Here is a 42,728-nt window from a genome sequence, read left to right on the forward strand (position 1 = left end):
ACCTACTTTATCCGACGTTCTGCATGACCTCTATTCTCCGGTTTCCGGCTTTTGCGGCTCTCCTGCTCGCCGTTATGGCCGCCGCCCCGGCTCCCGCCGATAAGCCTACTACCGAACTCGTTATCAGCCGCCTTTCTGGCGCAATCGAAAATCTGAAAACCCTGCGCTGCACCGTCAAAGCCCAGGAGCGCCTCGACGGCAAATATCAGCAGGCCCGCTCGACGATGAAAATCATGGCCAGCCCGCTGAAAATCTACGTGCGGAATCAGAAAGGCGTGGAAGTACTGTGGGTAACGGGCCAGAACAACGGCGACGCCTGGGTTAACCCCAACGCGTTTCCCTACGTGACGCTCAATCTGGACCCGAAAGGCTCGGTGATGCGCCGCAACCAGCACCACAGCGTGCTCAACGCGGGCTTCGGCACCATTGCCGACCTGCTGCACGGCTCTCCCCTGCGTCAGGACCGCACCTACGAGCGCAGCTTCCGCTACACCGGCGACTCCACGGTGGCCGGCCGCGCCTGCCACGTGCTGCGCTCGGACTACCCGCAGTTTCGCTACGTAACCTACAAAACTACCAAGGCCGAGTCCATTTCACGCATTGCCGACCGGTTTGGCTGCGGTGAATACCGTATTGTGGAGCGCAATGGCCTCGCGGTAGATGAAACCGTGCCAGCCGGCAAAACCCTGCAGGTGCCCAACAGCTACGGCCGCCGCACCATCGTCTGCGTCGACCAGAAAACCTTCCTGCCGACCGTAGTGCAGGTGAATGACGACAAAGGCCTGTTCGAGAAGTTTGAATTCTCGGAGGTAATAGCCAACCAGCCGATTCCCGCCGCTGAATTCACCAAAGAGTACAAAGACTACAAGTTTTAGCGTCTATCCGGCAACTACTAAGCAAAAAAGCGGCGTTCCTGCCTAGGAACGCCGCTTTTTTGCTTGTTCTGTGCAAGCAATACCGTCTAGCGGTTGCCGCGCATGGCCTTCTCGATTTCGTCCCACATTGGGGCCGGAATCAGCTCCAGCTTGTTGAATTCACCCGCGCCGTTGAGCCACTCGCCCCCGTCGATGGTTACTACCTCTCCGTTGACATAGGCTGAGAAGTCGGACACGAGGTAGGCGGCCAGGTTGGCCAGCTCCTGATATTCGCCCACGCGCTTCAGCGGCACGGAAGCGGCGGGGTCGAGCTTTTCGGCCAGCGGGGCCGGAAACAGGCGACTCCAGGCACCTTCCGTCGGGAATGGGCCGGGCGCAATGGCATTGGAGCGGATGCCGTACTTGGCCCATTCTACGGCCAGGGAGCGGGTCATGGCCAGCACACCGGCTTTGGCGGCGGCCGAAGGCACCACGTAGGCCGAGCCCACCGAGGCGTAGGTCGTCACGATGTTGAGAATGGTACCGGGCTTCTTATCGGCAATCCAGCGCTTGCCAAAGGCCAGCGTGCAGTTATAGGAGCCGCGCAGCACAATGTCCACAATCACGTCGAAAGCCTTGTGCGAGAGGCGCTCCGTAGGGCTGATGAAGTTGCCAGCCGCGTTGTTGAGCAGCACGTCGACGCTGCCAAACTCATCGATAGTGCGCTGCAGCATAGCTTCTACCTCGTCATACTTGCGCACGTCGCACTGCACGGCCAATACTTTACCACCAGTTTGCTGGCGCAGCTCGTCGGCCGTCTTTTCCAGCACGTCCAGCTTGCGGCTGGTAATGGTTACATTGGCGCCCAGTTGCAGAAAATACGTAGTCATAGCGCGGCCCAGGCCGGTGCCGCCGCCGGTTACGACGATGGTTTTGCCTTGGAGCGCGTTGTCGCGGAGCATGGGTTGTGAGTAGGCTGGCATAGAAAAAGGAAGGAAGTGAAACGGGGATGGGAAAGCTGCAAGAACGGTATTTGTTGGCTTTGCCCACATAAAAAACGTGGAGAAGGATTTTTTACCACCTTTGGCATCTCATGACCGCCTCTACCTCACCCACTCTTCCCACTATTGCCGTGCTCGGCTGCGGCTGGCTTGGCCTGCCCCTGGCCCAAAGCCTGGTGGCCGCCGGCTACCCCGTGGCTGGCTCTACCACCACTCCCAAGCAACTGCTTACTCTGCGCGACGCCGGTATCACGCCCTACCTGCTGCGCCTTGGGCCCGATTTCAGTGCCACCGACGCCGATACTCTGCGCGTGATGCTGACCGGCGTAGAGGTGCTAATCCTGAATATTCCGCCCAGCAAAGCCGGCCCCGGTGGCTATCCGGCCCTGCTGCGGCCCGTGGGCAGCGCCCTGGCGGCGGCCGGTGTGAAGCACGTACTATTCGTAAGCTCCACGAGCGTGTACCCTGATGAGCCGCGCCGCATGACGGAAGCCGATGCCCTGGCTTCCGCCGAAGCCGCCTCCGACCTGCTGCGAGCCGAAGGCCAGTTTACTTCCCCGCACGGCCAGTGGCAAACCACCATAGTGCGCCTGAGCGGTCTGATTGGTCCGCAACGCCCGCCCGGCCGCTTTCTGGCCGGCCGCCAGCACGTACCGAACGGTGACGCACCGGTAAACCTGATTCACCTTCACGATTGTATCGGCTTACTTACCAGCATCATCCAGCAGCAAGCCTGGGGCTACACCTTTAATGCCAGTGCGGCGCAGCACCTGGTTCGGCGGCAGTTTTATCCCCTGGCCGCCCAGCAGTTGGGCCTGCCCGCCCCGGCTTTCCAGCCCGATTCGGCGGGGGGCAAAATTATCGACAGCACGTTGATCCGGCAGGTACTGGGCTACGAGTTTCAGCACGACGACCTGTTGGAAGCCTTGGCCTACTGCTAAACCACGGCGGGCTGGGCGGCGTGGCGTTTTCGGCACCGGTCTGTGGGTTATCTTTGCCGGGTGAACACAGGTAAAATGACGGTAGTAGTATTGGGAGGCGGCGCGGCCGGTTTTTTTGGAGCCATTGCCTGCGCCGAGGCCAACCCGGCCGCCCGCGTGCTGCTGATTGAGAAAACCGGCAAGCTGCTCGGCAAAGTGCGGGTGTCGGGCGGGGGGCGCTGCAACGTGACGCACGCCTGCTTTTCGGCCGCGCAGCTGGTGCAGCATTACCCGCGGGGCGGCAAAAAGCTGAAGGAGCCTTTCCAGCAGTTTGGCGCCCAACACACCGTGCAGTGGTTTCAGGCGCGCGGCGTGGCGCTCAAGACCGAAGCCGACGGCCGCATGTTTCCCACCACCGACTCTTCCGAAACCATTGCCCAGTGCCTGCTGGAGGCCGCCCACCGGGCCGGCGTCCAGATTCTGCTCAGTACCAGTGCCGAGCAGCTGGAGGCCCTGCCTGAGGGTGGTTTTCGGGTGACGCTAACCGGCACGCACGCCCAGACGCTGACGGCCCACCGGTTGCTCGTGGCCACGGGCGGCGTGCCCAAAACCGAGGGTTACAACTGGCTGCGGGCCCTGGGCCACACCATTGCCGAGCCGGTTCCGTCGCTGTTTACCTTCAACGTGCCTGAGTCGCCGCTCAAGGAACTCATGGGCGTGAGCGTGCCCCTGGCTCGGGTAGTTTTGGCCGGCGAAAAGCTCGAATACGAAGGCCCGCTGCTGATAACGCACTGGGGTGTGAGCGGCCCGGCCGTGCTCAAGCTTTCAGCCTGGGGCGCCCGGCGCCTGCACGAACTCAGCTACACCGGCACAGCCCTGGTCAGCTGGGTGCCAGCTTATAAGGAAGAAGCGCTGCGCCAGTGGCTGCAAACGTTCCGGGATGAGAATGGGAAGAAAGTGGTGCTGAGCAATCCGCTTTTTGGCCTGCCCCAGCGCCTGTGGCGGGCCCTGGTTGAGCAGGCCGGCATTGAAGCCGATACGCGCTGGAGTGAGCTGCCGGCCAAACCGCAGAACCGCCTGATTGAGCTGCTGCTGCGGATGCCGCTGGCCGTGCGGGGCAAAACTACTTTCAAGGAAGAATTCGTGACCTGCGGCGGCGTCGTGCTAGGCGAGGTAAACATGAAGACGATGGAAAGCCGCCTGCATCCCGGCCTATACTTCGCCGGCGAGGTGCTCGACATTGACGGCATCACCGGTGGCTTCAACTTCCAAGCCGCCTGGACTACCGGCTTTCTGGCCGGGCAGGCCATGAGTAAGTAATATGCAATAGTGCGGACCTAGGCCACCAATACTACTTTTTCAGTATCGGATAGTATTTATTTCAACCAGCCATTCCCGTTAGCCGCAACCCTAACTGCTTCTCGTCAGTAAAGAGAGACACAATTCCCGTTTCTACTACACCTAAATTTACTGACCCACTCTCATGGAAGCCAAAGCCACTCAAGCCCTCGCCAACGAACTCATTGAAACCCTGAAGGATGGCCAGAAAGGCTACGCCGAGGCAATGACCGATGTCGAGGACGCGGATCTGAAAGAGATATTCAAGAAGTACGCCGCCCAGCGCGCCAGCTACATCACCGAGCTCGAAGACCAAATGTTCAAGCTGGATCTAAAGCCTGAAGAGGAAAGCTCCGTTACCGGCACCATCCACCGCGCTTTTATCAACCTGAAAGGCATTGTGACCAGCAAAGACCGGCACAGCATTCTGGCCGAGTGCGAGCGGGGTGAAGACTATGCCAAAAAAACCTACCAAACTGCCCTCAAGGCCCAGGACCTGCCCGCCGGCCTGAAAGCAGTTATCGAAAAGCAGTACCAAGGCGTGCAGCAAGGCCACGATGAAATCCGGGACCTGCGTGACGCTTCGGCCAAGAAGTAAGCCATGCCCCGCCACCCTTTCTGGGTTGGCCGGACAAGTAAAAAGGCCCGCTGGAATCTCCAGCGGGCCTTTTTTATGCTAATTCAGTTCTAACTATTCGTCGAAGTCCTGACGCGGGCGGGGAGCCGGGCTGCCGCCTTCGCTGCGGTTGCCGCCGCGGAAGCCGCCGCCTTCACCGTCACGCTTGCCTTTGTAGCCGCCGCCGTAGCTGCTGCCACCTTCGCGGTTACCGCCTTTGTAGCCGCCACCGTAGGAACTGCCACCGTCACGGTTGCCTTTGTAACCGCCGCCGTAGCTGCTGCCACCCCGGTTGCCACCAAAGCCACCTTCGCGGTTGCCGCCGAAGCTGCCACCACCCCGGTTGCCCGCGTAACCACCTTCGCGACGCTCGCCAAACGGACGACGCGGCCGGTCATCACCGCCACCGCCGAATCCGCCGGGGCCGCGGGTGTTGCCTTCCTGCTGCGCATCGCCTTCCTGGCGGGGCGTAGCAATGTTGAACGATACCGGACGACCCTGAATCGAAGCGCGGCCCAGCTTGGTCGTGATTTCCTCGGCAAACTCCGAAGGCACTTCCACAAAGCTGAACTTGTCGTAGAGGGCAATATCACCTACTTTGCTGCCGGTCAGGGCGGTGTTTTCGGCAATCAGGTCCACGATGTCGCGCGGATGCACCCGGTCTTTCTTGCCCATCGTTACGAACAGGCGCGTGAAACCGGGGCGCACGGCCCCCTGCTGACGGCCGGCTTCGAGACTTTTCTCGGCCTGCTTGTCTTCCTTCATCGTCATACGGAGCAGAGCGGCGGCCACGTCGAGCGACGTGATATCCTCTTCCTGATCCAGCAGACGCTGCACGCGGGCTACGTATTTCTCCAGCTTGCCCTTCTCAATGATTTCTTTGATCTGAGCCAGGAACAGCGTGGTTTTCACCTCCGACACATCTTCGAAGGACGGAATCCGCTCCTGCTTGATGTTAGCCTTGGTGAAGCGCATGATGTCGCGCAGCTTGTAGATGTCGCGGCCACTCACGAAGGTGAAGGCTTTGCCCAGCTTGCCGGCGCGGCCGGTACGGCCGATGCGGTGTACGTAGTATTCCTCGTCGGCGGGCAGGTCGTAGTTTACTACGGCTTCCACGTTTTCCACGTCGATACCCCGGGCGGCCACGTCGGTAGCTACCAGGATTTCGAGGGTGCCTTTGCGGAATTTATCGAGGGTGTTCTGGCGCTGCTGCTGGCCCATGTCGCCGTGCAAGCCGTCGGCGAAATAGCCGCGGGCCTGCAACTCAGCCACGCACTCGTCGACCATGCGCTTCGTATTGCAGAATACGATGGTTGACTTGAGGTTGTACATGTCGAGGATGCGGGACAAAACGTCCTTCTTCATCGGGTTGCGCACCTCGTAGTACATCTGCTCGATGTTCGTAACGGTCAGCTCCTGGTGGTTGACTTTTACGATCTGCGGATTTTTCTGGTACTTTTTGGTGAGCTCCATGATTGGCTTGCTCATCGTGGCCGAGAAAAACACCGTCTGGCGTTCCTCGGGCATTTTGCTCAGCACAATCTCGATGTCCTCACGGAAGCCCATGTCGAGCATTTCGTCGGCCTCATCGAGGATGATCTTGGTAGCCTTATCCAGCTTCAAAGTACCCCGCTCCAGGTGGTCCATCACGCGGCCGGGCGTACCAATTACGATCTGTACGCCGCGCTCCAGGGCCTGGAACTGACGGTCGTAGCTCTGACCACCGTAGATCGGCACTACGGCCAGACCACGCTTATACTTACCCAGCTTCTGGATTTCACCCGAAACCTGCACGGCCAGCTCACGCGTGGGGCACAGAATCAGGACCTGAACGGCTTTGCTGTTCACGTCAACGCCTTCGATGGCGGGAATGCCGAACGCGGCGGTTTTACCGGTACCGGTTTGGGCCTGGCCAATTACGTCTTTGCCTTCGAGCAGGACGGGAATAGCGGCCGTCTGGATGGGGGATGCTTCTTCGTAGCCGAGGTCCGAAATGGCGCGCATCATCTCTTCCGAGAGATTCAGCTCTTCAAATTTTACTTTTTCCATGACTTTGTTTGATGGAATGGGAGACACTAGCTCTGAAAACAGCTTATTCAGCGACGTTCCTCTCCCACTCAACAACAACGACAAGCGACGGAAGCAACGGACGGAAGACGAAGGCGGCCAGCCTATTAGATTACTGCAGCCTATGCTGCGCGGAACATGGCCGTTCTCAATGCGGCTGCAAAGGTACGTATTTCCCGCGAGAAAAGATACGTAGCAGGCATTTTAGCTAACTCTTATTCCAAATTGAATTGAAAACTCGCCTTCCCGGGCTGGATAATAGTGTCCATGCTTCGGGGCGGCTAGTGATAACAGCTGGGCCGTACAACAAGTTCGGCACCCGAAAAACGTAGGCAGTAATTGCCTGACCGCGGCCTAGGTAGGTATAAACGCAAAGAAGCCTGCTTGCGCAGGCTTCTTTGTTTCACTTACGAGAAGTAAGTTGGTAATTAAACCAAAGATACCTTTACGGCATTCAGGCCTTTTTTACCTTGTGCAACGTCGAATTGCACTTTGTCGTTTTCACGAATCTCGTCAACCAAGTCACTTACGTGAACGAAGATGTCTTGACCTGACTCGTCGGATTTAATGAAACCAAAGCCCTTGGTGTCATTGAAGAATTTTACTGTTCCTGTTTGCATGTGGGTAAAGTATGGATGTCATTCAAGTAAAGTGTTCATGCAATCTGTCGCAGCTCTTTACAGAACGAATAGCAGAATAGATGAAGCCCGTTATCTTAAACTTGAACCAAATGTACGCATTTAAGATGGAACGGTTAGCCTTATTCTCCTTTATACCTTTGTTAGCTCGACCTTGCAAACCCATTAAGTGCCCTTTCCAGGCTTTAAATGCCCATTATTGGCCGATGAATTTCGAAGATTATTTTGCACAGCTCAACCGGTCGGGCACCGACCAAACCCGCAAAACCTGCCTATGCCCTACTGATACCTCCTACGCTCGGCGTCAGCTTTGCTGAGTACGCGCAGCTGAAAAGCGCTGGCTCGGGCAGGCGCCAGTCCGGGCCAGCGCAGCCCTCTACACTACCTTCCTTGGCATCCGAAGTCGCTCAGCGCAGTTATTGGCAGAGCAGGTTGGGCAGTTGTCGGGCCCCTTTGGAACGTTATTTCTGACCCCGGCGGCCGAATTGCGCCACGTTTGCTATTCGGGAGCAGTAGAATGTAGTAGGGTACGGCGAGCAAACCAACTCGCCCGGCAGCAACTCCCCGCCGCAGTTACAAGTTATAGCCTTCGTTGGGTAGCCTCTCCTATAGTATAGGCACAGCTAGCCGATCAATGTAACTCCTGAGGCAATAAGGCTCCTTCCTGATAAGTACCACAGCAGCTAGCTTCGTACTCCCCTATATGACCGACACTCCCGCTTCCTTCCGCTTTTCCCGCCTCCTCACCGTTGTGGCCACGGATATCGACGATCTGAACCACGTAAATAATGTGCAGTACGTGCAGTATGTGCAGGACACGGCCGTGGCGCACTGGCAGGCAGCGGTGCTGGCTAGTGAGCGGGAACAGTATATGTGGGTGGTGCTGGAGCACCGGGTGCGCTACCACAAGCCCGCCTTTCTGGGCGAGGAGCTGCGCTGCACCACCTGGGTGGGCACGGTGCGCGGGGCACAGTCGCAGCGCTTCGTGCGCATCGAGCGGGCCGCCGATGGGGTGCTGCTCTGCGAGGCCGAAACCCAGTGGGTGCTGCTGGAGCCCGCTACGCAGCGGCCCAAACGGGTGACGCCGGAGCTGGAGCAGCGGCTGCGGGAGGTGGTGTAGGGTGAGCTATAGTACTAATCCTACGTTTCTACCCCACCCAAGCTTTGCAAAGCTTCGGCAACTAGTTCCATCATGTCGGACTGGCCGGGAGAGGTAGCGAGCCACAGTAGCTTTTGGCCTTCGTACTCCATCTTGAGCAGTTCAATGGCCCGATAACGCGACCTTCTCAGCCAACTCACACCGATGTCCTTGGGATGAGTTAATAAGTAAGAATAATCTGGTGCATTATTGGCCGACGGTATTTCAGCAGGAGTGTTCAGTTTCCTACCGACGGTGAGACTAATTTCTATTTTGTGTCTTCTAAATACTTCTGCCAAGATTTCTTCTCCGGGAGGAAATTGCGCGGCAAACGCAAATGCAACTTTATGTATACCCATAGTATTAATCTTGGCCGCTATTATTGACGAACTAAGTTGCGTTCCGCATGATATCGACTACACCAAAAAAATGTAAGTCTACTAAATACACGTTAACACAAAACACAGGCTAGCACAGGGCAGTCAGTTTGGTTGCTAAAGGTACTTGCACCTCATTACTTATTCTTATCCCACCACTTGTATTCTATTCCTCCAAGACCTGGCAGAATATCAAATAGCATATTACGTAGAATACGACTTCTGTCGAAGGGGTCAGACCATATATCGAGCAAGCGACGACCCTCAGATTCACCTGTAAACAAGCTAACCGAGCCGTAGCGCCGAAGCTTACGGGTAGTAATGTCACAAATGGTTGGGTATGCCAGTGACCCTCTATAGCTATCAGGTTCCGCAGGTTCAGTTAGTTTATTAGACACTCCAACTTGCGGAGTTTGCTCCTGATACACCTCTAGGTGGATGTGGTATTTCTCAAAAACCCTCATTAAAATATCCTCCAGCGAAGGCCGGCGACCAGCAAATTCAAACTTGGTTATAAACAGGCTCATAGCAGAGCGACTTACAAGGTTATAGGGGGATTTTCTGAGTTGACTATATAGTGGTCAACCAGCGGCAATCTATGCATTACAGCCGGTTTGCCGACGCTTATCGAGTATCTTGCACCCCGCCTTTCCCTCCCGCAATGCCCGCCACGTTTCGCATCTATTCCTCTTCTGCCGGCTCCGGCAAAACCTACCAGCTGACCAAGGAATACCTGAAGTTGGCCCTGGGCTCCGAAGACCCGAGCTACTTCAAGAGCATCCTGGCCATTACCTTCACCAACGACGCGGCGGGGGAAATGAAGCAGCGCATTATCAGCGCGTTGCGCAGCTTTGCCTACCCTACCGAGGCCAACCAGGACGATACGCTGCTGCGCGATATTGCCCGGGAGCTGGCCGAGGATGGGCTGCTGCCGCGCCACGCCGAAACGCCCGAGGAACAGGAGCAGGAATTGCGGCGGCGGGCGGCGGCCACGTTTCGGCTGGTGCTCTACCACTACGCCGATTTCGCCGTCAGCACCATCGACTCCTTCGTGCAGCGCATCGTGCAGGCTTTCACGCGGGAGCTGGGCCTGCCGGCCACGTTTGAGGTGGAGCTGGACGGCGACGCGGTGCTGCAAAGCGCGGTGGCCCTGCTGCTGGACCGCGTAAACCGGGACCCGAATGCGGCGCTGCTCAGCCGCTCCCTGGCCGACTACGCCCTGAGCAAGGCCGACGAAGGCCGCAGCTGGAACAACCTGAGTGATGAGCTGGTGCAGTTCGGGCGGTTTCTGTTGAGTGAGCCGGTGCACGAGGCCGTGACGCAGCTACAGAAAATGTCGCTGCAGGACTACCGGCGGCTGCACGAGACGCTGCGCAAGCGCAAAGAAGTTATTGAGGGCAAGTTTCAGTTGGTGGCGTTGCAGGCCCTGGTGGCCCTGGAAACGGCTGGCGTGACGGAAGCCGACTTGTACCAGGGCAAAAACGGCATCATCGGCTACTTCACGAAGTGGGAAGAGCGGCTCTTGCCCGACAAAGAAGCCAACAGCTACGTGCGGGCCACGTTTGAGCAGGACAAATGGTACAGCGGCAAGGTAAAAACCGCCGCCGACAAGCAACGCGTGGACGCCGTGAAGGAGGAAGTGACGCGCTACTACCAGGAGCTGGAAAACCTGCGCGCCACGCTCCTTTCTGACTATATTCTAGTGAACGGGATGCTGCCCTACCTGTTTCACGTGTCGCTGCTGAGCGAGCTGAGCAAGGCTGTGGACCAGCTTAGCCGGGAGCGGGGCGTGGTGCTCATTGCCGAGTTTAACCGCCGCATTGCCAGCATCGTGCTACGGGAGCCGGTGCCGTTTCTGTATGAGCGCATGGGCGAGCGGTACGTGCACCTGCTCATCGACGAGTTTCAGGACACTTCCGTTTTGCAGTGGAACAACCTGCTGCCGCTGGTGGAAAACGCCGTGTCGACCGGCAACCTCTCGTTGGCCGTGGGCGACGCCAAGCAGGCTATTTACCGCTGGCGGGGCGGGGAAATGGAGCAGATTCTGCGGCTGCACAAGAACGAGACGGAGTACCTCTACGGACGCGTGGCCGACGAGGAGCTGCGCGGCCTGCTGCAGGACCGCTACTTCACCCTCGACCAGGCCTTGCAGGCCGAGCACCTGAATACCAACTACCGCTCGGCCCCGGAAATCATCGGCTTCAACAATGACTTCTTCGGGCAGGTGAGCCGCACCCACCCGCAGCTGCCGCTGGTGCAGGCTATTTACGATGAGCATTTCGGGCAACAGTCGCCCGGCGGGGAGGCTGGCCACGTCGAGCTGATCTTTACTGACGACGAGGCCCCGGCCCGGCGCTACGCCCCGGTTTCGGGCGCGTATACCGAGGAAATACTGCCCGGCGTGGGCGCCGCGGAAGTGTTTGACTACGAAGCCAGCACGCTTTACCTCACGCTGCAGCTGGTGGAGCAGGCCGTGCAGGATGGGTTTCGGCTCCAGGATATTGCCGTGCTCTGCCGCCGCCGCGACAGTAGCCGCCGCGTGGCCAAGTTTCTGAAGGAGCGCGGCTACGCCATTATTTCCGCCGATTCGCTGTCCCTCGAATTCGCCGAGGTGGTGAATCTGCTGGTAGCCTTGTTTCGGGTGCTCAACCAGCCAGCCGACACGCTGGCCCGGGCCGAAGCCTTGCTGCTCGTTGATAAGGTGGTGCGGCAGCTGGCGCCTACCCCGGCCCGGGCCCGCCACATTGCCACGCTGGCCAATGCCGAGCAGGCCCAGGGATTTTTCGATGAACTGCGGGAGCTGGGATACGACGTGCGGGAGCAGGAAACCGGCAACCTGGGCCTCTACGAGCTGACCGAGCGACTGATGGGCACTTTCGAGCTACTGGGGCGCAACGAGGAAAGTGAGTACCTGTTCCGGTTTCTGGACCTGACGCTGGAATACAGCCTGCGCTTCGGCAATAACCTCAACAACTTCCTGGCCTACTGGGAGCAGAAGAAAAGCTCGCTCAGCATCAACGCCCCGGCCGGCCGCGACGCTATTACCATTACCACGGTGCACAAGGCCAAGGGCCTGGCCTACGGAGTGGTCATCGTGCCCTTCGCCGACTGGAGCCTGACGCCCTACCGCGGCACGCTGCTCTGGGGCCAGCTGCCGGCCGATGCTAAGCCCGTGCCGGAGATGCCGCCGGTGGCCGTCGTCAGCCAGACGCAGGCGCTGCTGCGCACTCCCCTGGCTGAGCAATACACTGGGGAGCTGGAAAAGACGTTTCTCGAAGGCCTCAACATGCTCTACGTGGCCTTTACCCGGCCCCGCCACCGGCTCTACGTTATCAGCCGCAAGCCCAAGCCCACTAAAGCCGGCAAAGAGCTGGAACTGACGGAAGCCGCCGAGCCGGCCAAAACCGTGGCCGAGCTGCTGCACCGGTTTTTGGTGGCCAGCGGCGAGTGGAACGACGAGCGGACGGCCTACACGCTGGCCAACAGCCACGGCCTCGTGCCGACGCTGAAAACCCGGCAGGCCACCACTCAGCCCTATTCCTTGGCCAACCTGGACAGCGTGCCATGGGAAGAGCGGCTGCGGCTGCGCCGGCACGCCAACACGATTTTCGACTTCGATGACCAGCAGGTGCAGCGCGAGTGGAACCGCAAGCTGCACTATGCCCTGCGCCGCCTCGAAGTGGCTACCGACGTGGAGCGCGTGGCCGCCCAGCTCGTGGCCGAGGGCCTGGTGAGCAGCAAGGAAAAGCCGACGCTGGTGAGCCTGCTGCGCCGCACGGTGGAAAACCCGCAGCTGGCGCCCTACTTCAGCCCGGCGGTAGCCGTGGAAACCGAGCGGGAAATACTGGTGGGCGGCACCCGGCGGCAGGATTACAAGCCTGACCGTATCGTGTTTGAACTCAAGGCCGGGACGCTGGCCGGCCGGGTTACGCTGCTCGACTTCAAGATTCCGCCGCCCGAAACCCAGCACCGCCGCAACCTGCAGCAGTACGCGGGCCTGTTTCGGCAGCTGGGCTACGCCGAGGTGCAGTGCGTGCTGTATTATTTCGAAACGGAAGAGGTAATTATCTTCTAAGGCAGTTGTTCTCCGCCTAAGCCCAGCACTGGGTAGTTACCGAAGCCGCATGAACTTCTTATTATACTGCCGCACGGTTTGCCATTGCTGCTTGCTCCAGCCCGTGGCCTGGTTGGCCGGCGCTACGGAGTCGCGCAGGGCGCTGGTTATCTTGGCCGCGCCGGGCCCGCCTGTGAGCGGGTCGGTGATGCGGAAGTAAACGCTGTCGGCAGTGGCTTTGGCGACTTGCATCAGGGTGTAGCGGCCGGCATCCAGGGGCATCAGGTACACGGCGCCGGCCGTGGGCAGCGCGGCTGGGGCGGCCTCTTCTGCCACCGGAGTGGGGGCCGCCGGAGCAGAGTCCGCAGGAGCAGCAGACGCAGTGGCTCGGGAGGTTTTGCGGCTAAACAGGCCCACGCCAATAATAAAGAGCACGCCCAGGCCTAATAGAATCAGCGCCAGATAATTGCTCACCGGTAGCTTGGCGCTGTTTTGCAGGGTGGCCACTGGCGCCTGATACGCGGCGGGCATTTCCCGTTTTTCCAGCGTCTGCTTGCAGTGGCTGCAATGGGTCAGACTGAATTTGCCCAGGGGAATCAACGGAATCCAGAAGACGTGAAAGTAGCGCGAGAAGACGGTGGCCGTCACCGAATCTGGTGTGCCGCAGTAGGCGCAGGCGACACCTGGCAAAAGGGCCGCCGACACCCGGCTTTGCCCGAGTCCGAAGAAAAACAGCATAGAGAAGAATGACTAATATGTAAACAACAAAGGCGTTAGCAGCCTCCAAACCCGGTTATGCACCAGCTTCGGAGCCTACTAACGCCTTCTTTTGGCAAAGGTTAGTGACGGGCCGGACTACTTGGCTACCGGCTTGGCAAAACCGTCTTTAGTGGCCCGCTCGGTCACGACGGCCATGCGCTTTTCTGTATCGGGGTGGGAGGAAAACAGCTGGGCGCCCTTCGAGGCCTTGCTCTGGCCGCCTTCTTCCGACAGTTTCTGGAGTTTGCCGAAAGCCGAAGCCATGTACCACGGATTAACTTTCTGGGCTTTCAGCAGCTCGTAGCCGTAGCCATCGGCGCTGCTTTCCTGCGCCCGCGAAAAGGAGGCATTGGCCACGGCCTGGCCCAGGTCGCCGAGCTGCGAGTCGCTGAGGGCCGCGCCAGTACCTCCCTGCGACGACACGCCGTCCTTGAGGGCCGAGCTGAGCAGCGCCGTGCGGAAAGCGTCGCGGGAGTCTTTGTGCTTCACGTGCCCGATTTCGTGGCCGATTACGCCCAGCACTTCCTGGTCGGTCATCAGGTCGAGCAGGCCCGCGAATACCCGCACGCTGCCGTCGGCGCAGGCAAAGGCATTCACGTCTTTCACCAAGTACACCTTGTAGTTCATGCTCATGCCATCGTAGCTGCCCAGGTTGGCAACCAGCTTTTGTAGGCGCTTGGCCAGCGGGTGCGTAGCGGGTGCCACGGGGTTGTTGGCATCCATCCAGGTCACGTATTCGCGGGTGTGCTCTATCACCTCTTCGTCGCTGAGCGTGACGGCCTTAGCAGCCTTGAGGCCCGCGCCAATCGTCTTGGTATTGAGCTTGATTTGGGCCTGAACGCCGGAGAAGGCGGCGGTAGCCAGGCACACGGCGACGGTAAGGAATTGCTTTTTCATCAGAAAGGGAAAGGGGGAATGGTATTAGAAAATCTTTATATATGAATTGCGAAAGAACGTGAAGTGGGCAAATATGTTCGCCGCTGCCAGCTTTCGTACTTTTAGTGTTCACCCCTGCAGGGTTATTCTGCGCGTATAAATCCATCCTTCGCCTCTAATAATGCGCAAAAATTTAGTATTTTAGCCGCGCCAAAAAAATTAGCAATCCACTGCCATGCCATCTGATAAACGCCAGGCCGCCCTCGGCTTCATCTTTATTACGCTGCTGCTGGATGTCATTGGCTTTGGCATCATCATTCCGGTGCTGCCAAAGCTCATCAGCCAGATGATTGGCGGCTCGCTGAGCGAGGCCTCGAAGTACGGGGGCTGGATGATGTTTGCCTTTGCCAGCATGCAGTTCCTGTTTTCGCCGGTATTGGGCAACCTCTCCGACCAATACGGCCGGCGGCCGGTGCTGCTCACGGCCCTGTTCGGCTTCGGCCTCGACTATCTGTTTCTGGCCTTCGCGCCGTCTATCGGCTGGCTGTTTGTGGGGCGCATCATTGCCGGCATCACCGGGGCCAGTTTCACCACGGCCTCGGCTTACATTGCCGATATCAGCACCCCGGAAAAACGCGCCCAGAACTTTGGTATGATCGGGGCCGCCTTTGGTCTGGGCTTCATTATCGGGCCAGTTATCGGGGGCACGTTGGGGCAATTCGGGCCGCGGGTGCCGTTTCTGGTGGCCGCCGGCCTCACGCTGCTCAACTGGCTCTACGGCTTCTTTATTCTGCCCGAGTCGCTGGATGAAGCTCACCGCCGCAAGTTCGACTGGCGCCGGGCCAACCCCATCGGCTCGTTGCGGCAGCTACAGAAGTACCCGGTTATTCTAGGTATGGTGGGCTCATTGGTGCTGGTTTACATTGCCGCCCACTCCACCCAGAGCACCTGGTCGTACTACACGATGTACAAGTTTCACTGGAATGAGGCCTGGGTGGGCTACTCGCTGGGCGTTATCGGGGCTCTCACGGCCCTGGTGCAGGGCCTGCTGATTCGACGGCTCAACCCGAAGCTGGGCCCCAAACGCTCGGTGTTTATTGGTCTGGGAATGTACGCGCTGGGCTTTCTGCTGTTTTCCGTGGCCCCCACCGGCTGGTCGATGCTGATTTTCCTGGTGCCGTACTGCCTGGGCGGTATTGCGGGGCCGGCGTTGCAGGGCATCATGTCGGGGCAGGTGCCGGCCAATGAGCAGGGCGAGCTGCAAGGCGCTTTGACGAGCCTGGTCAGCCTGACCTCCATTGTGGGTCCGCCGCTGATGACCAATCTATTTTCCTATTTCACCGGCCCCAAAGCACCAGTGCATTTCCCCGGCGCAGCCTTCCTGACGGGCGCCATACTCACGGTGGGCAGTATGCTGCTGGCTATGAAGTCGCTGCGGCACTATGTGGCTCCGGTAGCCGTACCGGAGCCGGAAGTAGCCGTGAGCCACTAACAGTTTCAGAGTGCGGCAGCTTTACCAGTTCAGAAATTCCCTCACTTTGGGATGCGTGAGCAGCTTGTAGAGCAACAGCAACGCGCCGGCGACTTTGAGCACCGTGCCAGCTATGAGCAGCCCTGAGCCACCGGCCCAATGCTGAATTTTGAACAGCGCGCCCACGAAATCGACGCACAGGCCCAGAACTAATACGATAAGTGCGTGCTTTGCTTTCATAAGGTAAAGACTACTTCCGGGAACCACCCGCCGGAGTACAATATTGGGGTATTATTTCCAGCTGGCACCCGGCTTTTTCTTCGGCTCACCACTTTCCGCCCGCTTCGTTCGTTCTAAAATCTATGCCGCTCGTTTCTGATTCTGCCACCCTGCCCATCACTACCACCGACTCCTTTCTGAGCCAGGCAGCGCGCGACTTACTCACGCGCTTTCCCGGCTCGGCCCTCTCGGATCTGGTGGTGGTGGTGCCCACGCGCCGGGCGGTGGTGTATCTGAAAAACGAGTTGAGCTTGGCCGCCGAAGCCGGCTCGGCGGTGTGGAGCCCACGCGTGGCGGCCATGGAAGACTACATGGTGGAGCTGTCGGGCGTGCAGGTAGAAGAGCCCATTGCCCTGCAACTGATACTCTTCGACATCCTGCGCGGCATCGACGCCAAGCTCGACTTTGACCAGTTCGTGGGCTGGTCGGGGCTGCTGGTGCAGGATTTCTCCAACCTCGACCAGAACCTGGCTTCGCCCGCCAAGGTGTTTGAGTACCTCACGCAGGCCAAAGCACTGGAACGGTGGCAGCTGGCCGAAACGCCGCCCGAAATCAGCACGACGGCCGCCTACTTCCGCTTCTGGGACGACCTGGAAAAGGTGTACTGGCAGCTGCGCCGGCGCATGGAGCAAACCCACCTGGCCTACCCTGGCCTGGCCTACCGCCTGGCCGTGAACAAGGTGCAGAAGCGGCTGGAGCAGGAAGAAGCGCTGCCCCACCACGTCTTTCTGGGTCTGGGCTCGTTGTCGCGGGCCGAGCAGCGCCTGATTCAGCTGCTGCTCAAGGAAAACCGGGCCGAGGTGCGCTTCGACGGCGACGCGTTTTACCTGGAAACCGACTCGCCCAACCGCGCCGGTCAGCACCTGCGCCAGTACCGCAAAAACTGGGAGCTGCCGGCCGAGGCCTTCGGCGACACTGGCACCGGTATGCCCAACCTACTGCGGACACTGGAGCGCGAAATTCAGTTTGTGGGCGTGGCCAACGCCAGCATGCAGGGCAAGGTAGCAGGGCAATTGCTGGCCGCCGCCCGCCGCGAAAACCCCGCCGCCAAAGTAGCCGTGGTACTGCCCGACGAAACCCTGCTGCTGCCCGTGCTGCACGGCCTGCCGCCCGAGGAAGTGCCCGAATACAACGTCACGATGGGTTTGAGCTTCCAGAGCACGCCGCTGTTCAACCTAGTTGATCTGCTCTTTGAGGTGCACCTGACCGGCATTCGGGAGGGCAGTGCGGAAACCGGCTACGGCGTGCCGCGCTACCACCATCTGGCCGTGACGAAGCTGCTGGGTCACCCGTTTCTGCGCCGCTACCAGCAATGGCTCGACAAGCAGCCAAACAAGAAATACCACGGCCTGCTCGACCAGATCTGCCAGCAAATCGTGAAGCGCAACGCCGTGCTGCTGCCCGCCACCGAGCTGGTCGAGCTGGGTAAGCAGCACCCGCTGGTGGAGGCGCTATTTGCCACCTGGGACACCTGCGACGACATCATTGCGGCCTGCTACACGCTGATTGATCTGCTCAAAAAAGCCTACCAGGATAAGCATTCGGCTATTGAGGCCGAGTATCTGTTCCTGTTCTACACCCTCGTCAAGCGCCTCGACTCGGTATTCGACTGCCGGGAGCAGCGGCTGTCGGTGCGCTCTTTCCGGCGGTTTCTCTACGAGCAAATGACGCGTACCCGCCTGCCCTTCAGCGGGGAGCCCATTGCCGACGTGCAGGTGATGGGCCTGCTCGAAACCCGCGCCCTGGACTTCGACCACGTCATTATTCTGAGCTGCAACGAGCGGATATTGCCCGCGCCCAAAAACAACTCGTCGCTGTTTCCCTACGACGTGCTCACGCAGTTTAAAATGCCCACCTACGCCGACCACGAAGCGGCCACGGCCCACCAGTTCTGGCGGCTGCTGCAGCGGGCCCGGCGCGTAGACTTATTGCACGTGCTGCCCGGCGGCGAGGGTGCGCGCACCGGGGAGCGAAGTCGGTTTCTGCTCCAGATTCAGAACGACCTGCTCCCCCAGAGCCCGAATCTGACCCTGCGCGACCTGACGGCCACCGTGCTCGACGACGAGCAGCCCGGCACGGCCGCCCGGCGCGAGTACGGCGGGGATTTGGTGCTGGAAAAAGATGCCGAAATGCTGGCCGCTTTGCGCACTCTGCTGGAAAAAGGCCTTTCGCCCTCGGCCCTGAATCAGTACCTGAACTGCTCGTTGCAGTTCTATTTTGCCCGCATTGCCAAGTTTCAGGAGGCCGATGAGGTGGAGGAAAAGCTGGGCGCCGACAGCTTCGGCACGGTGGTGCATGAAACGCTGGAAATGCTGTTTAAGCCCTTCGTGGATGGTCAGAAGGCCATTACGGCCGGCGATATTCCGGTGCTGGTGCGCCTGATTCCGCAGGAGCTGGAGCGGGCCCTGCGCCACGAGCAGGATGAGCGCCACGCCCGGCCCGACGAAGGGCTGAACCACGTGCTGAGCCAGGTAGCCGCCCAACTGGTGCGGCGCTACCTCGAAGGCCTGCTCGAAACGCCCGGCGCCTTGCCGCTGCGGGTGGTGGCGCTGGAAAAAATCCTCGACTCGAAAGTGCCGGTGCTGCTGGCCGATGGCGACACGCTGGAGATGATAGTGTTTGGCTACACTGACCGCCTCGACGAGCTGCCCGACGGCCGCCTGCGCGTGGTCGACTACAAAACCGGCCTCGTGCAGCCCTACGACCTGAAGCTGCAGAAGCGCGGCGACGATGCGGCGGCAGCTACCGAGCGGCTGCTGTCCGACGCTACTTCCTCGGCCGACAAGGTGCGGCAGCTCTGGCTCTACCGCTTCATGTTGGAGCGCACCGGCCGCCCCGCCGCCGATGCCGCCATCATTTCTCTGCGCAACCTTGCAGCCGGGCCTATGACGGCCGACATGGCGTTTCTGACGGAAGACGGCACGTCCTTCGTGCAGAAAGGCGAAGAGCTGCTGGCCCAGTTTGCTCGCAAGATTCTGGACCCCGCCGAGCCCATCCGCAAAACCGACGACCTGGACCGATGCCAGTATTGCCCCTACCGGGGCATTTGCGCCCGGTAAGCTACCTGCCTTTTCCCATCTGTCATCCTGAACGGCGCGAATTGGAGTGAAGGACCTTCCTCGCCTACCCACTGCCGCTTACTGCCAACGTACCAAAACCTTTCACTACTCACGCGGCAAAGGGCTTTTTCACATTTACTTGGCCTTATCACTGAGGTGAGGAAGGTCCTTCGCAGAGCTCAGGATGACAGACCGGCTGATGACAGATGGGAGCAGGAATGCTACTTTTGCTTACTTCACTCTTCTCTACTCCCACAAAAAAGAAATATCATGGACGAATTCATGCAGGCCGCCATCGACGAGGCGCGCCAGGGCCGCCAGCAGGGCGGTATTCCCATCGGCTCGGTACTGGTGCGCGACGGCAAAATTGTGGCCCGGGGGCGCAACAAGCGCGTGCAGGAAGACAACCCCATCAAGCACGGCGAAATGGACTGCCTCTTCAACGCCGGCCGCCAGCGCAGCTACCGCGACACGGTAATCTATACTACCCTGATGCCCTGCTACATGTGCGCCGGCACCATCGTACAGTTCAAGATTCCGAAAGTGATGGTGGGCGAGTCGCGCACGTTTGGCGAGTCGCGGGCCTTTCTGGAAAGCCACGGCGTAGAAGTCGTGGACTTGGACCTGCAGGAGTGCGTGGACATGATGAACGAGTTCGTCGAAGCCGAGCCCACGCTTTGGAACGAGGATATTATGGAGCTGTAAACCAGCTTTTCAGGAACAGAAAGCACGTCATGCTGAGCTTGTCGAAGCATCTCTACCGCAGTAGTAATCAATTTTACCATTGCACGCGAGATGCTTCGACAAGCTCAGCATGACGTGCTGCTTTTTAGCCTAATCCTTACTTATTTCAACTCGCTCAGCCGGTCGGCCAGGGCTTCTATTTCAGCCCGTTTCACCAGCACCTGCAGCCAGTCGGCGGGAATTTGTGCAGCGCCATAGTAGAGCCCGGCCAGGCCGCCAGCCACGGCGCCGGTGGTATCGGTATCGTCGCCGAGGTTGACGGCCGTGAGTACCGTATCGGCGTAGAACTGCCCGCGCAACAGGCACCACAGCGCCGCTTCCAGGGTATGCACCACATAGCCCGACGAATGAATATCAGCTTCCGGGATAAGGGCCAGCTGCGCATCCAGCACCCTGGTAAAATGGTGAATTTCCTTGGCCAGCTTCGGCAGCAGTGCGGGGACTACTTCCCGCAGCAGCTGTTGGTGAGCCTGAGCCAGCGTAAGGCCCTGTACCAGTCCCCAGGCCATTTCTAGATAGAGGTAGCAGGCCAGCGTGGAGCGGTAATGGCCGTGTGTGGGGCTGCCCACGCGGTGCGTGAGGCGCTGGCGCTCCGCGGCAGCGGCTTGCTGCCAGAGCGGATGAAATACTAACGGCAGAATCCGCATCAGAGCCCCATTGCCGTTGTCGTAGTTGCCCTGGCCGCCGGCCTTTTCGGGAGCTACACCCGCCCGCAGTTGCGCAATAGCAGCCCGCGTGGCCACGCCCACGTCGAATACCTGGCCGTGGGGCGTCCAGTAGCCGAAATCCAGCCAATTGATAAAGCGCCGGCTCAAATCGTGCGTATCAATGGCATAGGCCCCGATTTTGGCCAACGACTCGGCCAGGCAAAACGTCAGCGAGGAGTCATCGGACCAGGTGCCAACGGGCTGGTGGTGGGTGCCGTACTCGCGCATGGAGGCCACCGGGTCGAGGCGGCGGCGGGCCCGGCTTTCAAACTCGACGGGCACGCCTAGCGCATCGGCTACGGCCAGGCCCAGCAACGCACCCCGGCATTTATCAGCGTCCATAGAAACAGAGTATTTTCGGCAAAATAGCCGGGTTTACCCCAAACTACCACATAATCGTGTGGGGCAACCAGTCGGCACGGCAAGCGCGCAGGCCTTACCTTTGCCGGATGAACGATGCATCCCCGCTTTCCGCCGCCAAAAAGTGCCCCCACTGTGGATTCTGGTCGCCGTGGCAGCAGAAGTCGGATGATTTGTGTGAGCGGTGCGGGCAGCTCCTGGACCCGGTGCGCAACCGTAGCGAGCAGCGGCGCGAAGAGGAAGCCAAAGCGCCCCTGCCCCAGTTCATGATGATTGAGATAAAGCCCGAAGACAAGGGCGTAGTGCGGCTTTTCAAGCAGATGGTGCGGAGCGGACAGCTGGCTTTTGCCGCCACGGTGTCGTTCATTCTGTGGTTTCTCACGCTGGCGGCCGGCTAAATGCAGCTGCCCCGCGAGTTTGGCCGGCCGGCGTTCTGGCTGCCGCTGCTGACGTACGTGCTCTACCAGTTCAACGCCCGCGTCGGGCACTGGCCGCTGCCGCCGCTGCTCACAGCCTACCTCTCCGATTTGCTGGCCATGCCCGTCATTCTGACTCTGGCCCTGGTGGTGCAGCGCCGCTGGGTGCAGCGAAACGCGGCTTTCGTTCTGCCCGATTCGTGGCTGCTAGGGGCCTGGCTCTACGTGGCACTGTGGTTTGAGGTGGCCCTGCCCCTGCTTTCGGCCCAGCACGTGGCCGATCCGCTCGACGCGGTGGCGTACGGCCTGGGCACGCTGTTTTTCCGGTGGCAGCTGAACCGGCCAAGCTAAGCCGTTCCGAACCTTCCCGTGTCGCCTGTTCGTACAAGCGGGCTTAGACCTGACCGGCAACTGCCGCGGCCAGCCTTATTTGAGCACTTAACTCCCGGGCATGTTCACTGATTTGCAGCGCGTTCTGAATACCTACTGGCAACAGTTCCTCTATATTTCCCCCAAGCTTCTCATTGCCTTAGTCGTCCTGATTCTGGCCATTTTCGTGGCCAACCACCTGAGTAGCCTGCTGGGCGGCAAGCTGCGGGCCAAGTCGCACGACCCGCTGATGGCCGACTTCCTGACCCGCTTCAGCCGCTGGGCCCTTATTCTGGCCGGCCTCGTGCTGGCCATGGAAGTTGTGGGCCTGTATGCTATAGTAGGCGGCTTGGTGGCCGGCGCGGGCCTGTCGGCCTTCATCGTGGGCTTTGCTCTGAAGGACATTGCCGAAAACTTTCTGGCCGGCGTGGTACTGGCCTTCAACCGCCCGTTCCGCATTCACGATACGGTGCAGATCAAGGATCTGGTGGGCAAAGTCGAAGACCTGAGCTTACGCGTAACGCTGATAAAAACCTTCGACGGCAAGCACATCTTTCTGCCCAACGCCATGGTTCTGCGTGAGCCGCTCATCAACTTCACCCGCGACGGCTACATTCGCCAGGACTTCCTGGTTACCATCGACCTGGGCGCAACCGGCGACTCGGAACACGCCGCCGCGCTGCTGCTGAACTACCTGCGGGCCAATCCGAAAGTCGAATCCAAAGACCCACACACGCCCTACGTCATCCTAGAAAAAGCCAGTGCCAACGCCGCCGACCTGCGCGCCTACTTCTGGGCCTTTTCCGAGGACTACCGCCGGGGCACGCTGGAGCTAAAAAGTGAGCTGATGCGCGACGTGAAGGCCCGCCTGGCCGAGCAGGGCTACACGGTGCAGACAGTAGCACAGTAGTTTTTTTCGGGTTTGCAGGCCCGGCCGTACCCGTTTTTCGCTATCATGCGTTGAGTTAGGGTAGTTGGGCTACGGCACGCCCGCCCCCGTTTTTTTCCGCTCCCCTGCCGATGCCCAAAACCCTGCTGCACCGTACGCTCAGCCCCCTGCTGCTCTGGCGCCTACGCCACGTCAACGACCGGGTGTACCTGATTCTGGTGAGCGTGCTGGTGGGCGGCCTGGCGGGCCTGGCGGCGGTGGTGCTCAAAACATCGGTGCAGAAGGCCCAGGAGCTGCTCTACTCCTGGGTGCCGGAGCAGGACCGCGTATTCGCGCTGTTTCTCTACCCCATTATCGGTATCGGCCTCACGGTGCTTTTCACGCGGTTTGTGCTGAATGGTACACTGAGCCGGGGTATCGGGCCCATCATCTACAACATTGCCCGGCAGGGCAGCATTGTGCCGCGTAGCAAGCTGTACTCGCAGCTCGTCACCGCCTTCCTAACCGTAACCTTCGGTGGCTCGGCCGGTCTGGAAGCCCCGATTTCTGTGACGGGTTCGGCTTTGGGCTCCAACCTGGGCCGCATTCTGCGGGTGGGGCGGCGCGAGCGGCGGCTGCTGGTAGGCTGCGGGGCGGCGGCAGGCGTGGCGGCCATTTTCAACAGTCCCATTGCCGGGGTGCTGTTTGCCGTGGAGGTGATTTTGTCGGAGCTGTCGGCCCCGTTTTTCATTCCGCTGCTCATTTCCTCGGCCACGGCCACGGTGGTGTCCAAATCGTTGTACGCGGGCCAGCCTTTCGTGCTTATCACCACCACCTGGCCGGTGCAGGCCATTCCGTTCTACATCGTGCTGGGACTGATGGCAGCGCTGCTGTCGGTGTACATGATTCGGGTGTACTTCCTGGCCGACAAGTATTTCGAGCGCCAGAAAGGCACCTTCACCAAAGTGGCACTAGGCGGCTTGGCCCTGGGTGTGATGGTGTTTGTGTTTCCGCCGCTCTATGGTGAGGGCTACAACATCGTGCAGCTACTGCTGGGCGGGCAACCCGAGCGCCTCACCGACGGCTCCCTGTTTTCGGTGTACCGCGACGAAAACGTGTGGACGATTCTGCTCGTGGCCGCCGCCAGTATGCTGCTCAAGGTCTTTGCTACCTGCATTACGGTGGGCTCGGGCGGCAACGGCGGCATGTTCGGCTCCTCGCTGTTTGCCGGCGCGCTGGTGGGCTTCATCACCGCGCGCCTTATTAATCTGAGTGGCCTCTACCCTATTTCCGAGGTGCATTTCATTGTGCTGGGCATGGCCGGTACGCTAGCCGGCGTCATTCACGCGCCGCTTACGGCCATCTTCCTGATTGCGGAGATTACCGGCGGCTACGCGCTGTTTGTGCCCCTGATGGTGGTGTGCTCCAGCTCCTACCTCATCACGCGCTACTTCGAGCCTTACTCGGTATATACCCGCAAGCTCGTGACGCGGGGCGTGTACATGCACGCCGACCGTGACCGGAGCCTGCTGGCCCAGCTCGACCCAATGTCGATGCTGAACACCGATTTCGTCACCGTTAGCCCCGACAGCACCCTGGGCGAGTTGGTCATGGTGTTTCGCCACGCCACGCGCAATTTGTTTCCCGTCGTCGATGCCGGGGGGCGGCTGGTGGGCATCGTGGCCCTCGATACGGTGCGCGACGCGCTATTCGACGACGAACACTACACCACCACCCGGGTGCGCGACCTGATGACGCCGCCGCCGGCCGTCGTCAACCCCGACGATACGATGCTGGACATTTTGCGCTGTATGGAGCAGCTCAATGCCTGGGCCCTGCCCGTGGTCAGCAACGGCCGCTACGTGGGTTTCGTGCTGAAATCGGCCATTTTGGCCAGCTACCGCCGTCAGCTGCTGAAGGAGACGGAATGAAAGTTAATGTGCTCAGGTGCTAATATGAGCAATGTGGGGAATGTGAAAATGTGTCATTGCGAGGAGGCACGACGAAGCAATCCGTCCTCTGCGCAGGTAGTTACGCTCTTTTACCAGAAAGCCCTTTCCAGAACGTTCTGGAAAGGGCTTTTCACTGAAGGAAGCTGAGTACATTTCAGAGGACGGATTAGCTTCGCTGTCCTTTGGGTGCCGCGCTTCGCTCGCAATGATACATTACCCACATTACCCACATTCCCCACATTGCTCATATTAGCACCTGAGCACATTACCCCTAGTATTCCCCGATTTCGGGCTCTTTACGGGCCAGTAGCAGACCTATCATCATCAGAATTCCGGTGAGCAGAATGACGACGAAGAGGATGTTTTCACTGACTTCGCCGATGAGGTGCTCGGGCGGAATGCTGTAAAAAAGCAGCACCGTTATCAGGCCCTTAGGGGCAATAAAGAGCTCCGGCACCAAATCGGTGCGGGCAATAAAGCGCAGGTACACGTAGCGGATGGCCATGAGCACGGCCACGATGAGCAGGCCCTGAAGCAGCAGCGCCACGCTCAATAGGCTGGCCAGGGTGATGGAGTAGCCGAAGAGCAGGAAAAAGAACGTGCGGATTAGGAAAGCCGACTCGGCCGTGATACTCTTGAGTTGGTGCAGCTCGCCGGCCAGCCGCTCGGGCCGGAACCAGCGCTTCAGCGGGCCTTTCAGAAACAGCTCGGCATTGTTCACGGCGAGGCCGAAGACCAGCACCAGCAGCAGCGAGGAGAGGTGCAGCTTTTTGGCGGCGCTGTACATCAGAATCAGAAAGGCAAAAATCAGGAAGAACTTGATGTGCAGCCGGATCCGGTCGAGCAGGAAAGCCAGGGCCGCCGTGCTCAGAATGGCCACGATGACAATGGCTACCACGTCGCGCGAGAAGGTGATGACCGACACGCCTTGGGCAAAATCGTCCTGGAGGGCAAAGTTGAAAAACATGATGCCCAGGATGTCGGAAAACGTGCTTTCGTAGATAATGAACTCCTGCTTTTCGCCCCACAGTCCGGCCACGCTCGGAATAGCAATGGCGCTGCTGATGACGGCCAGTGGAATGGCATTGACCAGGCAGCTTTGCCAGGAGGTGCCCACGTAGGCATGCAGCAGAGCAGCAATGGCCACGGCCTGCACGATGAGCATCAGGGCGGCGGCAAAGAACGAGCGGCGGATGAGCGGCGCTTTGTCGCGGCTGATTTTCAGATCCATAGCCCCTTCCAGCACAATCATAATCAGGCCGATGATGCCGAAAATCTGCAGCACGACCGACGGAACGCGGAGGGCAAAATCGAAGTAGTCGGCGGCTTGGCGCAGGGCAATGCCGGTGAGCAGCAGCATCAGCACCGAGGGCACCTTGGTGGCGCGGGCGGCCAGGTCGAACAGGTAGGAAAGAATGACGGCAATGCTCAGCCCGATGAGAATAGAATACGGCCCCATACACTTGAAAAAAGTCCAACGGATAGCTCGGCTATACGGGCCCAGTGCCTCCGCAGCCGACTTTTTCGGCGCCCTGCGGCCAGGCGCTGCCACCTAAACGGACTGTTGCCAACGCCCGGCGCCGTACCTTGTGCTCCGAATATTATCGAATCTATGGCGTCTTTTATTGCCGTTATCGGGGGCGGCCCGGCGGGGCTGCTGGCGGCCCAGCGCCTAGCCGAGGCGGGCCACCAGGTCACCGTTTACGATGCCCAGCCCACGGTGGGGCGCAAGTTTCTGGTGGCCGGCCACGGCGGCTTCAACCTGACCAACGCTGAGCCTCTGCCGGGCTTTGGGCTGCGCTACGCCGCCCGAAGCCCGGCGTTCAGCCGTTACCTGGCGCACTTCTCCCCCGCCGACCTGCGCCAGTGGCTCCAACAGCTGGGCATCGAAACCTTCGTGGGTACTAGCGGCCGGGTATTCCCAACCGACGCCCACAAACCGGCTCAGGTGCTGCGGGCCTGGCTGAATCGGCTGCAAAGCCTAGGGGTGCAGCTACAAACCCGCACCCGTTGGCTGGGTTTCGCGCCCAATAACGGCTTGCAGCTGCGCGACGAAGCCACCGGCCAGGAATCTATTATTCACCCAACGGCTACGGTGCTGGCTTTGGGCGGGGCCAGCTGGGCTAAAACCGGCTCCGACGGCCAGTGGACCACGGCGCTGACGCAGGTTGGGGTGCAGTGTGTGCCGTTTGCGCCTTCCAACTGCGGAGCGGAAGTGGCGTGGTCGGCTTTTTTCCGGGAGAAAGTGGGCCGGACTCCGCTCAAGAACATTGCCCTCACCTGCCAGGGCCACACCGTGCGCGGCGAGCTGCTGCTGACCGACTACGGCCTGGAAGGCACGCCGGTGTACGCCCTCACGCCCCAGTTGCGGACTGCTTTGCAGCTTGAATTGCCGGCTCCGCTGTATTTGAACCTGAAACCCGACCTCTCCGCCGACCAGCTTTTGCAGAAGCTCCGCACGCCCCGCAATGGCAAGTCGTTGGCGGTATACCTGGAAAAAACGCTGCGCCTGGGCCCACCCGTGCCCACGCTGCTGCGGGAACTGGCCCCCACCGAAGCTGGCAACTCCCCGGAAACCCTGGCCGCCCTGCTCCAGCAACTCCCGATTCCGGTGACCGGGCTGCGGCCGCTGGACGAGGCCATTTCTACCGCCGGCGGTGTGGCCTGGGAAGAGGCAGATGAGCAGCTGATGCTCAAGCGGCGGCCGGGCGTGTTTGTGGCCGGCGAAATGCTGGACTGGGAAGCACCCACAGGCGGCTACCTGCTGCAGGGCTGCCTGAGCACCGGCGCCTGGGTGGCGCGGGGCGTGCAGCAATGGCTGGCCGCCGAAAAGTAATTCTGCCGCTTCTGCTGGCTGGCTATTCCTCCCCGCCGATGGGCACTTCCCGGTCTTTGGCTTCGGCGGCGGCCAGAATGGCTTTGGCCTCGGCCAGCAGCTGCTCGCCCCGGTTCATTTCCTTGCGGTAGAGCAGAGCAAACAGGATGAAAAACGACAAAATGGGCAGCACGCACCCCAGCCCAAACCACAGCCAGAACGAGCGGCCGTAGCTGTAAGCGCAGTATCCGGTGGTGAAGGGCAGGAAGGACAGCGCGCAGAAAAAAGCCAGTAGAATATCAATAAACATAACGGAAACCGTTAGGCGCTGACAGTGGTGAGCACAAGCGTACTGGTCTTTCTAAGGTACGCTTCTACGGAACCAATGGCAAGCAGAATCGGGGCTTTTTGCGCCGCTTTTCGGGCTATTTTTCCAGCGCTACAGGGCCGTAGCGGCAGGCCGGCCGTAATCTTACCAGCCCCGGCTACCACCTTCTGCGGCGTTTTCCCGTACCTTCCGCAGTACGCCCTTTCCTCTCGCCCGTTTGCCCCGCCCCTCGATGTCCATGTGGGACCACCAAAGCCTATTCCGTGTCACGGCCCAACTCTTTGCCGATGGCATTTTTAACCTGCTCGACCGTAACCTCAAGCCCGAAGTTTTTCTGCTCGGCCTGGCCTCCGCCCGCGAAACGGACGAGCCCCAGGCCGTCGTCATTGAGCCCGCCAACCACCGCTACTCGCCCGCCGACTTCTCGGAGGTGAAAGCCCACGCTGCTGCTCTTGAGCCCGACGGCCCGCGCGACAATGTGTATCACCTTTACTCCACCGACCAGGACCGCTACGAAAAGCTGCGCTGGTACGACCTGATGCGCCGCTCCACACTGCAGCTGCTCACCGACCTGACCGAGCAGCGCGGCGAAGACCGGATCAGCTTTTGCTCCCTGCCCGTGAGCTTGCACGGCTACCTAGTCGTTATTGTGCTGCAGCTTTCCAGCGACGCCTATCATAGCTATTACTCGCTGCCAGTGCAGCAGCGCGGCACCCGCTCCCCGTCGCTGCTGAACGCGGCCGTATACGAGTTTTTGCAGGACTGCTCCCGGGCCCTGCGCGAAACTGAAACTGACGAGGACCGCCCCGTGCTCGACCGGGACTACAACGAGGTGCTGCGCGCCGCCGGCCGCCGCTTTATGCTGCGCGCCGCCGCCGGCACCCACGGCCTCTACGATGCCTGCAACGGTGTGGCCGCCCTGCGCCACGAGGGCGACGAAGGCGTGGGCACGATGCTGGTAGCCCGCCGCCACCACCCGGCCGTAGTACCCGTGCTGACGCTGGAAACCCCCATTCCGCTGCGCGACCACCGCTCGATCCGGAAGCTGCTGGAGCTGAGCGAGGGCCGCACGTCGCTCATTACCGATGCCTCCGACGTGTTTGGACTGGGCCACGTGGTAGAACCCAGCGACCCTCACTTCGAGCCGCTGTTTACGGTGCATTTCACCAAGCACTACAGCTGGGAGCTGAGCCACAACGACCACGTAATGATGAAAGTGGTGTCGAATACGCCGCGCCTGCCCCAGGGCCGCGTCGATGCCGAAAACTTCGCCCGGGCCGTGCAGCGCACCTTTCCCCATACCGATGAGCCCGGCATTGCCTACCTCTGGGAGCTGACCCAAAAGGCGACCAAGCAAACCAACGGCACCATTCTGGTTATTTCGGAGGGCGCGTCGCAGGAGGCGGTGCGCCTCACCCGGCAGTGCTTCCGCGTCACGCCCCGCATCATGACGCCCTCGGTGCTGCGCCTGGTTACCAACATCGACGGGGCGGTGTTCATCGACCCGACCGGCGTGTGCTACGCCATCGGGGCCATTCTCGACGGGTTGGCCACCGAAAAAGGCGACTCCTCGCGCGGCTCCCGCTACAACTCGGCCGTGCGTTACGTGGAAAGCAGCCGCTACGCTTGTTTAGCCATCGTCGTGAGTGAAGATGGCCTGATTGATTTGCTGCCGCCGCTGAAACGATAGGGTTTCTTAAATGTGAGCAATGCGTCATTGCGAGGCCAAAGGCCGTGGCAATCCGTCCTCTCAAATGTAGAAAGCTCTCTAAACTGAAAAGCCCTTTCCCGTAACAACGAGAAAGGGCTTTCTGGTAAAAGGACGGGGCGTACTACGCAGAGGACGGATGGCTTCGTCGTGCCTCCTCGCAATGACACGTTGCGCATTAGCACATCAGCACATTGCCCACATTCACCACATCAAATCATCATCCATTCACGCTGCGCATCATCTGCTCGGGGTAGCGCAGGCCGGCAGCGGCACCTTTTGGGGCAATATCATCGAGTTGGGCCAGCTCGTCGGGGCTGAGCTGCACTTGGAGCGCCCCCAGATTTTCTTCCAGGTACGATACCCGCTTGGTGCCTGGAATCGGAACGATATCCTCGCCCTGGGCCAGCACCCAGGCCAGGGCCAGCTGGCTGGCGGTGCAGTCTTTTTGGGCCGCCAGGTCTTTGATGCGGGCTACCAGATCCAGATTTTTCTGGAAATTCTCGCCCTGAAACCGGGGCGTGTGGCGGCGGTAGTCGTCCTGGTCCAAGTCTTCGAACTGCTGAATCTGGCCGGTGAGAAAGCCGCGGCCCAGCGGGCTGTAGGGCACAAAGCCGATGCCTAGCTCCCGGCAGGTTTGCAGCACGCCGTCTTCCGGCTCCCGGCTCCAGAGCGAATACTCGGTTTGCAGGGCCGCAATGGGATGCACGGCATTGGCGCGGCGCACCGTATCGGCGGCGGCTTCCGAAAGGCCCAGGTGGCGCACTTTGCCGGCCTGCACCAGCTCGGCCATAGCACCCACGGTTTCCTCAATTGGCGTGTTGGGGTCGACGCGGTGCTGGTAGTAAAGGTCGATGTAGTCGGTGCCGAGGCGCTTGAGGCTCGCGTCGCAGGCCTGGCGCACGTACTCAGGGCGGCCATTTACGCCGCGCTTGGCGGGGTCGTTCGGGTCGCGCTGAATGCCGAACTTGGTGGCAATAACCACCTGCTGCCGCCGACCTTGGAAGGCCCGGCCCACCAGCTCCTCGTTCAGATACGGGCCATACATATCGGCCGTGTCGAAGAAGGTGATGCCCAGCTCCTGGGCGCGGTGTAGGGTGCGGGTGCTTTCGGCATCGTCGCGCTGGCCGTAGAAGTCGGACATGCCCATGCAGCCGAGGCCCAGGGCCGATACGCGCAGGCCGTTGCGGCCCAAAATTCGAGTTTCCATAGTGTGTGGTTGGTGGTGAACGAGAAAGAATGCGGCTGTATAACCGCCGAACAGCCCGCCGGGTTGGCCGCCCCGCTAAAACGGAGTTCGTCCTTTTACGGCGCAACGCGTTAAAGGCAGAAAAAACCTGTTCCAATGGCTCTCCCAACTCGCACTGATATTTCCCCCGGCTCCACTCCCACCTTCGACCAGGATGAGCGGCTGCGCTGGGTAGAGCGCGTGGCCCGGCTTATGGATAGCCAGTTTCGCCTGCCCGGCACCTCCTTCCGCTTCGGCCTCGACCCGGTGCTGGGCCTGCTGCCCGTCGTCGGCGACCTGTCGACTTTCGCTGTATCGGGAGCCTTGCTGATGACCATGATGCGGCACGGCGCCAGCGGCGCGGTAGTGGTGCGCATGATGCTCAATATCCTGCTCGACACCATCGTAGGAGCCATTCCGGTGCTGGGCAACATCTTCGACTTCGCCTACAAAAGTAATGAGCGCAACGTGGCGCTGCTGCGCCGGCACTATGCCGAGGGCCGGCACACGGGCAGCGGCCGGGGCCTGCTTACGGTGGTACTCATCGGCTTCCTCATTTTCTTGGGCTTGCTGCTCTGGGGCCTGTGGAGCCTCACGGTGTGGCTCTGGCAGTACGGCGACCAGCATTGGTGGTAAAGTGGAATTCTGTTGCCAAACCAGGCGCGGAAATCCAGCAGTAAGACACTCAATCATAGCTATTTCAGCCTGACATCCCCTTTAACTAAACGACTCCTTTACTCCTGCTCTTCCTCGGCCGAAATGGCCGCCGGACCTTCGGGCAAATTCAGCAGGGGTCCGAGTAATAGGGCGTTAGCAAACAGGCGCGAAGTGCCGTGCCAGTAGTGACGGAAGTTAGGGTCATCGGCGAAGAGCACGACCCGGCCGGCGCCTACTTTGCTTACCACCACGGCCGCCGAGCTGCTGATCTGCTTCAGGTTACCCTTCGACACGTAGCCGCTCACCAGTGGCTGGGCGGTGTATTGCGCTACCGTGGCGTAGGGGTTGCGGCTGGGCTTAAGGAAGGTAGTGCCGTTGCGGAATACGTAGAGCCGGCGGCTGGTCAGCCCAAAGCCGATGGGATTGGTGATATCAATGTCGGCTGAGTAGATAGAGCCGGCAATGGCGCGGGTGCCCTCCTGCTCTTGCTGTACAAAATCGGACCGGCCGGGGGCAGCGGCTTTACCTTTCGCCCCAGCTGTAGCAGTAGTATCGGCCCAGCCGCCAGAAGCCGGAATCAGCAGTTTTTCCTTCACGATTCCCTGCTTGATAGCCCATTCTGAGGCATTTTTCAGGGTAATGAGCGTGCCGCCATCCTGTACCCACTGCCTCAGCTTGGCCACGGCCGCCTTGTCGAGGCTGGCGTACGTGCCGCCCACCAGCACGATGTTGGAGTAGCGGCCCAGCGGGGCCCGGCCGAAGTTGCTGATTTCAATACGGCTCAGGGGCAAGCCCAGCTGCTGGCTCGCCGCAAACCAGGCCTCACCCACTTCCGAGGAGTTGGTGCCCTGCCCTACCAGAATAGCCGCCTTGGTTTCGGGCGCCGTGCGCACGTTGTTAGAGCCCAAGTCGATGCCCTTGGCGCTGAAACCCGTACCGACGCTGGTAAACGTGACCTGGTTTTGGCGGCTGATCCGGCTGACAATCTGAAATACGGAATCGGCCGGCAGCTTCTGGGTGGCCACGGGAATGACGAGCGTGCCGTAGCCGAAGTCGGTGGAGCTTTCAGCCGTGCCGGCGCTGAAGGGCTTGAAGCTGACTTTGGCCGTCAGGCCGGCCCGCTGCAGGGCCGTGAGGGTGCGAGGCGCGTTGTAGTCCGACCAGGGCAGAAGGTACGCGTAGCTGCTTTGGCCGCCGCGCACCGTGCCATTCAGGGTTTTGACGGCCTGCACTGGGGCGCCTTGCACCAGGCTGATATTCTTCTGCTTGGCCACGGCCAGCCCGTAGGCGTGGGCCTGGCTCCAGCCGGTTACGTCGTAGAACACGCTGTCGTGAAAGGCGGTCAGCTCCTCGAACAGGGAGTTGACGATGCGGTACTGGGGCTGGGCCGTGGGCACCACGTAGGCCTTGCCTTTTTCAAACGGCTGCTTGTCGAGCGTGACGGTTTTGCCCAGCTCGTGCACCTCAATTTTGTGCTGAAGCAGCAGGCTCAAGAACTTGTTGGTCAGCGTCTCGTCCTGGGCGTTGCCGAAGACATAAGCCTTGGTCGGGAACTTACGAGCGTCACTCAGGGCCGAGGCAAAAAACTCGCGCTGGTGCTTCAGGTACAGTTCTTTTTCCTCCACCGCGCCCCGCACCGTGGCCAGGCCGGTAGCCACGTGGTTGCGAATCGTGAAGGGGAAGGTGACCACGCCGTTGGTGCCTTCCTGCGCCAGGCCCCGGGAGCTGCCCACTTCGAAGGTAATGCCCACGCCGCCCTGAAAATCGGGGTAGGTCGAGCCGTAGATGGGCGAGAGGTTATCGAACTGCTCCTTGGTCCAGTACAACGAGCCCAGGTTGTCGAGGGCCTTGGCGAAGTACTTGGCCAGGTGCACGTTGAGCACTTCGTAGGTAGCCCGGGGTATCAGGTCGTTTTCGGTGCTGAAGGGCTTGGACGGTTCGAAATAATACGTGCCGTTGGTGCCCATTTCGTGAAAGTCTATCATCACGTTGGGGTACCACTCGTGGAAAAACGCCATCCGAGCTCGGCTTTCGGGCTGGGTCAGGGCCAGCCAGTCCCGGTTCAAATCGGTGTAGAAGTGGTTGGTGCGGCCCCCGGGCCAGGCTTCGGTGTGCTCCCGGTCGAGCGGGTCCGTGGGGTTGGGCCACGACTTGTTCTGGTCAAACCAGTGCGAGGCCCGGTCGCGCCCGTCGGGGTTTTCCAGCGGGTCGAGGGTAATGACTGACTGCTCGAGCCACTGCTGGGTTTCGGGGCTGGTGGAGGCCGTCAGGTAATAGGCCAAGAGCAACGCCGCTTCCGAGGAGGAGCTTTCGTTGCCGTGCACCCCGAAGTTGAGGCTAACTACCACCGGCAGCTTGCGGTAGTCGGGCGCGGGCTGGGCGGGGTCGACTAGCGCCCGGCGGGCCTGCTGCAAGCCGGCCAGATTCTGCTGGTTCTGGGGCGCGGTGATGGTGGCCACTACCTGGGGCCGCTCCTCGAAGGTCGTCCCAATGGTGCGCAGACTCACCCGGTCCGACACCCGGTCCAGCTCCCGCAGGTAGGCCACAATCTGGTCGGTGCGGGTGTAGTGCGTGCCGATGGCGTAGCCCAGAAACTGCTCGGGCGTCGGAATTTTAGGGTCGAAGGTGCTGGCCTGAGCGGCGGGGAAAAAGTAGCTATTCTGAGCCGCGGCGGGTTGGGCTAGTGCCAAGCCCAGGGAAAGTAGGGCGGCGGAAAAGGAGGATTTCAACATGGGTATAGCGGGCGAGGAAAAGCCGGTTAAGTTGTCAGTAAGAGCCTAGTACCCCGGGTTCTGCTCCAGGCTCGGGTCGGCGACCAGGTCGTTGAAGGGAATCGGGAACAGCCAGCGGCGCTGGTCGGTAACGCCGAGCACAGTGGCGGCGCGGCCGGTGCGGACGAGGTCAAACCACCGGTCGGCTTCGAAGGCGAATTCGACGCGCCGCTCGTTCTCGATGGCCAGCAGCAGGGCATCGGCGGTGGCGGCTTTGCTGGGCTCTACTCCGGCGCGGCTGCGCACGGCGTTCAGGTCGGCCAGCGCGTCAGTGAGCTTGTTTTGCTTGGCGCGGGCTTCGGCCCGGATGAGGTACTGCTCGGCCAGGCGCAGCACGTAGCTCGGGTCGTCGCGCTGGGCCGAACGGCTGTAAAGGTTGCCGTAGGTCACGCTGCTGCCGTTGATGGTAGTAGAAGCCAGCAGGGCTGAGCGGCTGCCGCCGGTGGCCGGGTCGTTGAGCAACGTAATGGCGGCGGGCAGGGGCTGGAAGTTGAACTGCCCGCCCAGGGCGCTGGGAAACCAGTTGTTCCACATGCTGTTAGCGTCGGAGTTGCTGAAAGTCAGCTCAAAAACCGATTCCTGGCTCAGAAACGGAGCCGTAGAAATGGCCCGGTAGGGCGTTACGAGCCTGTAGTTGCTGCTGCCAATCACCTGGGTGGCGTAGGTTTCGGCCTCGCTCCACTGCTGGCGGTAGAGGTGCAGGCGGGCCCGCAGGGCCCGGGCGGCGGCCTTCACGGCCCGGTTGCGAGTGGCCGTTTCAGGCAGCAAGGCTTCGGCCTGGGTTAGGTCGGCCAGCACCTGGTCGTAGGTCTGGGCCAGGGTGCTGCGGCGCAGGCCGGCCCCGTTTTCCTTGGAGCGCGTCGGCGTGAGTATCAGTGGCACTCCGCCCCAGCCCCGGCCCAGGTCAAAGTACACTAAGGCCCGCAGGAAGTAGGCCTCGCCGAGCAACTGGTTTTTCTCGGCTGCCGGCAGCAGCGGGTCGTTGATGGCGGGCAGGGCGGCCAGCACGTTGTTAGCCCCGTTGATGGCCTGGTACATCTGGGTCCAGGCCTCGGTAATCAGCACGTTGTCGGCGCTGAGCTGGTTTTGGTCAATCTGCAAAAACTGGTTGAGCGTGCCGTTGAAGCGCACGTTGTCGCCGGGCAGAAAACCCAGCACCGGCCAGTTGAGCTGGTAGTAGGCCTGCACCCGGTCATACACGCCGATGGTGGCCGAGCGGGCACTGCCGGCGTCGGTAATGGCCTTGTCGTCGGCGAGTTGCTGCACTGGCGTGGGCTCCAGCAAATCGTTGCAGGCCGTGATGCTGAGCGTAGTAGCGCCGAGCAAAGCCGCAAAAAACAGGTAGTGTATCGTGGATTTCATCTTGCGTTGTCCGTTTTAGAGTCCGAGCGTGACGCCCACCTGGAGGGTGCGGGGCTGGGGCACCGTGGCCCAGTCGAAGTTTTTGGTGTTGCTCACCCCGCTCTGAGAGTTGACTTCGGGGTCGAGGCCGGAGTAAGGCGTGAGGGTGAATAGGTTAGCGGCCTGCACGTAGACGCGCACTGAGCTGAGCCGGGCCTTGGCCAGGGTTTCCTTCGGGATGGTGTAGCCCAGCGTGAGGGTGCGCAGGCGCAGGAAGGAACCGTCTTCGAGGTACCGGTCACTGAGGTTTTGCACCACGCCGCCGTAGTTGTTGCTGGCCGCATTGGTCGTCAGGCGCGGAATGTCGGTCTGGTCGCCGGGGTTTTGCCACCGGTCGAGCTGCTCGCGTAGGTAGCCGATGTTGCTCTGGGTGCCGCCGTGCACGAGGAAGAAGCGGTTCATGTTCATGATTTTGGCCCCCTGCTCGAAGTTGAGCGAAAAGCCAAAGTCAACTCCTTTATAAGTAACCGAGTTGGTCAGCCCGCCGAAGTAGTCGGGCCAGGCGTTGCCCACCAGCTGCCGGTCGGCCACGGTAAGCTGCCCGTCGCCGTTCACGTCCTCGTACTCCGCGTCGCCGCTTTCGGGGTTCACGCCGGTTTGGTGGTAGAGCCAGAACGAGTACAGCGGGGCGCCTTCCTCGAGGCGGAAAATGTCGCGCGAACCGGTGGTAATGGGCGCAGCCAGCTTCTGAATCTTGTTCACGTTGCGGGCCAGGTTCACCGTGGTGCTCCACTGCAGCGGGCCTTTGTTGAGCCAGTTCACGGTAGCCTGGGCCTCAAAACCCTTGTTGCTGACGGCCCCGTAGTTTTCGACCACCGAGGCGAAGCCGGTTTTGCGCGGCACCGGCACGTTCAGCAACAATCCCGAGGTGTACTTATCGTAATAATTAAGCTCCAGCAGCACCCGATTGTCGAGCACAGCCGCGTCGAGGCCCACATTCCATTGCCGGGTGCTTTCCCAGCTCAGATTGGGGTTGGCCAGCTGCAGCGGAGCCGTGCCAGGCAAGTCGAGGTAGTTGGCCCCACCCTGCACCAGGCCCAGGGCGGCAAAGTCGCTGATGCCAGCCTGGTTGCCGGTCTTGCCCACGCTGGCCCGCAGCTTGAGCTCCTGGAAAATATTTAGGTTCTGGATAAAGCCTTCCTCACCCAAGCGCCAGCCCAAGCCCACAGCTGGGAAGTAGCCCCAGCGCTGATCGGCTCCAAAGCGAGACGAGGCGTCGGCCCGCACGCTCACGTCGGCCGTGTAGCGGCTCTTATAGGAGTAAGTGGCCTTGCCAAAGAACGACACCAGTCCGGCCTGGGAACGGGACGAAGAACCGGTTTGCGTAGCGGCCGAGGCAATGGTGGTCAGGTCGTTGCCGGGAAACTGCTGGCCCAGCAAACTGGTGCGCTGGAAGGTATTGCGCTGCAACGTATTGCCCACCAGGGCCTGCAACGAGTGGTTTTCGCCCAGCTCCACGTTGTAGTTCAGGGTCTGCTCGTTGAGCAACGTTATGTCGCGCGAAAGGTAGGACGAAGCCGTGCCCCGGGGCTGGCCAGCCAGAATCAGCGTGTTGTTGAAGTTGTTTTCGTACATGTCGTTGAAGTCGATGCTCCAACTGCTGCGTAACGTCAGGTTTTTCAGGAAGCGGTACTCGCTGTAGACGTTGGAAATGACCCGGGTGCCTACCGCGTCGTTGTTGAGGTTGTCAATCAGGGCCTGGTGGTTGTCGAAGGAGCCGTACTTGGCGTAGGAGCCATCGGGATTATACACCGGCAGATTCGTACGCGGAAACAAGGCCGAATTGATGACGCCTACCGGGTTATTGTCGTTGCTGCTCACGTTGCGGTGGGTGCGGGCCAGGGCCGTGCTGGTCCCGATGCGCAGCTTGTCGGTTACGGAGTTGTCGAGGTTTACCCGCAGCGAAAACCGGTCGAAGGCGCTGGGCCGGGCAATAGATTCCTGCTGGAAATAGCCTGCCCCGATGTAGAACTGGGTTTTATCCGAGCCTCCCGCAGCCGACAGCTCGTAGCTCTGGGTCTGGGCCGTGCGAAACACGTCCGAAAGCCGGTCGTACGTCGGCTGTTCCTCGGGCAGGCCCCGCCCACCCGAGGCCACCGAGCGGTACGGTAGCTGCACCGGGTTGCCCCCGTCGTTCAAAAACCGCTCGTTTTCCAGCTCCGCCAGCTCGGGGCCGGTTACCAGGTCGTACTGCTTGGCGGCCTTCGACCAGCCGTGGTAGGTGTTGAAGGTAATGCGGGTTTTGTCGCCGGCCTTGCCCCGCTTGGTCGTGATGAGCACCACGCCGTTAGCCCCGCGGGAGCCGTAAATAGCCGTGGCGTTGGCGTCCTTCAGAATCTCGATGCTTTCAATATCCTGGGGGTTCAGGTCAGCCAGCGGATTCGACGACACCTGGTTGCCCAAGCCCGTGGCAATTAGGTTGGTGTTGTTGATGAACACCCCGTCGACCACGTAGAGTGGGTCGTTGCTAGCATTCACCGAGTTGCTGCCCCGGATGCGGATGAAAATACCGCCGCCCGGCACGCCCGAATTGGCTGATACCTGCACGCCGGGCGCCTTGCCCTGCAGGAGCTGGTCGGGACTGGCGGCCGGAATGTCCTTCAGCGCGTCGCCTTTCACGGAGCTAATGGCGCTGGTCAGGGTTTTGCGGTTTTGCTCGCTGTAGCCCGTCACGACTACCTCAGAAAGCTGCTTGACATCGGCTTTCAATGCAATGCGTATCGCGCCGCCCACGGCATTTACGGTCTGGGTTTCGTAGCCCACCGCACTAACGACCAACGCACTACTACCCGCCGGCAAGCTCAGGGTAAATTGCCCGTTGGGGTCGGTGGAGGCGCCGACAGTGGTGCCTTTCACCACAACGGTCACGCCGGGCAACGGGCTACGGTCGGATGCGTCGGTAATGGTGCCGGTAACGGTTTGCGCCGCGGCCGACTGCGCAAAGCTGGGGCTGGCTTGGAAGCACACAATGGCGGCTGGCACCGCCAGAAGAGTAAAGGATTTCATAGGAAAATGGCGGTTTTGAGGAGCACAATGCTCTAGGCCAATCCAAGCCGGTTTCGGCTACTCTGGGCGCACTTTCGTCAGACTTTCAACAAGTTGCGCAGCTAAATTCGACGGCCTCCAGGCCGGAATTTACCCAGCACAACGCTGTAAGCGAAGCCAAACGGGTACGAAAAAGCCGAAAAACAGGATTCTTCCCTCTCGGGCCCGACTCGTGCACAGTTGGGCTAGTTCAGACGCTTGAGGGCGCTGAAATAGGATGATAAGAAGAAAATTTGGATTGACCAGAAATATGAATCTGGTAGCCAGGGACCCAAAACCATTCAAGAACGGCTGGGACCTGACCTGCAAGGCGCCACGGCGGCATTGCAGAAAGGGTGCAGCAAGCTAACGTGCTAGGTCAGCCGACTACGGGAGCAAACAAGAAGGAGGAAAGGAAATACCTGATCCTTAGCAGCTCAAGCCCGGGGCGGGCATACAGACCGCGCAACACATCATACCACAACAGCCCTGGTACAGGGTGGCGCGGGGTGTCACGAAGGCGAGGGAGCTGGTAAGGGCTTTCACGGAGTTGTTGTTTTTATATGGTCAGGACTTGGCACCGTTCCGGATATTCCGGGGGTTGTCGGCGTTTCATAGAGCCTGTCTCTCCACGCCTCTGTATAAAAACAATCCTTTGATGGGGAAAGAATTGGTGCTTCAAAGGTAAAGACGCGAAATTCAAAAACGCAAATATTATTTTTCATTCTCGCCTGTAAGTGCTCCACCCCTGCCCACTAAAAAGCCTCCAACATGTCTGAAACGCAGTATTTCAGCAAACCCATCCCCAGCTCAATTCCGGAAAACAAGCAGTCAAACTCGTTCTAACTGGCTTGTTTCACCCTGCTGCACCTCTACCCGGCAGCTTATTGAGCCGCGGTAGGCGTTATTATTTCTGCTTGCCATTATGAGCGAAGCCAGCCCTATCTACCGTGCTACTGCCAGCCGTGTGCCTTACCTTTGCGTCGTGCTTACACTTCGTCCTTTCTCCTTGCTGGCAGCCACCGGCCTGGCCGTATTGGGGGCCTGCAACGCTACTCCCTCAGCTGAACAGCAGCTGGCCGCCGCCGAAAAAACCGTGCTGGCCAGCCACGATACGCTGATGGCCCAGATGGACCAGCTCTACGACCTGCGCCAGAAGCTGCAGCAGCCCAGCCTGCCCGATACTGTGGCCGCCGGCCGGCAGCGCCGGAGCCTGCTGGCCGCCGATGCCGCCATGATGGGCTGGATGCACCAGTACCACAAGCCCGCCGACACTGTAGCCGCTGCCACCAAGTTGGCGTACTTCGCGGCGCAGCAGCAGAAAATTGACTCGGTGGGCCGGCTCATGCGCCAGAGCCTCGACTCGGCCCGCCTCGTGTTGCAGCCGGCTACTTCCTCTTCCAATTCTTCCGCTCAATGATGTTGTCTTCTTTCCGCCGCGCTTTGCACGTAGGCCTGCTCGCCCTGGGCAGCGCCGTAGCCCTCACTGCCTGTTCCGATAAAACTGAGGAAAGCCAGGTGCTGCCCTACATCGGGGAGCGGGACGTGCGGCCCCGCGCCGACGGGGGCCCGGCCGATACTATTTTCGCCGCCATTCCCAGCTTCACGCTCACGAACCAGGACGGCCAGACGATTACCAACCAGACGTTTGCCGGCAAAGTGTACGTGGCCGACTTCTTCTTTGCCACCTGTCCCAGCATCTGCCCCAAGATGCAAAGCGAGATGCTGCGGGTGTACGAGCAGTTCAAGGGCAACCCCAAAGTGCTGTTCCTGTCGCACACCATTGACCCGGCCCACGACTCCATCCCAGTACTGCGCGACTATGCCCAGCGCCTGGGCATTCAGGATGCCAGCCGCTGGCACTTTGCCACCGCGCCCCACGACACGATTTTCGGCCTGGCCCGCCGCTACATGACGGCCGCCCAGAAGGACGGCGGCGTGCCCGGCGGCTACGCCCACAGCGGCACGTTTGCCCTGATTGACTCTGAGCGTCACATCCGGGGCGTGTACGACGGCATGGTGAAGGAAGAAGTAGACCGTCTGATTCAGGAGCTGCCGCTGCTGCTCAAAGAAGAAGCGGCCAAACAGCCCAAAGCCCAGTAACGCGCCATGAAGAAGCTGCGGCAACCCTTGTGGATACTCCGTAGTCTGGCCGTGCTGGCCGGCGGCGCGAGTATACTCAGCTGCTTTTCCAACCGGCAGAACGAGGGCGCCAAGCTCTACGAAACCCACTGCTCAAACTGCCACGGCAGCCAGGGAGAAGGCCTCAAACGCCTGATTCCGCCCCTGGCCGGCGCCGACTACCTGGTGCAGCACCGCGCGGAGCTGGCCTGCCTCGTGCGCAAGGGCAAGCAGGGCCCACTGCTGGTAAATGGCGTGGACTACAACCAAGTGATGCCGCCGGCCGACTCCCACCTGACCGACTCGCAGATTACCAACATTCTGAACTTCGTGCAGACTTCCTGGGGCAATAAAGGCGAAATCTTCACCATCCGGGAAGTATCGGAGCAGCTGCGGGGCTGTGGCGGCAGCGACGGGCGCTAGGCGCGGCCAAACCCGCTGGGAACCAAATTGCTAGCACAAAAGTCTTGGTAAGGAGCATTTTTGGCGGCATTCTTCCCCAATCCTCACTAGCTTGCATATCCAATCTACTCTGTCCTATGGGTCTCTTCGACTTTCTGAAATCCAACAAACCAGCGCCTCAGACGCCTGCTCCTACTACCCCGCCCGCTTCTTCTGAAGGTGCTGCCCCGGCCACGCCCGCCACTTCCGGCCCGCGCTACAAGGGTGCCAGCTACACCTCCCCTACCGCCGCTCCCGCCCCGGTGCCCCAGATGCCGCCGATGCCCCAACTCCCGATTCCGGAGCTGCCGTCGATGCCGCACTTCGAGCCGCTGAACGTGCTGGAGCAGCTGCTGTTCAACGCCGCGACTATGCCCGAGTTTCGCCCCGGCTTCTACCAGGCGCTGCTGAACGAAGAAGTGTTTGTGGTAACGATTCCGAAGGAAGGTGAGCCGACGGGCGAAGTAACGCCGGTGGAAGGCATGGAAATTCAGCTACAGGTGCTGAACGACGGCAAAATCCCGGTTTTCACGTCCAAGGAGCGGGTTTTCGAGGGTGAAACCGAGGAAAACAGCCTGCCCTTTATGCGCCTGCGCGGCCTCGACTTTTTCCAGATGACCCAGGGGGCCGACTGCGCCCTGAACCCATTTTCGAGCATCGGCAAACTGCTGCCCGCTACCGAAATAGCCGAGCTCTTGAGCAGCAACCTGGCCCAGCCCGCACCCGGCAATGTGCAGGTAATGCTGGGTCCGCCCACCGAAGAGCACACGCCCCTGATTGAGGCCGTGCGCGGCTTTGCCCTCAGCAAGCCCCAGGTGGAAGTAGCCCACGTAGCTATGGTGCATTTCCAGGACAACACCTCCCCCTCGCGCCTGCTACTGGCCTTCTACACCGACGACAACGACCCGGCTTTCCTGGAAGAAATGGGCCCCGTCATTCAGGGCAACATCAAGGATAATGACCTGGTAGACGTGATGGTGCTGGACAAAACCTCCGAAGAGCCGCTCAACCAGTATTTCCTGCAGGCCGAGCCCGTGTACAAGCGCGACGAGGCGTAGGCATATAAGCCTTAATGAGAAAGCCCTGACCGCGGTCAGGGCTTTTTTTATGCGCAAGGCATCTGTACCCCAGCACCGCAAACCCCATTCATGCCGCCGAAAGAACGTCATGTCGGGTTAGTTATTCGGTCACAACTACCCGCCGGGCCAGCAGCCGGCGAAACAGGGGCTTCAACGCAAAGTATAGCACCAGCCCCACCGGCACCGATACCAGCGCCCAGAGCAGCACCGCCCCGGCCCCGGCCCGCCACAGCAGCGCCAGAGCGCTACCCCAGTCGTGGGCAAACAGACGGCGCAGCTGGCTCATCGTCAG

Annotated in this window: 35 protein-coding genes, 1 pseudogene and 1 riboswitch; of the genes and pseudogenes, 20 read left to right on the plus strand and 16 right to left on the minus strand. The window is 60.4% G+C overall.

Annotated elements, in window-relative coordinates:
* The first annotated feature begins 23 nt into the window (after window positions 1-23).
* A complete protein-coding gene (locus LGH74_RS23090; protein ID WP_226180233.1) occupies window positions 24-875 on the plus strand; it encodes a LysM peptidoglycan-binding domain-containing protein in 852 nt (283 codons plus the stop codon).
* Between the two features lie 86 nt (window positions 876-961).
* Here LGH74_RS23090 and LGH74_RS23095 read toward each other — a convergent pair whose 3' ends face one another.
* Window positions 962-1,816 carry an SDR family oxidoreductase gene (locus LGH74_RS23095; protein WP_226180235.1) on the minus strand — a complete coding sequence of 285 codons (855 nt, stop codon included), beginning with the start codon at window positions 1,814-1,816 and terminating at the stop codon, window positions 962-964.
* Between the two features lie 131 nt (window positions 1,817-1,947).
* On the opposite strand from LGH74_RS23095, the gene LGH74_RS23100 reads away from it, so the two are divergent.
* The 3 genes from LGH74_RS23100 (at window position 1,948) to LGH74_RS23110 (ending at window position 4,711) form a co-directional block, all read left to right on the plus strand.
* Window positions 1,948-2,796 carry a Rossmann-fold NAD(P)-binding domain-containing protein gene (locus LGH74_RS23100; RefSeq protein ID WP_226180237.1) on the plus strand — a complete coding sequence of 283 codons (849 nt, stop codon included), beginning with the start codon at window positions 1,948-1,950 and terminating at the stop codon, window positions 2,794-2,796.
* Window positions 2,797-2,871: 75 nt separating this feature from the next.
* Window positions 2,872-4,095, plus strand: a complete 1,224-nt coding sequence (locus LGH74_RS23105) for a BaiN/RdsA family NAD(P)/FAD-dependent oxidoreductase (protein WP_226180296.1) — start codon at window positions 2,872-2,874, stop codon at window positions 4,093-4,095.
* Window positions 4,096-4,258: 163 nt separating this feature from the next.
* Window positions 4,259-4,711 (plus strand): PA2169 family four-helix-bundle protein, encoded by a 453-nt coding sequence (locus LGH74_RS23110; protein ID WP_226180239.1) that lies wholly within the window; start codon window positions 4,259-4,261, stop codon window positions 4,709-4,711.
* Between the two features lie 93 nt (window positions 4,712-4,804).
* On the opposite strand, the gene LGH74_RS23115 is transcribed toward LGH74_RS23110, so the two are convergent.
* On the minus strand, window positions 4,805-6,778 hold the full coding sequence (locus LGH74_RS23115) for a DEAD/DEAH box helicase (protein WP_226180241.1): 1,974 nt from the start codon (window positions 6,776-6,778) through the stop codon (window positions 4,805-4,807).
* Window positions 6,779-7,224: 446 nt separating this feature from the next.
* Window positions 7,225-7,416, minus strand: coding sequence for a cold-shock protein (locus tag LGH74_RS23120; protein WP_135497546.1), 192 nt, complete (start codon window positions 7,414-7,416; stop codon window positions 7,225-7,227).
* A gap of 721 nt (window positions 7,417-8,137) precedes the next feature.
* Between LGH74_RS23120 and LGH74_RS23125 the strand changes: the two genes are divergently transcribed.
* Complete coding sequence (locus tag LGH74_RS23125) at window positions 8,138-8,554, plus strand: acyl-CoA thioesterase (protein ID WP_226180243.1); 417 nt, start codon at window positions 8,138-8,140, stop codon at window positions 8,552-8,554.
* 20 nt (window positions 8,555-8,574) lie between these two features.
* On the opposite strand, the gene LGH74_RS23130 is transcribed toward LGH74_RS23125, so the two are convergent.
* The gene (locus LGH74_RS23130; RefSeq protein WP_226180245.1) at window positions 8,575-8,931 is read right to left on the minus strand and encodes a hypothetical protein; all 357 of its coding nucleotides are present in this window, start codon (window positions 8,929-8,931) and stop codon (window positions 8,575-8,577) included.
* Between the two features lie 155 nt (window positions 8,932-9,086).
* Entirely contained in the window at window positions 9,087-9,476 is a 390-nt protein-coding gene (locus LGH74_RS23135; RefSeq protein WP_226180247.1) for a hypothetical protein, read from the minus strand.
* Between the two features lie 134 nt (window positions 9,477-9,610).
* On the opposite strand from LGH74_RS23135, the gene LGH74_RS23140 reads away from it, so the two are divergent.
* Window positions 9,611-13,024, plus strand: a complete 3,414-nt coding sequence (locus tag LGH74_RS23140; RefSeq protein ID WP_226180249.1) for a UvrD-helicase domain-containing protein — start codon at window positions 9,611-9,613, stop codon at window positions 13,022-13,024.
* Between the two features lie 36 nt (window positions 13,025-13,060).
* Here LGH74_RS23140 and LGH74_RS23145 read toward each other — a convergent pair whose 3' ends face one another.
* Both LGH74_RS23145 and LGH74_RS23150 read right to left on the minus strand, forming a co-directional pair.
* Window positions 13,061-13,741 carry a zinc ribbon domain-containing protein gene (locus tag LGH74_RS23145; protein WP_226180251.1) on the minus strand — a complete coding sequence of 227 codons (681 nt, stop codon included), beginning with the start codon at window positions 13,739-13,741 and terminating at the stop codon, window positions 13,061-13,063.
* 117 nt (window positions 13,742-13,858) lie between these two features.
* Entirely contained in the window at window positions 13,859-14,659 is an 801-nt protein-coding gene (locus tag LGH74_RS23150) for a M48 family metallopeptidase (protein ID WP_226180253.1), read from the minus strand.
* 214 nt (window positions 14,660-14,873) lie between these two features.
* On the opposite strand from LGH74_RS23150, the gene LGH74_RS23155 reads away from it, so the two are divergent.
* Window positions 14,874-16,130, plus strand: a complete 1,257-nt coding sequence (locus LGH74_RS23155) for a TCR/Tet family MFS transporter (RefSeq protein WP_226180255.1) — start codon at window positions 14,874-14,876, stop codon at window positions 16,128-16,130.
* Window positions 16,131-16,151: 21 nt separating this feature from the next.
* Here LGH74_RS23155 and LGH74_RS23160 read toward each other — a convergent pair whose 3' ends face one another.
* The gene (locus LGH74_RS23160) at window positions 16,152-16,349 is read right to left on the minus strand and encodes a GldL-related protein (RefSeq protein WP_226180257.1); all 198 of its coding nucleotides are present in this window, start codon (window positions 16,347-16,349) and stop codon (window positions 16,152-16,154) included.
* Window positions 16,350-16,471: 122 nt separating this feature from the next.
* Here LGH74_RS23160 and LGH74_RS23165 point away from each other — a divergent pair, with 122 nt between their 5' ends.
* Window positions 16,472-19,447, plus strand: coding sequence for a PD-(D/E)XK nuclease family protein (locus LGH74_RS23165; RefSeq protein ID WP_226180259.1), 2,976 nt, complete (start codon window positions 16,472-16,474; stop codon window positions 19,445-19,447).
* Window positions 19,448-19,717: 270 nt separating this feature from the next.
* On the plus strand, window positions 19,718-20,152 hold the full coding sequence (locus tag LGH74_RS23170) for a nucleoside deaminase (protein WP_100336328.1): 435 nt from the start codon (window positions 19,718-19,720) through the stop codon (window positions 20,150-20,152).
* Between the two features lie 140 nt (window positions 20,153-20,292).
* On the opposite strand, the gene LGH74_RS23175 is transcribed toward LGH74_RS23170, so the two are convergent.
* Window positions 20,293-21,240, minus strand: coding sequence for an ADP-ribosylglycohydrolase family protein (locus LGH74_RS23175; protein ID WP_226180261.1), 948 nt, complete (start codon window positions 21,238-21,240; stop codon window positions 20,293-20,295).
* 107 nt (window positions 21,241-21,347) lie between these two features.
* Here LGH74_RS23175 and LGH74_RS23180 point away from each other — a divergent pair, with 107 nt between their 5' ends.
* From LGH74_RS23180 to LGH74_RS23195, 4 genes are all read left to right on the plus strand, one after another.
* Window positions 21,348-21,656: a hypothetical protein gene (locus LGH74_RS23180; protein WP_226180263.1), complete on the plus strand. Its 309-nt coding sequence runs from the start codon at window positions 21,348-21,350 to the stop codon at window positions 21,654-21,656.
* Window positions 21,657-22,025 carry a magnesium citrate secondary transporter gene (locus tag LGH74_RS23185; RefSeq protein ID WP_226180265.1) on the plus strand — a complete coding sequence of 123 codons (369 nt, stop codon included), beginning with the start codon at window positions 21,657-21,659 and terminating at the stop codon, window positions 22,023-22,025.
* A gap of 100 nt (window positions 22,026-22,125) precedes the next feature.
* Window positions 22,126-22,953, plus strand: a complete 828-nt coding sequence (locus LGH74_RS23190; RefSeq protein WP_226180267.1) for a mechanosensitive ion channel family protein — start codon at window positions 22,126-22,128, stop codon at window positions 22,951-22,953.
* Window positions 22,954-23,063: 110 nt separating this feature from the next.
* Window positions 23,064-24,842 (plus strand): chloride channel protein, encoded by a 1,779-nt coding sequence (locus LGH74_RS23195; RefSeq protein ID WP_226180269.1) that lies wholly within the window; start codon window positions 23,064-23,066, stop codon window positions 24,840-24,842.
* A gap of 292 nt (window positions 24,843-25,134) precedes the next feature.
* Here the strand turns inward: LGH74_RS23195 and LGH74_RS23200 are convergent, their stop codons facing one another.
* Window positions 25,135-26,322 carry a cation:proton antiporter domain-containing protein gene (locus LGH74_RS23200; RefSeq protein ID WP_226180271.1) on the minus strand — a complete coding sequence of 396 codons (1,188 nt, stop codon included), beginning with the start codon at window positions 26,320-26,322 and terminating at the stop codon, window positions 25,135-25,137.
* Window positions 26,323-26,475: 153 nt separating this feature from the next.
* Between LGH74_RS23200 and LGH74_RS23205 the strand changes: the two genes are divergently transcribed.
* The gene (locus LGH74_RS23205) at window positions 26,476-27,699 is read left to right on the plus strand and encodes a BaiN/RdsA family NAD(P)/FAD-dependent oxidoreductase (RefSeq protein WP_284439294.1); all 1,224 of its coding nucleotides are present in this window, start codon (window positions 26,476-26,478) and stop codon (window positions 27,697-27,699) included.
* 22 nt (window positions 27,700-27,721) lie between these two features.
* Here the strand turns inward: LGH74_RS23205 and LGH74_RS23210 are convergent, their stop codons facing one another.
* On the minus strand, window positions 27,722-27,988 hold the full coding sequence (locus tag LGH74_RS23210; RefSeq protein WP_226180273.1) for a hypothetical protein: 267 nt from the start codon (window positions 27,986-27,988) through the stop codon (window positions 27,722-27,724).
* A gap of 235 nt (window positions 27,989-28,223) precedes the next feature.
* On the opposite strand from LGH74_RS23210, the gene LGH74_RS23215 reads away from it, so the two are divergent.
* Window positions 28,224-29,696, plus strand: a complete 1,473-nt coding sequence (locus LGH74_RS23215; protein ID WP_226180275.1) for a diadenylate cyclase — start codon at window positions 28,224-28,226, stop codon at window positions 29,694-29,696.
* A gap of 238 nt (window positions 29,697-29,934) precedes the next feature.
* Here LGH74_RS23215 and LGH74_RS23220 read toward each other — a convergent pair whose 3' ends face one another.
* The gene (locus tag LGH74_RS23220) at window positions 29,935-30,924 is read right to left on the minus strand and encodes an aldo/keto reductase (protein ID WP_226180277.1); all 990 of its coding nucleotides are present in this window, start codon (window positions 30,922-30,924) and stop codon (window positions 29,935-29,937) included.
* A gap of 135 nt (window positions 30,925-31,059) precedes the next feature.
* Between LGH74_RS23220 and LGH74_RS23225 the strand changes: the two genes are divergently transcribed.
* Window positions 31,060-31,578, plus strand: a complete 519-nt coding sequence (locus tag LGH74_RS23225; RefSeq protein ID WP_226180279.1) for a DUF4112 domain-containing protein — start codon at window positions 31,060-31,062, stop codon at window positions 31,576-31,578.
* 98 nt (window positions 31,579-31,676) lie between these two features.
* On the opposite strand, the gene LGH74_RS23230 is transcribed toward LGH74_RS23225, so the two are convergent.
* From LGH74_RS23230 to LGH74_RS23240, 3 genes are read right to left on the minus strand one after another with little or no spacing between them, the layout of a single operon-like run.
* On the minus strand, window positions 31,677-34,331 hold the full coding sequence (locus tag LGH74_RS23230) for a M14 family zinc carboxypeptidase (protein WP_226180281.1): 2,655 nt from the start codon (window positions 34,329-34,331) through the stop codon (window positions 31,677-31,679).
* Between the two features lie 45 nt (window positions 34,332-34,376).
* Window positions 34,377-35,732, minus strand: coding sequence for a RagB/SusD family nutrient uptake outer membrane protein (locus LGH74_RS23235; protein WP_226180283.1), 1,356 nt, complete (start codon window positions 35,730-35,732; stop codon window positions 34,377-34,379).
* 15 nt (window positions 35,733-35,747) lie between these two features.
* On the minus strand, window positions 35,748-38,777 hold the full coding sequence (locus LGH74_RS23240; RefSeq protein WP_226180285.1) for a SusC/RagA family TonB-linked outer membrane protein: 3,030 nt from the start codon (window positions 38,775-38,777) through the stop codon (window positions 35,748-35,750).
* Window positions 38,778-39,351: 574 nt separating this feature from the next.
* Window positions 39,352-39,443: riboswitch (SAM riboswitch) on the minus strand.
* Window positions 39,444-39,780: 337 nt separating this feature from the next.
* Between LGH74_RS23240 and LGH74_RS23245 the strand changes: the two genes are divergently transcribed.
* From LGH74_RS23245 to LGH74_RS23260, 4 genes are all read left to right on the plus strand, one after another.
* Window positions 39,781-40,215, plus strand: a complete 435-nt coding sequence (locus LGH74_RS23245; protein WP_226180287.1) for a hypothetical protein — start codon at window positions 39,781-39,783, stop codon at window positions 40,213-40,215.
* Complete coding sequence (locus LGH74_RS23250; RefSeq protein ID WP_226180289.1) at window positions 40,212-40,898, plus strand: SCO family protein; 687 nt, start codon at window positions 40,212-40,214, stop codon at window positions 40,896-40,898. Before LGH74_RS23245 ends, LGH74_RS23250 begins: the two co-directional genes overlap by 4 nt.
* Before the next feature lie 6 nt (window positions 40,899-40,904).
* Window positions 40,905-41,339, plus strand: coding sequence for a c-type cytochrome (locus LGH74_RS23255; RefSeq protein WP_226180291.1), 435 nt, complete (start codon window positions 40,905-40,907; stop codon window positions 41,337-41,339).
* Between the two features lie 116 nt (window positions 41,340-41,455).
* Window positions 41,456-42,415: an enhanced serine sensitivity protein SseB C-terminal domain-containing protein gene (locus LGH74_RS23260; protein WP_226180293.1), complete on the plus strand. Its 960-nt coding sequence runs from the start codon at window positions 41,456-41,458 to the stop codon at window positions 42,413-42,415.
* Between the two features lie 121 nt (window positions 42,416-42,536).
* On the opposite strand, the pseudogene LGH74_RS23265 reads toward LGH74_RS23260, so the two are convergent.
* Window positions 42,537-42,728: pseudogene (locus LGH74_RS23265) on the minus strand (DUF2062 domain-containing protein); the annotation flags it as partial.

Source organism: Hymenobacter lucidus (assembly GCF_020447265.1).
GTDB classification, from domain to species: domain Bacteria; phylum Bacteroidota; class Bacteroidia; order Cytophagales; family Hymenobacteraceae; genus Hymenobacter; species Hymenobacter lucidus.

Coding starts and splice junctions, on each gene's coding strand:
- LGH74_RS23090 (WP_226180233.1), top strand. CDS start 24: ATGACCTCTATTCTCCGGTTTCCGGCTTTTGCGGCTCTCCTGCTCGCC.
- LGH74_RS23095 (WP_226180235.1), bottom strand. CDS start 1,816: ATGCTCCGCGACAACGCGCTCCAAGGCAAAACCATCGTCGTAACCGGC.
- LGH74_RS23100 (WP_226180237.1), top strand. CDS start 1,948: ATGACCGCCTCTACCTCACCCACTCTTCCCACTATTGCCGTGCTCGGC.
- LGH74_RS23105 (WP_226180296.1), top strand. CDS start 2,872: ATGACGGTAGTAGTATTGGGAGGCGGCGCGGCCGGTTTTTTTGGAGCC.
- LGH74_RS23110 (WP_226180239.1), top strand. CDS start 4,259: ATGGAAGCCAAAGCCACTCAAGCCCTCGCCAACGAACTCATTGAAACC.
- LGH74_RS23115 (WP_226180241.1), bottom strand. CDS start 6,778: ATGGAAAAAGTAAAATTTGAAGAGCTGAATCTCTCGGAAGAGATGATG.
- LGH74_RS23120 (WP_135497546.1), bottom strand. CDS start 7,416: ATGCAAACAGGAACAGTAAAATTCTTCAATGACACCAAGGGCTTTGGT.
- LGH74_RS23125 (WP_226180243.1), top strand. CDS start 8,138: ATGACCGACACTCCCGCTTCCTTCCGCTTTTCCCGCCTCCTCACCGTT.
- LGH74_RS23130 (WP_226180245.1), bottom strand. CDS start 8,931: ATGGGTATACATAAAGTTGCATTTGCGTTTGCCGCGCAATTTCCTCCC.
- LGH74_RS23135 (WP_226180247.1), bottom strand. CDS start 9,476: ATGAGCCTGTTTATAACCAAGTTTGAATTTGCTGGTCGCCGGCCTTCG.
- LGH74_RS23140 (WP_226180249.1), top strand. CDS start 9,611: ATGCCCGCCACGTTTCGCATCTATTCCTCTTCTGCCGGCTCCGGCAAA.
- LGH74_RS23145 (WP_226180251.1), bottom strand. CDS start 13,741: ATGCTGTTTTTCTTCGGACTCGGGCAAAGCCGGGTGTCGGCGGCCCTT.
- LGH74_RS23150 (WP_226180253.1), bottom strand. CDS start 14,659: ATGAAAAAGCAATTCCTTACCGTCGCCGTGTGCCTGGCTACCGCCGCC.
- LGH74_RS23155 (WP_226180255.1), top strand. CDS start 14,874: ATGCCATCTGATAAACGCCAGGCCGCCCTCGGCTTCATCTTTATTACG.
- LGH74_RS23160 (WP_226180257.1), bottom strand. CDS start 16,349: ATGAAAGCAAAGCACGCACTTATCGTATTAGTTCTGGGCCTGTGCGTC.
- LGH74_RS23165 (WP_226180259.1), top strand. CDS start 16,472: ATGCCGCTCGTTTCTGATTCTGCCACCCTGCCCATCACTACCACCGAC.
- LGH74_RS23170 (WP_100336328.1), top strand. CDS start 19,718: ATGGACGAATTCATGCAGGCCGCCATCGACGAGGCGCGCCAGGGCCGC.
- LGH74_RS23175 (WP_226180261.1), bottom strand. CDS start 21,240: ATGGACGCTGATAAATGCCGGGGTGCGTTGCTGGGCCTGGCCGTAGCC.
- LGH74_RS23180 (WP_226180263.1), top strand. CDS start 21,348: ATGAACGATGCATCCCCGCTTTCCGCCGCCAAAAAGTGCCCCCACTGT.
- LGH74_RS23185 (WP_226180265.1), top strand. CDS start 21,657: ATGCAGCTGCCCCGCGAGTTTGGCCGGCCGGCGTTCTGGCTGCCGCTG.
- LGH74_RS23190 (WP_226180267.1), top strand. CDS start 22,126: ATGTTCACTGATTTGCAGCGCGTTCTGAATACCTACTGGCAACAGTTC.
- LGH74_RS23195 (WP_226180269.1), top strand. CDS start 23,064: ATGCCCAAAACCCTGCTGCACCGTACGCTCAGCCCCCTGCTGCTCTGG.
- LGH74_RS23200 (WP_226180271.1), bottom strand. CDS start 26,322: ATGGGGCCGTATTCTATTCTCATCGGGCTGAGCATTGCCGTCATTCTT.
- LGH74_RS23205 (WP_284439294.1), top strand. CDS start 26,476: ATGGCGTCTTTTATTGCCGTTATCGGGGGCGGCCCGGCGGGGCTGCTG.
- LGH74_RS23210 (WP_226180273.1), bottom strand. CDS start 27,988: ATGTTTATTGATATTCTACTGGCTTTTTTCTGCGCGCTGTCCTTCCTG.
- LGH74_RS23220 (WP_226180277.1), bottom strand. CDS start 30,924: ATGGAAACTCGAATTTTGGGCCGCAACGGCCTGCGCGTATCGGCCCTG.
- LGH74_RS23225 (WP_226180279.1), top strand. CDS start 31,060: ATGGCTCTCCCAACTCGCACTGATATTTCCCCCGGCTCCACTCCCACC.
- LGH74_RS23230 (WP_226180281.1), bottom strand. CDS start 34,331: ATGTTGAAATCCTCCTTTTCCGCCGCCCTACTTTCCCTGGGCTTGGCA.
- LGH74_RS23235 (WP_226180283.1), bottom strand. CDS start 35,732: ATGAAATCCACGATACACTACCTGTTTTTTGCGGCTTTGCTCGGCGCT.
- LGH74_RS23240 (WP_226180285.1), bottom strand. CDS start 38,777: ATGAAATCCTTTACTCTTCTGGCGGTGCCAGCCGCCATTGTGTGCTTC.
- LGH74_RS23250 (WP_226180289.1), top strand. CDS start 40,212: ATGATGTTGTCTTCTTTCCGCCGCGCTTTGCACGTAGGCCTGCTCGCC.
- LGH74_RS23255 (WP_226180291.1), top strand. CDS start 40,905: ATGAAGAAGCTGCGGCAACCCTTGTGGATACTCCGTAGTCTGGCCGTG.
- LGH74_RS23260 (WP_226180293.1), top strand. CDS start 41,456: ATGGGTCTCTTCGACTTTCTGAAATCCAACAAACCAGCGCCTCAGACG.